Here is a 57,036-nt window from a genome sequence, read left to right on the forward strand (position 1 = left end):
CTGTAGCGAAGGTTTAGCTTTCCTGCTTCTTGCGTTTTTTCTTCTTTTCCTTGTCGTAAGGAAATTTACGAGAAGCCTGTTTCATCATTTTATCGATGAGCTCTGTGGTATTCTTTCCGGATTTTTTGGTGATCTCCTTTTCGAATCGCCAGAGTAATTTTCCGCTCTTAGCATCTGATATCTTGATCCCTATACGTCCGTAGTTAGAGTCGCGGTTAAAGTAATCCCATAGATTGAATTTTGTCGAGATTCCCTTAGAAAGCAGAATGTTCAAGGTAAGGTTTCCGCTGATGATGCCATCGACCTTCAGAATTTCGCAAAGTTCTTTAGTGGTGTAGATATCGATATTGGCATAGGTTACGCCATTCTGTGCCAGTAGGGCGTTGGTATCTTTGGTATTTTGAAATTCAACTTGAAATTTCTTGCGCTTGCGGCGATTGGAAAAGTAGATCTCCAGGGCCTCTTGCACCGCGTAGCCCTCGTTTTGTGCAAGGCGTTTTTTCTCAAACCTTGCGAGGTCCTGATTGAGCTCTAACTGCGTGAGAAAGGGGATGATCGCAAGCACTTCATGGTCGCTGGAGAGCTCGTCAAATAGGCTACTTTCGTAGATGTCTTTTTGAGCGTAAACGGAGGCGAAGAAGCAAAATACCCCCAAAAAACCCAAAAGCTTCTTTCTTCCTGAATGTGCCATATCCTGCCAGCGGTTTTAGAACCGCATTCCAACTTTAATATTTAATACCCTTGGCGTCAGAAAATTGGGTACGGCAAATTGACTTTGAGTTTCTACGTCTCGCACCCAAGTATTGGTAATGGAGTTCTGGTTATTGAACATATTGAACAATTCAAAACCACAATACAGTTCTTTGAATGCGTGGAGCCATTGATCCGGATCTGCCCGATTGTCTGCGTCTACAAAAATATAGGAAATTCCTAAATCTGCCCGGCGATAATCCCGCAGTCTGCTTTGAAAATTATAGGGGTCCTCATTGTTCGGAGAGCCGCCCGGGACACCTGTATTGTACACCAGATTTAAATAGAGCCTTAGGTTGGGAATACTGGGAACGTAGTCCTGAAAAAGTAAACCGAACTTGAGGCGTTGATCTGTGGGTCTAGAGATAAAGCCCCTGCTTTGAATATTTTCTTCTGTTTTGAGGTATCCAACACTCAGCCAGGACTCTGTTCCGGGAACAAAAGTACCATTGAGGCGAAAGTCAAATCCATAAGCGTAAGCGGTCGCATCATTATCTGCCCGATAGCGAATGCGCACATCTTCCACGGTATAGGCATTCACTCGACTGAGGTTTTTATAATACGCCTCGCTATTAAGTGTAAAGGGACGGTCCCATAGAGAGAAGCTATATTGGTTGGAGAAAACGAAGTGCCAGGCCCTTTGTGCTCTCACCTCCGGGTTGAGTTGCCCGTCGAGTTGCCTGAATTCCCTGTAAAAAGGCGGTTGTTGATACAGGCCAACAGCCAAATTAAAGAGCACATCGCTTGCCCAATCCGGTTTGATGGAGAACTGTCCACGTGGACTAAAAAGAAATTCGTTACTGGGTGGGGCTCCTGGCGTTGTTAGGTTCCAATAATGCGTTCGGAAACCGAGGTTGTAATACACCTCACTGTTTTTCCACTCACGCCGATCACTCCACTGTAGGAATCCGGTCAGTCGGTCAGTAGCGGAGGTGTTCTGGGCACGAACGGCGTCAAAAGGAAGAAGCTCTCCTTCAAATGGGGTTTCGGGTTGGTCATTGGGAACGGGAGGCTCGTTCGGTCGAATCGAAAATCCAAGGGAGTCGATAAACTCGGACTCGCGAAGGACATCCCGAAAGTCTTCTCTCGCGTAATTGAGTCCCCATCGGATTTCGCTGTTGTCTTTTCGGGTAATTCCGCGGTGCGAAATTCGAAAAATCAAGGCGTCGAGTTGGTTCCGAGCTCGGGTGAGTTGAGCTCCGGCTCCACGCGAACTGATGACTTCTCCTAAATCTTCACTGCCCAAATCGGTATTGATACTCGCCAATTCATAAGAGGCGATCACATCCGAAAACTCCTCTTCCAAGGTGTGGTAGAGAGAGGCCGTAAAACTCATCTCCGTATTTTCATCTGGGGTTACTTTGGCTTGTAAGGCACCAAAAGAAGTATTGAATTGGTTGTTCTCTTGTCCCTCGTAAAAGATGACCAGGGCTCTGGGGTCGGTTAATGTGCCGAAATTGGTCTGGCGGTTTTGGGGTTCGTTCCGGTAGTTGTTCCTTGAAAAGGTTCCTAAAAAGCTCAACTGCCAGGTAGGGGAGAGGGAGTAACTCAGGTAACTCTGAATATCAAAGAAACTCGGGTTGTAATTGCTTTGGGTTTGCTGTCGGTTTACAAAAAGTCCGTTGTCTCTATAGCGCAAGCCCACCAAGGCGCTCAGGGCTTTGTTTTCGGATCGGGATTCCCAGGTGAGACTTCCTCCCAAAAGACTTGCTTCGGCTTGTAAGCCCCAACTCACGGGCTTTTTGTAGGTGATGTCCAGTACTGAGGAAAGCTTGTCGCCGTACCGAGCCTGAAACCCTCCAGCAGAGAATTCCAGCTTTTGAATCATATTGCTGTTAACGAAACTAAATCCCTCCTGTTGAGCAGACCGGATCAAAAAGGGACGGTACACTTCAATACCGTTGACATAGACCAGGTTTTCGTCAAAGTTTCCGCCCCGTACATTGTACTGGGTGCTGAGTTCGTTGCTAGCCGATACACCGGGAAGCAACTTGAGTATAGTTTCCACCCCCGGGTTCGCACCGGGAATCTTTCGAACCAATTCAGGAGCTAAGGTTGTAATTCCTTGAAATTTTTTGATCCCTGTGGCGGTTACTTCCACACCGCTCACTTGAATGGGGCCCTCCTTCATGACCAGGTTAAACTCAAAGGTTTCGTTGGTGTTTAAGAGAAGCCCATCAATAATGATGTCCTGGTAGCTAATATGAGAGAAGACCAAAGTGTTTTCGACATCAGCCTTTATCTGTAGTAAGTAAAATCCGTTGTCGTCCGTTGTTGTGCCTCCCGAGGCCGAGCGGATGTTGACCTGAGGAATAGGTTGATTCAGGCTGTCCAACACAATTCCGGTGACCGTCGCTGTTTGACCACTACTCAAAGAAGGCAAGAGCGTCAAAAGACCCAGGAGCCAGAACTTAAAGGAGTTCAATCGTCTGTTATTTTCTGTTGAAGATGCTTTCAAAAACGGTTGAATTGCCCACTTTATCCCGGACAACAATCTTGAGTCGACAAGTTGTCGTATTCAGGATGCGGTCGTCAAAATTGTAGGTTAGGGTTTTATTTTTGGGTTCGTACTCCATCAGGATCCACTGTCCATTGATGCTCGCGGCATAGGTGTCGATCCCGGTACCCTTATCGTCAATTTCAAGACTGAGGTAGCTGTAGTTGTTCAGCCATTGTCCCGTTTTAAAGTTTCGGGCCCGTATGGTAGGTGCCAGGGTATCTTTTGCGATCACAAAACTTCCCAAGTCGCGGGTGCGGGTGCTAAAGGACGATTCCCGCTTATAGGTTTTGTAATAATTCGCGCGTCCGTTTTTGTCTAAGCGACCGATGTAAAGTTGCTTTCGTTCGCTAGCGGGGTATTTGGATACATCGAAACTCAGGGTAAAGTTCTTGTGTACCGCCAGTGTTCGGTCGTGTACCTTGAAAGTATCCTTTTCGAATTTGAGGTCCAGGAAAACATCCTTGTAGAAGGAATTCGAGGGAAAGCTCACAGAAGCTCCTTTAAAGTCGAAGTTGACATTCTGTTTTCTGGGAACAAAATAGGCCGATTTGAATACTTCTGCTTGTTGAATAACCCGTTGATTCTTTCCGAGAACTGGAATACGCACCTTGGTGGTATTTCCTTCTATATCGGCCAGGGTAAGCCGAACGTCGATTTTATCTCCGGCTTTTACCGGCAGTTGACCATCGTTGTCTAGGTGAGAGTAGATACTAAGTGCGTTGGCGGGATCTCTGAAGCCTTTTTGTATACGTTTGCGGTATTGTGCAAAGTAAGGGAAGTCGATTAAGGTGTTGATATAACGGGTCTCGTTAAAGGCAAAAGATTCAAAGTCAAAAGCCGTCAGGAGTTTGCCGTTGGCCGTGATTTGGGCGGAGTAGATCCCATTGCGGTTATAGGCTTTGTCTTGCTTGTCGTGGGCAACAAAACCGAAACCGATATTCCCTATAGCCTCGACGGGTTCTGTCGCATAGGTGCCATCTTCTTTTAAAGTCAGGGGAAGTTGAATTTTTTCTTTGCTGCCATTGACAATGGCGCTATTGCCTAAGGGGTAAGCATACACTTCCTGTACATTGGGGGGTGTGGTATCTTCAACCTCGTAACCATAGAGCAGGGGATTGGTCGGTTTTTGGCTTACACTGTTGCGTATTTCAAAATGTAAATGTGGCCCTGAGGATCCACCTGTATTCCCGCTATACGCCAAGAGATCACCTTCACCAAGGCTCAATTCCCCGTAGTCCGGAAAGAGTTCGATTTCATAGGATCTTTTCTCGTACTGTGCCTTTTTTACATAGGCCTCAATTTCTGGAGCAAACTTTTGTAAATGCCCATAGACGGAGGTGTAACCGTTCGGGTGTGCTACGTAGATGGCCTTGCCGTATCCCCAATGAGATACTTTGATTCGGGTGACCGTGCCCGGGCCGATGGAATAGACGGGCAATCCCTGTTTACCCTGGGTTTTAATATCGATTCCTCCATGGAAGTGGTTGGATCTCAACTCGCCAAAAGTCCCTGCCAGAATCAGGGAATTCCCATAGGACTGGCAAAGTTGTTTTTGCTTTCTTGTTCCTGGGCGAAGCTGCACGGCGCCAGCATAAAACAGACCAAAAAGCAAAGAAGGGTAGCGTTGCGCATAAGCGATTCAGGGTTTAGTACGAAAGTACTTATCAATATTCAATAAGTAAAGTCTGTGTTAATAACGTTCACTCATCTCTCGGTATTACACTTGGTCGATTGTTGAGGTATGGTTAAATTTGTTTAATACACATGATGTACGCCTTATGGCCGAATTGCTCTCTGTTGTGGATTCCCTGGAAAGTAGAGTGCATCAGTTGATTAAACAACTGGAGCAGCTCCAACAGGAAAACGCGCTTTTGCAAAAAGAATTGGATTCATTGGAAGAGAAGCAAAAGGAAAAGTCTGAGGTCGCTGAAGAATGGCAAGAAAAATACCAGGCTTTAAAAATGGCGAACAGCATGTTGGGTAGTAATACAAATAAAACAGAAGCGAAGCTCAAAATAAATACGCTAATCCGAGAGTTGGATGATTGCATAGCTCAACTTTCGGCCTAGCCCATTCCATATGGGAGAAAAGCTCAAAATAAAGCTTTCTATTGCTGACCGGGTTTATCCATTGACGATTGACCCCAAGCAGGAGGAAGGACTTCGAAAGGCCGCGAAAAATATCGATTTCTTGGCCAAGAAATTTGAGCAAAACTATGCGGTACGGGATAAACAAGATGTGTTGGCCATGTGTGCCTTACAGTTTGCCTCCCGAATTGAGCAGAGCGGAATAGAAGAATCGGAACAAATGCAGCAGGCGGCTGACCGGCTCGGAGACCTTGAAGCTCTCCTGGCTCAAGCCCTTGGTTCGGTTTAAGTTCTTTGCAATAAGCTAGAGTTACTGCCCACATTGGCATTTAATTTTGACAAACTCAACATTACACTTTTTAAAAAGGGTGAGTTTCGGTTGTAAGAGCAGGCCTTCTTGTCAAGGATCCTCGCGCAGCTGGTTAGCCCTAAACCTGTTTTTAGGAGTTTGTACAAAACTTCCGCTGATGTGGGTTTTTTATTTTAATACAACACAGATATGGACACCAATATAACCTTGATTGTTGTCGGTTTAGTCGCTTTGCTTCTCGGCTTCGGAATCGCAAAAATCTTGGAAAAAAACAAAGGAACACAACTCATCAATTCTGCTAAGAAAGAAGCAGAGACTCTTTTGAAAGAAGCGAAAAAAGAGGGGGAAAGCATCAAGAAGGATAAAATTTTTCAAGCCAAGGAGAAGTTCTTGGAGCTGAAGGGTGAACACGAGAAGGTCATCATGGGCAAAGAAAAGAAGATGGCCGAGGCCGAAAAGCGTATTCGCGATAAGGAATCCAAAGTCAGCAGCGAGCTGAACCGCAACAAGCAACTGAACGAGCAGTTGTCTTCTAAGCTGGCCGAAGTTGAGCACAAAAGTGAAGTGCTGGACAAGAAGCAGACAGAAACCGAAAAATTACACAAAAGCCAAGTACAGCAGCTGGAGGTCATCTCTGGTCTCTCTGCCGAGGACGCCAAATCCCAGTTGATGGAGTCCTTAAAAGAGACGGCCAAGACTGACGCCATGGCCTATTTGCAAACTACTCTGGAAGAGGCCAAACTCAGTGCACAGCAAGAGGCACGAAAGATTGTAATCAACACCATCCAGCGCATCGGGACGGAAGAAGCCGTAGAGAATTGTGTTTCTGTTTTTAACTTGGAATCAGACGATGTGAAAGGCCGTATTATAGGGCGTGAAGGTCGAAATATCCGAGCGATTGAATCAGCCACTGGCGTAGAGATCATTGTGGACGATACACCGGAAGCGATTATTCTCTCTTGTTTCGATTCGGTGCGTAGGGAAGTAGCGAGACTCTCGTTGCACCGTTTGGTCACTGATGGGCGGATACACCCGGCCCGAATCGAAGAGGTTGTTAAAAAGACCGAAAAGCAAATCAACGAGGAGATTATTGAGATTGGAAAGAGAACGGTTATCGATTTGGGTATTCACGGATTACACCCCGAATTAATCAAGGCGGTAGGACGTATGAAGTACCGGTCTTCCTATGGACAGAATCTGTTACAACACTCGCGTGAAGTAGCGAAGCTCTGTGGGGTGATGGCGGCAGAATTGGGTCTCAATCCCAAATTAGCAAAGCGCGCAGGTCTGTTACACGATATCGGGAAGGTACCTCAAGCCGAAGTTGACATTGAGACCCCACACGCCATCCTTGGTATGGAATGGGCAAAGAAATTCGGCGAGAAAAAAGAAGTCTGCAACGCCATTGGAGCTCACCACGACGAAATAGAGATGACCAGTTTAATCTCGCCGATCGTCCAAGTCTGTGATGCCATTAGCGGTGCACGCCCTGGTGCTCGTCGACAGGTTTTAGATAGTTATATTCAACGATTGAAAGACCTGGAAGATATTGCTCTGGGCTTTAAAGGAGTGGAAAAAGCCTATGCTATTCAGGCAGGCCGCGAGCTGAGGGTTATTGTTCAAAGTGAAAAAGTGAACGATGACAAGGCAGCTGAGCTGTCGTTTGAAATCTCCCAGAAAATCCAAACTGATATGACCTATCCGGGGCAGGTGAAAGTCACCGTGATCCGAGAAACCCGTTCAGTCAATATCGCCAAGTAGAAATCAAGTACCTGATAGAAGTCATTTTTTAGGACAAGGCATCGGAATACATTTGAAGTATTCTAAAAGTCTTAGTCATGAAAAAAGAGTCCCCGTATCCCAGATTATGACCCGCGAGCTGGTGACCCTCAGTCCTGTAGATGACCTGGTCACAGCAGAGGAACTTTTCAAAAAACATAGAATTCGGCACATTCCGGTTGTTCAAGGGAAAGAAATCCTAGGAATGCTTAGCTACACAGATTTATTGCGCATCAGTTTTGCCGATGCCATTGGCTCTGAAGAGGAACAGGTTGAAACCATTGTCTACAATATGTTCTCCATTGAGCAGGTGATGGCAAAAAATATCATCAGTGTTCCTTCTACCGCAAGTATACGTGAGGTGGCCGCTTTTTTAGCGACCCAAGAATTTCATGCCCTTCCGGTCGTTGACGGGGAAGAATTGGTGGGCATTGTGACCACCACAGACCTGATCAATTATTTGGTAGAACAGTATTAGGGGCAGAATTAATCCACGCCTTCTGTCGCTTCGTTATCGGAAGGAGCTTCTTCTTCGACCTGCTTATTGAGCTGATTTTCCATGATATTTAGCTTTTTGAGCTTGGCCTTCCACGTATCCAAGGATTCGCGGTGCTTGGTGATCTTGGAAACCACTTCTTTTACCAGTGGGTTGTCTTCTGACGCATTCGAGAAGAACTGCAGGTTGTTTTCGAGCTGTCTGATCTCTGCATTGCTCTCGTCGATCTTCTTGCGGATAAACGAGCGTTCCTTTTGGATAGCTCTGTCATCCTGCCCACCAGCTAATTGGCTTATTTTGTCTCCGTACTTCAACAGTTCCGATTCTTGCTTGTCGATATCCAGTTTTTTGAAAAGGGCATCGATAATTTTGTTGAACTTGTTGTTGATGTGGAGTTTGTTCTGAGGAATACGTCCAAATGATTTCCATTCGGCGATAAAGCCTTTGATGGCATTGAGGTCGTCTTCTCTTTTACCGCTCAATTGAAACTCTTTCAGGCGATCTAAGCACTTTCTTTTGTTCTCGTAATGCTCGAGTTCTACCTGGTGAGAAGCGTCTCTTTTATCGTGTAGACGGTCAAAGTAGTGATTACAGGCCGCCTTGAAGTCGTTCCAAATCTTATCAGAATATTTCCGTGGCACATGGCCAATCTTCTTCCATTCGTTTTGGATTCTCTTCATTTCAGGAGTAGCTGTTGCGTGATCCTCACTGTCCTTTAGGGCTTCTGCCAAGGCCAGTAAATTGCGCTTTTTCTCCAGGTTGTCCTGTTGTTCCCTCTTAAGGTCTTTGTAGAAGCTGTTCTTTTTGCGGTTAAATTGTCGCACAGCTTCCTTGAATTCAGACCAGGTCGCCTCATTTACTTTTTGAGGGACTTTCCCAGCTTTAAAGAATTCTTCGCGAAGAGCTTCAACTGCCTTCATTTGCTTTTGAAGGGCTTTGTGGTCTTTGGCCAAGCCTTCTGCTTGATCCAAGATCGAAGCGATAATTCCTTTTTTCTTTTCCAGGTTGACTTCGTACCCGGCTTCGAGTTCTTTGAAGTGATCCTGCCGTCTTTGGTGCATCAGTTTGGTTGCTGCACTAAAACGCTTCCAAATGGCTTCACGGTGCTCCTTAGCTACGGGCCCTATATCTTCTTTCCAGATTTTGTGGAGGGTCTGTAGCTCGAAGAAAGCTTTACTCAGGTCGGGTTCTTGAACCAAGCCCTCTGCACGCTCCACTAGCTTTTGCTTCTCTTCCAAATTGTGTTTGAAATCCAGATCGCGCAGCTCGCGGTTCAGGTGTAGGAAGTCGTAGAATATTTCGGTGTGGTGGTGATAAGTTCTCCACACATCGTTGTATTGGTTACGAGGTACTGGCCCTGCATTTCTCCATTTTTCCTGGAGCGCTTTGAAGTTTTGGTAGGTGTTGTTCATGTCTTCCTCGACATTGATCAACGACTTGAGTTCTTCAATGATGGCCAGGCGATCCTGAAGGTTGCTCTCGAGTTGTTTTTCCAGGTTCTTGTAATAGGCATCTCGCTTTTCTCGGTATTCTTTATATACTTCGTTGAATTGCCTTTTAGAGACTGAGCTGAATCGAAAATCGATCTCATTGCCCCCGTTTTCTAGGAATTCTTCCTTCTTTTCTTCAAAGAGGGATTTGAACTGCTGATCAAAGGAGCGTTTGATCTGATTGACGTGGGTGTTGATGGCTTGAACCTTTTCGGTTCTCACCAACCTTTGCAACTCTCCGACCAAGTTTTCCATGGAGAGGGAATCGTAGTCCAACAATGGGATTTGGTGACGGCGGTTGTTGTCGTCGTCTTCCGCATCCTCTGCGTTGGCTTCATCAATTGCCTCTTGGGTCTCTCCAGGACTTTCTTCTGTTTGTCCTTTTGCTTTGGCTTCTGCGGGGCTTTCGGCTGATTCAGCGCTGGGCTCTTCGCTCTTAACAGGTTCTGACTCCGAAGGAGCTGGTGTCACTTCGGTCTCGACCTTTTCTGCAGGAGCAGGGTTTTGCTCAACTGCTTTTGTTTCTTCGCTACCTGTCGATTCTGGCGACAGTTGTTCGTCTTTCTCAATCATGACGATGCTCTTTATTGGTTAAGTGATGACCACATCAAGTAAAAGATCTGGTTTAATTCACCTGGTAAAAATACACAAAGTATTCAGGCCACAAGGAAACGTAGAACAGATATATTGACCGTTGATCGGCTCTTTACGAAATGCGGTGCTGTTGCCAGATCTCCCAGGCCTTTTCGGCTTGAAATTCCAGCATGGCCAAGCCATTTTGAATAGAGGCGCCAGCTTGTTCAAAGGCTTTTAAAAATGCTGTTTTATCCGGGTTGTAGATCAGGTCAAATCCCAGGCAATTCGAAGAGATGGTGGAGTAGGGAATGGAGGGTTTGGTTTCGACATCTGGAAAGGTTCCCAAAGGGGTAGTATTGACCACCACCTGATAGCCGCCTAAGCCTTTTTCTTCCAGGTCTTGGTAATTCATTCCTGTTTTCTCTCGGTCTCTGGAGACTCTGTCTAATTTAAATCCGAGTTGTTTGAGGATGTAGCAGACGGCTTTTGAAGCTCCGCCGCTTCCAAGCACCAGTGCTTTACCTCTGGTGGAATGTAGATGGGGGAGGAGGCTTTGCTCAAAGCCATAGGCGTCGGTATTGTAGCCTTTTAGCCCCTGCGGTGTTAGGGCGATGGTGTTCACTGCGCCGATTTTTTCAGCGACAGGGTCAAGTGTACTTAGGAAGGGGAAAACCTTCTCCTTGTAAGGAATGGTCACATTCATTCCAGAGAGGTTTTGAGTCTTCAAAACTTCGTGTAATTCTGTCAAGTCTTGAAGATCAAAATTTACGTAGACCGCATCTGTTCGCTGTTCGCGCTTGAATTTTTCCGTAAAATAGGATCGAGAAAAAGAGTAATCGATGTCCTTACCCAGCAGACCGTAAATTGCCTTTTTTGCGCTGTTGTCTGTCGCCATACCATTCGAGTAAGAGTAGAATTACAATGCCCATTACAATGTACAAGCCCGCCCACAAGGTCTCCTCTAGGCCGAAGTCAGGCACGAAGCGCTTGTAATTCTGAATAATTTTATCGCCGTTGGTATCCAGAAGGATGTTTCCTCCTGAATCTGTTTTGAATACGGTTCTTTTCCAAGGCCAAATAACCCCCAAGGAGCCGGTGATGAAGCCTACAATAACAGCCGTCGTGATTTTTTTGTAGCGCTTTAGTACATAGCCCAGCAAATGTGAGAGCGTGACCAAGCCGGTTAAAGATCCCAAGGTAAATACCGCAAGAATCTTCAAGGTGTGAAGGCGCTCCTCGTTTTCCATAAAACTGTAGTCTCCATTGAAGAGCTCCGAGAAGGTCAGGTAAAGGGCATTGACCGAATCAACCAACAAGAGCACGTAATTGCCCAGTAAAATCAAAATAAAGGAACCTGAAAGCCCGGGGAGAGTCATCCCGGAGACACTAATAATGCCACAAAAGAAAATAAAATACAGGTTGTCATTCTCTGGTGCCGGATTCAAAAAACTGATTGAAATACCCAAGATCAAGCCCAAAATACCAGCGGTCAGAGTTTTTTCGTTCCAGTGTTTAAAATCTTTAGAGATGTAGTAGATCGAGCCCAGGATCATTCCAAAAAAGGCCGACCAAACATAGAGTTCCTTTTTTTCCAGAAAGTAATCCAGGAGCCGGGCAACGCTGAAATAGCTGATGAGCATACCGGAAAGAAGGAAGAGTAAAAAGTTACCATTGATGTAGCGGTAAAAACTGCGAAAACGCCCAGAGAAGAAGAGGCGAAAGGCCTTACCGTTGATTTTTTGCAAGGAGTATATAAATTCTTCATAGAAGCCTCCCACGAATGCGACGATCCCACCAGAGATTCCAGGCACTTTGTTAGCCGCTCCCATGGCCATGCCTTTAATCAACAAGAAAATGTAATCAAGAATCGATCGTGAATACTCCATACCTGGTTCTGACCTAGTTTTTAGCGGCCAGCCTTTCCAGGATAAAAATAAGTGAAAAACCCAGTATCCCTAGGAGAACAGCGCCTAATAATTGCGGATCACCGTCGAATTGTTCAGGGAAGAGGTTGATTTCGCGAATAGGGATAACCTTATCGTCAATCACACGGGATTCAACCACTTCTTTCCAAGGCCAGATTTTATTCAAAGAGCCCAGGATAAAACCGGTCAATAAGGCCAATGTGCTGTTTCGGTAATGTTCAAAAAGCCATTTCAGGAGTCGTGAAAAGCTCAACAAGCCAATAACGGCTCCCATACCTACCGTTAATACTTCTGCAATTTTTCTTTCGTGTACCGCGTCCAGTACTGCTTTGTAAGAACCCAAAAGTACCAGAATGAAGGATCCCGATATCCCTGGAAGAATCATGGCGCATACCGCTAGGGCCCCGGAAAGGAATAGATAGGGGAGGCTATCGACTTCCGCACTCACAGGCAAGATGGTAATCCAGAAGGCTACCCCTGCTCCAGCGATAAAGAGCGCAATGGAGAGGAAGGACCACTTTTTAATTTCTTTCCCAACAAAAATCACGGAAGCCAAAACCAAGCCAAAGAAAAAAGACCAGACCAAGACCGGGTGATTTTCGAGCAACCAACTTAGGGCTTTGGCTAATGAGAATATGCTGATGAAGATTCCTCCAAAAACAGAGATAAGGAAGGATCCGTTGATATGCTTCCAAACTGCAGCAAAGCCTTCCTTTCGCCAAACATGGATCAGACTAGGGCTAATCGAATTGATGGACGAAATTAATTCTTCGTAGATCCCGGAAATAAAGGCAACCGTTCCCCCGGAGACACCAGGTACAACATCGGCCGCGCCCATGCCCATGCCCTTGAGGACCAAAAAGGCAAAATCTTTGGTACTTCTGTTATTCTGCATAAACGCTTCTTAGGTAGAGGCTTTTTTGTGAACTGAAAAGATATCAATCACCCAGGGCAATTGAAGAAATTCTGGGAAGTAGGTTTCGAAAACTCGGATTTTGTGCACATCCATTTGTAGTGCCTTCCCAAAGTATTCTTGAGCAGCACGTGTTTGGTGTCTTTGTAATTCTGAGCCTGCTAGCAAATACAAAAGTTCCGCACTTTCAGGATGAAATTCCACTCCTTGTTTTAAAATATCGATCGCCGCTTCTGCTTCTCCATTGCGCAGGAGAACATCTACCCAACCCATGTAGGTTTCTAATTCGTAGTTGCCCAATTCCACCGATTGGCGGTAAGCATAATCGGCTTCGTCCCAGTCTTGTAGGGCTTGATAGGTCAGAGCGGCCTTCTTCCAATACACTGGATTCTCACCGTCAATACTAATAGCTTTATTGACGTAATGCAGGGCTCTTTTGTATTCTTCTAAGCGAAAGTAGAAGTCAGTGATCGCCAGCCAGCCCTTATCCAACAGAGGATCTTCATGAACGGTGTTGTAATAGTAGTATTTGGCCAGATCAAAGTTCTGCAGTTTTTCGTGGCACTTTCCGATGCGTAAATACGCATGAGAAGTAGGGTCGTCGATCTGCATGGTCATTTCGTAGCACTCAATCGCTTCGTTGTAGCGCTTTAGTCGCTCCAATACCTTGCCTTTCTCAAAATAGGCGCCGATGAACTGGTCATCCGAAATGATCGCGAAATCAAAGGCGACCAAGGCCTCCTCATCCAGCTCCAGAGTGCAATACATTTTACCCAATTGATGCCAGGCGACCTCGCAATAAGGATTGCGTTCCAAGTAATCGTTCAAAAAGTGAACTGCGCCTTGAAAGTCTTCTAGAAATTCAAAGCAGTACACCACATTATAGAGGGCAGAATAGTCTTTTTCATCAAACTCCAGGCACTGGATAAAACTACGCTTTGCTTTTTCATAGTCATCCATAAACAGGTATTCCATACCGAGTAGAGAGTGAATGTCTAAAGCGTCATCGGTCATGTGCAGGGCTTCCAGGAGCAAGTTTACGGCTCCTAGGTGATCGTCTTGCTTGGAATGAATATTAGCCCGCTGTATGTATATTTCGTCGTTGCTGGGGTCCAATTGCTGAAGCTCGTCTAAAATACCCTCAGCTTCTTGATAGGCATCTTCGAAAACCAATACCTCTACTCTCAAGAGTTTCAGTTCCATAGAGTGGGTATGCTGTTGGAGTCCAATCTGGATAGCTTTTTTGGCTAAGGAGAGTTTACCGTGGTTGAGGTAGTGATGGATAATAGTTTCAAAATCCTCGGAATCAAAGAAATAGACGTCGTCTGTTTTGAGCATCAATTCAAATTTCGATACAGACTTGTCCGGTTTTTCGTTAGGATTCAACGCCATAGGAAGGAGTTTGGTTTTACCATGGACTTAAAATTAGCGTTAAGAAGAGGCCGTTGATTTCGGGAGCCGCAATCTTATCAACATTTTAGTCAACACCAAGCTGCTCAAACGAATCTAGTATGTCAACAATTTGTTGGCAAGCGTGGGTTATTTGATGTTTAGAGATCACCAAGGGTGGCGTAAGTCGTACGGCGCAGGGTTCAAAGAGGAGCCAAAAGAGGATTATTCGTCTTTTGATGCCTTCCAATACAAGGAAGTTGGCTATTTCTGCTCGTTCAAAGAGTAATGCCAGCATCAATCCACGTCCGCGGATTTCTTTTATCAGGGGGTGTTTCAGCTGGATCCTGAAAAGCGCTTCTTTTTCTAAACTCCCCTCCAAATGATTTTCCGAATAGAGGGCCTTCAAGGTGGCTCGGGCCGCTGCTGCAATGACAGCGTTACCTCCGAAGGTGGTGATATGACCCAGTTTTGGTTCGCTTTGGAGTGTTTTCATCAATTCAAAAGAGGACAACAGGCCTCCTATAGGCATTCCTGAAGCCATACCTTTACCAATCACGAGCAGATCAGGGGTACAATTAAATTGCTCAAAGGCAAACAGGGTCCCACAACGACCAAAGCCCGGTTGAATTTCATCCAGCACAAGAAGAGCCCCTACTTCATCACAACGCTCACGTACCTTTTTGAGGTAATCGTTCTGGGGCAGGATAAAGCCGGCTCCTCCCTGAATGGTTTCCAGTATAACCGCGGCGGTATGGGTCGTGATTTTTGAAATTTCCTTCTCCTGATTGAAGTGCAAAAAGCGCACATCCGGAAGAAGGGGGCGAAAAGCCCCTTTACGGGCTTCGTAGCCCATAAGGCTTAGGCTGCCTAATGTACTGCCGTGGTAGGCGTTTTTTGCGGCGAAAATCTCGGTGCGTCCTGTGGCTCGTCGTGCTAATTTAATGGCGGCTTCCATGGCCTCTGTGCCGGAGTTGACCAAGTAAAGACACTGCAATTCTTGTGGGAGTTTGGAGCAGAGTTCTTCGGCGTATTTGACGGCAGGCTTTTGTATGGTTTCGCCATACACCATCACATGCATGTAAGTGGCGGCCTGTTCTTGAACAGCTGCTACAACTTCGGGGTGGCAATGACCTAAGCTACAGGCAGAAACCCCTGCGACAAGATCCAGGTGTTCCCGAGCATCCTTATCGATAATGAGGCAACCTTCTGCACGGGCTATTTCAAGACCTAACGGGTGAGGAGTGGTTTGTGCCTGGTATTTAAAAAAGGCGTCTCGCACGGCTTATCGTTTTTTTTTATGAGCTGCTGTTCTGCTCCTTTTCGCTCGAAGTTGTTCCTCCTTATCGATGTTTAGAGGGTCATTAATACCGCGAATGGTGGGCAAGACGAGGTTGTTGTCGTCTTCGTCAAAAATATCTTCTTTGGTGAGTAACCGTTCATCTCCGCGCCAAATAAACCCTTTGAGTTTTCGGCTGTCTTCAGGGAGGTCTTTATCTGGGAAAATATTCCCATCGGGATTGACAAAAAAGGTGATCTCGTCAATAGCATTATTCAGCATATGCAGTCTGATCTTTGAGCAGATGGTTTTGTCTATACCGAGGAGTTCCTGTTTGTCATTATACATATAATAGATGACCTCGGTATTTTTCACCAGATCAATATCCTTGAGCACATTGTCTTCGAATTTGCCAAAAAGATCCTTCCCTTTGGCCTGGTTATAACCTTGCTGGCCCACCGTGTCCAGAGCGATGACAAAGGCGTTGTTAATGACCTTGAGGGAATCCAGTTTTTCCGTTTCCAGATCGGAGATGAGGTAGATGCTATCACCGGTCATTTGATTTTCGGCATTCCACATAATGGGGTCGCTTACCAATTCGGTGATCCCGGTCTTCTGTTCGAAGTGAATTGAATCGCATTTCCCAGCCAAATCGGTTTTGAAGAATCGGGCCCTACGGAAAGCTCTGATGACCCTTTCGTCCGGTTTTCCGGTCACCATCAAGGTGTCTCCATGCATGTAGAGGGAGTCGTTTTCGACCATATTGATCGCTACGGCTCTCCTGGTAGCAAAGACGGAATCTTTGGCTTTGAATACCTCGGCATAATGGGCCCGAACGACTCCGTCATTCACGGTGTCTGTAACCTGAATATTATTGGTAGCCGAGGCAAATTCCCGGGTCTTATCAAAGAAGACACTGTCCCCTTCGATGATCCGGTTATCGTAGTAGATTTTTGTTTTACGTACTCCGTAGCCCTGTTCTATGGAGGTGTCGTAGAAACCTCGCTCACAATACATGGTATAGTCTTCTCCTTTGATCGTAGAAGGTCCCCGCATATAGGCGTTTTTGGTTTCGGTGTAGTAGTCCATTTGCCTGGAGTCGATGGTGTAGTCAGCATTTTCGATATGGACACTGTCCTTAAAGCGGTACTTTTTCAACTCCATAAAATAGGTGCCGACTCGACTCGTCAGGGTGTTTTCGGAATCGACTATGCGTGCACCACTGCGGTAATACGAACGTTGAGCTGCCCGATCAAAGTAAAGGGTGTCGGTATAAAGCGTCATTTCGGAATTGGTCAGCTCGACCTTTCCGAAAGATTTGGCAAGTCGGGTATTGCCATTGTATTGCACTTGCCGGCTGTTCATTTCGACAGAGTCTCCCTGTTGCAAGCGAACCTGTCCGATGGCGCGCAAACGATTCTCTTTGGGGTAATAAATAGCGACGTCGCACCACAAGTCTGCCCCCTGGTGCTCAAACTGTACCTGCTTTTCTTCGTCTCGGCTAAAAATAGAGGCGCCCGGGTACCGAGCTTCGTCCTTGGAGAACGTACCTCCGTAAACGATTTGAATTTGTTTTTCTTCGGTGGTTTCTTGTGCCCTAAGGCCCGAGAAGACAAAGAGGAAAACCAGTCCAAAAAGAAATACTCTCATAACCCAAAAGTAGGGAATTCGTCTATCGACCAGCGGTATTTAACGAAAGATTGTCTGCTTGCGATCAGGGCCAACAGAAACGATCTTGATCGGAACGTCCACTTCCTTTTCAATGAAGTCGATATAATCCATCAAAGCGGGTGGTAAATCGCTAACCTCCGTTAATCCAGTCAAATCCTTCTTCCAGCCCGGTAAGCTTTTGTAGATCGGCTTCAAATGGGCGTCATCAATGCTGTAGGGCAGGTGGTCAATACGCTCGCCTTTGTACTGGTAACCAACACAAACTTCCAGGGTGTCAAATCCACTGAGAACATCCGCTTTCATCATCATCAGTTCAGTAACGCCGTTGACACGGACTGCATACTTTAGAGCGACCAGGTCCAACCAGCCACATCGTCTAGGACGACCTGTGGTGGCACCGAATTCGTTTCCGACACGCCCTAGTGTTGCTCCGGTTTCATCGAAGAGTTCAGTAGGAAAGGGACCACTGCCAACGCGTGTTGTGTAGGCTTTGAAAATACCAATAACCCGACCGATGCGGTTTGGCGCTACTCCCAATCCGGTACAAGCTCCGGCCGCTGTTGTTGTGGAGGAAGTAACAAAAGGATAGGTTCCAAAATCCAAATCGAGCAGAGATCCTTGGGCTCCTTCCGCCAGGATTTTCTTTCCGTTTTTCTGGGCCAGGTGCATATAGTCTTCACTGTCGATAAAGGTCATTTGCTTTAGACGATCAACAGCAGCCATGAATTCTTCTTCCAGCTCCGCTAAATCATATTGAATATCGACATTGTAGAAGCCGATCATGGCTTCGTGTTTGTTGGCCAAATTGCGGTATTTGGTTTTCCAGTTGTCAAATTCTAAATCCCCGACACGGATACCATTTCGACCCGTTTTATCCATATAAGTCGGCCCAATACCTTTTAGCGTTGATCCGATTTTGGCTTTTCCCTTGGCCGCTTCGGAAGCTGCATCCAACAATCTGTGGGTGGGGAGGATCAAGTGGGCTTTTCGGGAAATGAGCAGTTTTTCTTCCAAAGCCAGACCAAAAGGCTCCAGGTTATCAAGCTCCTTTTTAAAGATGACAGGGTCGATGACAACTCCATTCCCAACGACATTGATGGCATTGGGGTGAAAGATTCCGGACGGGATGGTATGCAAAACGTGCTTGATTCCATCAAATTCCAGGGTGTGACCGGCATTGGGTCCTCCTTGAAATCGAGCGATCACATCGTAATCCTGGGTTAAAACATCAACAATTTTTCCTTTTCCTTCGTCTCCCCATTGAAGACCGAGTAGTAAATCCACCATGTGGTTTGTGGTTTATTGTTTTTCGTTGCGCTCTCCGTAGAAATAGAGCGAATGGTTGCTAATGGTAATATCGAAAACCTCTTCTATGGTCTTTTTGATCGACTCGATACGAGGATCACAGAATTCGACCACTTCCCCAGTATCCGTAAGGATGACATGATCGTGTTGTCGGTCAAAATAGGACTTCTCGTACTGGGCGTGGTTGTTGCCAAATTGGTGCTTGCGTACCAATTTACAATCCATTAAAAGTTCGATGGTATTGTACAAGGTTGCCCGGCTGACCCGGTAGTTCTTGGTTTTCATTTTGATGTACAAAGACTCTACATCAAAGTGTTCATCGCTGTCGTAAATCTCTTGTAAAATAGCGTACCGCTCTGGGGTTTTGCGGTGTCCGTTTTCTTCCAAAAAGGAAGTAAAAACATTCTTGACGATTTCTTGATTTTCAGCTTTTGACATGAACTATGACTACTAAGCACACAAAGTTAGGCGAAAAATTATATCCGTGCCACTTTATCGATACCTTGAACCTGCTTTAGGTTGTTAATCAGCTTTTTAAGGATGGAGTTGTTTTTGACCACCACGGCAATGCGCCCTGAAAAAGTCCCGCCTTCCGTGCTAAAATTCAGGTTTTTCATATTCACATGCATGTGTTCCGAAATGATATTGGTGATCTCGTTGATCAGTCCCATATTATCAATTCCCGTGAGTTTGATATCGGCGGTGAACTCTTCCTGAGAGGAATCAATCCATTTCGCGCTGATAATTCTGTAGGCAAAGTTGGATTGGAGCGAAATGGAATTGGGGCAGTTCTTTTTGTGCACTTTAATCCCGTCATTGACGGTAATGAACCCAAATACATCGTCTCCTGGAATCGGGTTACAGCACTCAGAGAGTTTGTAGTTTAACTTCTCTTCCTCGCTGCCAAAGACCAGCATATCGTAATTGGCTGTAATCTCCTCCTTGTTGATGTCGGGTAAAGAAGGGGAGCGGCGTATTTTATTCTTGAAGAAGTTCAGGAAGGCATTGTGGTATGAGCTTGCGAACTCCTTGATCTTTTGATTCTCAATGATTCCATTCCCAACACGGTAAAATAGATCCAAACTCGTTTTCAGTTTGAAGTAGACGACCATCTTGTTGATGACCTCTTCGTTGAGTTTTATTTTCTGGGACTTGAGTTTTCTTCTCAATATTTCCTTGCCCTCTTCCGCGATTTCTTTCTTTTCCTCTCTTAAGGCTGATTTAATCTTGGAAATGGCGCGAGCGGTATGCGAGTAATCCAACCAATTCTGATTGGGTTTGGCACTTTCGGAAGTGATGATTTCGACCTGATCCCCACTGTGCAAGACGGTGTTTAGGGGAACGAGTTTTCCATTCACTTTTGCTCCCCGCGTTTTTAGCCCAACTTCGGTGTGCACGTGAAAAGCAAAATCCAAAGGAGTGGCTCCTTTGGGTAAACTTTTTAGTTCTCCTTTTGGTGTAAAGACAAAGATCTCTTTGGAGTATAAGTTGAGTTTGAACTCTTCTACAAAGTCTACGGCATTGCCGTTGGCGTTTTCCAAGGCTTCCTGTAAGCGGTTTAGCCAGACCTCAATACCTACTTCTTTCTGTTCTCCATGCTTGTATTTGAAGTGTGCTGCATAGCCTTTTTCAGCGATTTCATGCATGCGTTCACTTCGGATCTGTACTTCGACCCATTTGCCTCCAGGCCCCATTACCGTGATGTGCAGGGCTTCGTAGCCAGTAGATTTAGGAGAGGTAATCCAGTCCCTCAGGCGTACGGGGTTAGGTGTAAAGTGATCGGTGACAATGGAGTAGATCTTCCAAGCAATAAACTTCTCTTGATTTTGCTTGGACTTGTAGATGATGCGAATGGCAAACTTGTCGTAAATCTCGTCAAAGCCGACATTCTGTGCTTTCATCTTCCGGCGGATCGAAAAGATCGATTTCATCCGTCCCTGAATCTCATAGTGCAGTTTTTCTTTGTCGAGAGAGGAGCGAATGACATCCGCGAAATCTTGAATATATTCTTCGTTTTCGTCCTCTGTATCTTCAATTTTGACTTGAATGTCTTTGTACACTTCCGGTTCGGTGTACTTCAAACTGAGATCCTCCAATTCGTTCTTGATGTTGTACAAGCCGATTCGGTGGGCCAGGGGCGCGTAGATGTATAGGGTTTCGGATGCAATTTTCACCTGCTTGTCTTCCGGCATGGAATCCAGGGTGAGCATATTGTGATAACGGTCGGCAATTTTGATGATAATCACCCGAACATCATCGTGAAGCGTCAGTAACATTTTGCGGAAATTCTCCGCCTGTTGACTGATGTCTTTGTCCTTTTTCAGGTGTGCAATCTTGGTCAAGCCATTAACAATACGGGCGACCGATTCTCCAAAAAGACGTTCAATATCGTCTAAGGTGTAAGGGGTATCTTCGACCACATCGTGCAACAGGGCTGCCGCAATGGAAACTCCGTCCAAACCGATTTCAGAAGCCACAATTTTGGCGACTGCAATCGGATGAAATATATAGGCTTCTCCGGACTTTCTTCTTTGCTCTTTATGTGCGTCAACGGCAACATCAAAAGCAGAACGAATCAGTTTTTTATCGTCGGCGCTGAGCGTCTGATAACTGGTCCGCAGAAGCTCCTTATAAGCCCGGGCGATTTCCTTGTTTTCCTGTTCGAGATCGATTTCCGTCATGAACCTATAAAAGTACGCAATCTTTGTCTTTTAATGAGTATAAACTAAGCAGGGAATCGTCCGGAAAGTCTCAGAAAAATACCTCTGATAAATTGGCAATCAGGACATTGTACGCTGTCGAAGGGCCTCATAGATAAGGATCCCCGTGGCTACAGAAACATTCAGAGAGTCAATGCGGTCTTTCATGGGAATGCGTACGACCGTATGAGATTCTGCTAGCCATTCTTCCCCTAAGCCTGTGGATTCTGTGCCGACAACTAGGGCACAAGCGCCTGTATAATCGGCCTCCAAATAAGAGATGGAACCTTCCAATGCAGCGGCATAAATTCCAATGTTTTTCTGTTCCAGGAACTCCAGGGTTTCCGTCGAACTCGCCAGGGCGATGGGCAATCCAAAAAGACAGCCGACACTGGAGCGGATGATGTTGGGATGATAGAGGTCTGAACGCGGATTGGCGATGCAAACGGCATCTACGCCAGCGGCTCTTGCTGTGCGCAATAGAGCGCCTATATTCCCTGGTTTTTCAGGAGCTTCGGCGACTAATACTAAGGGATTTTCGCCTGGTAATTTAAGATCTTCCAAACGGTGACTCTGAGCGTAAGCCAGTCCGATTAGTCCTTCGGTACTGCCTCGGTGAGCCAACTTTGCATAGACCTTGTCGGAAACCCGAATAAGTTCTTCGGCCTGACTTTGTTGAATGAGGTCTTCTTTTGGAGAAGTATCCTCTCGAAAAAACAAATGAGAAAAGCGGTAGCCCGCTTCCAGGGCAAGTTCAACTTCTTGGATCCCTTCAATGACAAAAAGGCCGGTTTCTTTTCGCAACCGGCCTTTGTCTTTGAGCTGCAGAACCTTTTTGACTAAGGGGTTCTGTAGACTGCTTATTTCTTTCATTCGATTTACTGTCTCTGGTACTTTCCTTCGTATCGCTTCCACAGTTCGGTCTGGTGACTTTCGAGACTGATGAGGCGGCCGTCAATAAAGGCATGGGTCAATTGATTCCCTCGCATATCCAGTGCATCCCCTTTAGAGATGAATAGGGTGGCACTTTTCCCGACTTCCAGGGTCCCGTAATTGGAATCAATGCCGAGTATTTTTGCGGTGTTACCTGAAATCAATTGCAAGGCTACTTCCTTGTCTAGTCCTTGCCCGACCACTTGCCCGGCATAAAAGGGAAGGTTTCTCGTTTGAAAGTTGCTAGCACTGGCATTTTGAAGACCGACTAGCAAACCGGCGTCGACCAAAAGACGAGGCAATTTATAGGCGTAGTCGTAGTCGTGATCTTCGGAGCGGGGCAGGCTGTGCGTACTTTGTACAAGAACAGGTACCTGGTGTTTTTTAAGAAGATCAGCCACACCTACGGCTTGATATCCTCCAACAAGGACGACTTCCTTAATCCCGGTCGCCTTGGCGGTGGTTACCGCATCGATGATTTCTCTTTCTCCATCGGCATAGATGTAGAGTTTCCCGCTTCCGTTAAAAAGCTTCTGCATGGCCTCCATGGCCGGGTTTTGGATGCTGCTGGGGCCTTTGCCATAGGCGGCGGATTCCGTCATGAAATTCGCGACTTCTTCTACCTGATCAGCGTATTGCTTATTGGGTTGAAATCCGCGAGGTTCTCCTAACCACCAGCGCCCTCTTCTGAAGGAGTTCGGCCAATTCAGGTGTACGCCGTCGTCTTCTTTGACCAGGGCATCTTCCCAATTCCAGGCATCCAACTGTACGATGGAAGAGGTTCCTGAAATTCGACCACCCTTGGGGGTGATCTGCGAAAGCAGAACACCATTGGGGCGTAAACTTTCGACCACTTGAGATTCTGCATTGTAGGCAATTATACTGCGAACATGCGGGATCATCCCTCCAAGTTCATCTTGGTCATCTGAGGCGCGTACCGCATTGATCTCGACCAGACCAAGCGACTTTCCTGGAGCGATAAAACCAGGGTAGACATGCATTCCGCTTGCCTGAATGACTTTTCCCTGACGAGCAATACGCGTTCTCGCATCACCGACAAAGCTCAGTTTGCCATCGGCAAACATCAAGAGGGAGTTTTCGATCACTTTTCCGTTCCCCAAGTGGGCCGTGGCTCCTTCAATGGTGAAGGCCTCGGTCTGGATCGGAGCAGGGGTTTGTTGGGCATAGGTCAGTACAAGACCCAACAAAAAGCTAAAGAGTATATTGAATTTTTTCATCTTGTCTTTTTAGAGCGTTTCGCATTCGAAACGCGGTTTTTTGTTTTGTCTTGCAGGCTGTGTTTTACCTCCACTGGCTTTTACCTTCAACATCTTGCGAACGAGCATATTCTTTTGCTCGTCGATGGCCGTTCTCTTGGCTAAATCCTGTTGCTTGTCAAAGTAAACAGCCCCTTCAATCATGGTTTTTTCGGCTTTGGCATAAACCGAAAGGGGGTGATCGGACCAAAGAACAAGGTCGGCATCTTTTCCTTTTTCGATACTTCCAACACGGTTGTCTATACGCAAGAGTTTAGCCGCATTCAGGGTGACCATTTGCCAGGCTTCAATTTCGGACATGCCCCCGTATTTTACGGTTTTGGCAGCTTCTTGGTTCAAACGACGAGACATTTCGGCGTCATCACTATTGATGGCAACCGTTACCCCTGCGCGGTGCATAATGGCAGCGTTAAAAGGGATGGCGTCTTTTACCTCGTATTTGTAGGCCCACCAATCACTGAAGGTCGATCCACCAACTCCGTGTTCGGCCATTTTATCGGCCACCTTGTAGCCTTCCAGGATGTGGGTAAAGGTGTTGACACGGAAATTGAATTTCTCGGCCACCTTCATCAGCATATTGATTTCGCTCTGAACGTAGGAGTGGCAACTAATAAAACGCTCCTTGTTGAGGATCTCCAGCATAACTTCCATCTCTTCATCGTAGCGGAAAGGTTGACCACTGGCCTTGAGTTTGCCATATTCCCGCGCTCTTTGGAAGTAATTGATGAAGACTTGTTCTACTCCCATGCGGGTTTGTGGGAAACGAGAATAGCTCTGCCAATTGGACTGCTTGACATTTTCACCCAAGGCAAACTTGATGAACTTAGGCGCATCGGGGAACAAGAGTCCTTCAGCGTCCTCACCCCATTTCAGTTTCAGAATCGCGGAGCGTCCACCAATCGGATTGGCCGATCCGTGGAGCAATTGAATGGTGGTGACACCCCCGGCGAGATTGCGGTAAATATCAATGTCCTTGGGGTCGACTACGTCTTTCATTCTCACTTCAGCAGAGGAGTTGTGTCCCGCTTCATTAATGCTCAATCCTGCGATGTGGGAATGCTCATCGATGATTCCTGCAGTCAGGTGCTTCCCGGTTGCGTCGATTACCTGAGCTCCGGAAGCTTTCAGGTCTTTGCCTACTTTGGCAATCTTTCCTTTTGTAACCAGTACATCGGTATTTTCCAGAATCTCGGTTCCCGTCCAGACCGTTGCTCCTTTGAAGAGCACATCCTGGGATTGGGGTTTCTGGGCGTTTCCATAGCCCACGTTGGGGTAGAGCAATGGAAGCACTTCTGGAGCTTCCTCCGTTTTGGCTTTCTTTTCTTTTTCGGCGAAGGCCTCCGTTAAGTTCGCTCGAAACTGGCTTTCTTGACCATTGGGAAGCAAGAGGCGACCACGAATGATCTGGTTGTTCTCCATTACTTTACCGGTCAGGCGATAGAGATCACCTGCATCCGTGGTAAAACGAACAGCTAACCAGTTGTCTTTATAGGTGATTTTAGACGGATAGTCCGTTGAATCTTTGGATACTTTGATCTTGGGTTTTGAAGCAGTCCCGCTGATGCTCATTTTGGTGACCAATCCACCGGCGTTTAAGGTGTAGTCACCCCGCAGATCAATAAGGTCCATATCGCGAGCACGTGCTTTTTGCCCTGTACCCAGTTTTCAAAATACGTAGTTGAAGCGTCAAAAGGAGCGCCAGAGGCGATCACAAAATTCGCCCATTTGCCTTTTTCTAAACTCCCCACTTTGGCGGTCTGACCCAATATTTGGGCAGGAGTCATGGTCAAGGCACGCAGTGCTTGTTCTTCGCTCAGTCCGTATTTCATCGCTTTGCGAACAGCACCCAAAAACTCTTTCGGTGACTTGAGTCCCTGTGTGGTCAAAGCAAAAGGAATTCCTGCTTTAGAAACCTGTGCGGCGTTAGAAGGAGCCTGATTCCAGTGACGCATATCCGAAAGGTTGACGTAATCCGCCTGGTAAGGATTTGATACTTCATAGGCGGCTGGAAAGTTGAGGGGCAGCACGAGTGTATTGCCCATTTGCTTCAACTTGTCCAGGTATTCGTATTCATCTCCACCACCGAGAATGGCATAGGAAATACCAAATTGCTTTCCGATTTTGGCTGCTCGAAGCACATTCCCCTGGTTCCCCGCGACAAAAAGTTGCGCAAGGCCTTGGTTGTCTATCAGGGCTTCCAGTGAACGGTCGGTGGTCGCGACTCGCCCAGAGCGGTACCAATTCATATCGTGATAAAGTTGACGCATGAGGGCCGTAGAACCCATTAAAGAGGTCGGGTACGATTGACGACTGGCAATACTTTTAGAGAAAGAGAAGTACTGCCCGGATTCGTCTTCTAACAGGCGCTCAGCAGAATTACCTTGATCATTTAGTGCGACCAGGATCCCTGTCCCACGAGCAATACCGTCTTCGCGGTGAGCATTGACGACTCCGAATCCTGCTGCACGCATCGTGGAAGCTGATTTTTTGTCGTAGTTAAAGTGTTCGACGGCTCGCTGTTCCGGCATCACGTGGTCGTTCCAGTAAAAGCCGGCACGAGAAGCCTCGTATTGAGGTGAACGTCCGGATCCAGCGGCTCGTTTGGGTTTACTCACTCCAAAAGTTCCAAAAGGATCAATAAAAGAAGGGAAAATACTTTTTCCCTGAAGGTCCATAACCACGGCATTGGCAGGAGCGGTAACAGAACTGCCTACAGCGGCAATTTTACCTTCCTTGATCAACAGGCTTCCGTTTTGGATGACCTGACCGGGTTTGAGATAGAGCGTGGCGTTGGTTAGTAAGTACGCGTTGGTGTTTGTTGTTTTGACCCCATCATTCTTCGGAAAGTATTCCTGGGCCATCATACTACTTCCCACAAGGAGGAACAGCATGAGCATTCGTAAATTCTTCATTCTTGTGTTTAGATTAAAGTACCTCTAAAGGTACGAGAATCCTAGGGAACCGGGATGGAGGAAGGAGGAATGAAAGAATCGATGCGGTGGTATCCAATGAGAAGGGCGACCACACGGCTGTAGGAAGTGATACCTGCGGTTTGTTGATTCACTTTTAGGTAACTGTCAAACAGGGCTTTAAAGATAGGCTCCGTTGGATTTTCGTGGGCGTCCCAAAAACGGCGCAGTTCCCGGTAATTTTCTTTAACCCCTTCATTTAATAAATCGAAGTAATAGGTAAAAGCTTCCGGATCTCTTCTCCTGAGGTCCCCTAAGAGATAGGCCAAAGCTGAAGAATAGGCAGCGTATTGCACCTGGTAATTGTCTGACTGAAAACACAGCCAATAGCCCAAGAAATTGGTGTCGTCTTCCGCAGAATAGCCCAATTGATGCCCCACTTCGTGGGCCGCAACGGACGGCCAGCGAAAGGAAGGGATCTGACCATTTACCTGGGCTTCTCCCGAGAAAGGGTTCAGGTAACCTCCATAACCCATATAAGAAAGGGGAACCGAATAGAGTGAAGTCTTTTGGCTTGGATAGTGGTAGGTTAAAATAGGATGCCTTTGACTGGCCGTGGCGTAAGTCTCGGCAATTTTTTGATAGACTTCGGTTCTGCTTGCATTCGGCTGCACAGGAGCTGTACTGTCTAAGGTGATGTTTTCTTGGATGGCATTGATGTAGCTCACCATTCGCCCGGTTAAATCGAGCAGTTCTTCGGTGCTGTACTCGGTGGAGATGCCGAGTTGCTGTTCGAGGGGGAGTCGAAAATAATTCAGGCCCCAGAGGAGGTAAAATGTTCCATACACGACACTGATTGTCGCTAGAATACCTTTGATTTTAAACCAGGTATTGCTCCAAAAATGACGCAGTGTTTTGTACAGGCTTCGAATGGCCCAGAGACCAAATAGGGTGTACATCAGATCTCCTGCAGAAAGAGGTATCCACCCCCAGAGCAGCCGATTCAGCTGCCCTAAAAGTGGATATATACCTTGACTGTAATAGCGTTCGACAAATTCAGGGGATTCTGATAAAAGCTGCACGATGCCGATCTGTATGGGCAAGAAGAGCACCAAATAATCACGGACTTTCCACTGGTTTAGTCGCAACCGAAGCATGGGCTTCTTATTGTTGTTCCGAAGGAAGAATTTCGATGTCGAAAATCAGGTCTGCGTTGGCAGGAATAGGGCCACGAGGTCGATCTCCGAACCCGAGGTATCCCGGAATAAAGAAACGCACTTTGTCACCTTCTTTCATCAAAGCCAATCCTTCACGGAAGCCGGGAATCAATGGGGCGTCCGGACTGTTCAACATTTGAGTCGGTCCAAATTGTCCTCGGTGCATTTGAAAAATACGACCAAAGTTTTCGTCTTGCTCTGCAATGGCCTTATCACTCGTGTCGATCAGGGTGCCATCGGCCAACCATCCCGCGTAGTGTACCATCACGAAATCTCCTTCTTTCGGTTTTGGACCGTCCCCTTCTTCAAGCATCAGCCACATCAAACCGGTTTCTGTGAGCTCCGCTTTTTCTTTTTGGGCCGCTGCCTCTGCTAAGAAGGCTTCTTTCTTCTTTTTCATCTCGGCAACACGGGCCTCCTCTTCGGCGAAGTAGTCCTTCATGATCTGCAGGGCATCAAATTTCTTAGCAGCCTTTCCTTGGCGAATGATCTCGATATGATCCATGATTACGGAATCTACCGGTTTGTTGCCTGCTGCTACAGGGACATTCGCAATGGAGTCAATAATGTCCAGGCCTTGAATAACCTCACCAAAAACCGAGTGAACCCCGTCCAGGTGAGTCGGGGTGCCATGGGTAATAAAGAACTGACTACCGTTCGTGTTCGGGCCACCATTGGCCATGGAGATGACTCCTTTTTTGTCGTGCTTCAGGGAGTCATTGAACTCATCTGCAAAACGGTAACCCGGGTTTCCGGTTCCGTTCCCCAGCGGGTCTCCCCCTTGAATCATAAAGCCTTTCATGACCCGGTGAAAGATAAGGCCATCGTAGTAGCTCTTACCCTTGAACTCTTCACTGACAAATTCACTGTTTCCTTCTGCCAAGCTCACAAAGTTGGCGACGGTCAAGGGTGTTTTTTCGTATTCCAATTGGACCAACATATCTCCTTTGTTGGTTTGGATATCAGCGTAGATCCCGTCTTCCAAATCAGGAAATTTGCTGGTCTTACAAGATGCTAATAGCACCACAAAAGCGAGGGAACGAATCAGGTATTTCATAGGTTTAATTCTGAGTACTGTCTTGTTTTTTAATCAGTTCTAGCAATTCAATTTCTGCCCGTATGGGGCTGTTGGGGGCAATTTGATCCCCATCACCCGGATAGCCAAAGGCTAAGGCAGAAGGGAAGAAAAAGCGCAATTTATCTCCGGGATACATTTCCTTAATACTGCTTTGCAATCCCGGAAAAACGGCTTGTTCGTCCACGTAATAACGCAAAGTATCCGCCAAATAATACGGGGAACCATTTAATTTTTGGTATTCCAGTCGAATTTGGGTGCGATCCCCCTTGGTGGGCAAGAAGTTTTCGGGCTTTTCCGACAACAGGGAAGAGTCTCTCTCGATGACGGTGTACCAATAGCCGTTACCGCTTCTTATATAGGTCTGAGAAGAATCTTGATCAATCAACCTTTCGATGAGTTTTTCTTCTTCGGCCAATAACTTTTTGCTGCGTTGAGCGGATTGTTGAATAAAACTTCCGGAGCGGACTTGTACCGGTCTCCGTGCCTCCGGTGTGCTGCAACTTGACAATATCAGTAGAGTCAAGAAGAGGGGGAGGAAATGGCCAATGCGTTTGTTCATGGTGATTGTAATTCTTTTTGGTATGGGGGTAGCAGGGATTCAAATCGCTGCAAGGTCTCTTGCAAAGATAATCGACTTCGGCCTCCAGCCGCATTTTGGTGACCTCCACCTTCAAAGTGTTCCCGCGCAAAAGAGTTCACAGAAAAGTCGCCGATCGAGCGGAATGATATTTTAATGATACCCTCTTCCTTGTTCTCGGTAAACAGGACAGCAAAGCGAATCCCTTCAATACTCAGGCCGTAGTTGACAAATCCTTCCGTATCGCCTTTGCTGTATCCTTCCGCATCCAGTTCTTCTTGGCTCAACGACATATAGGCCGTTGACATTTCTGGGAGTTGAACCATATTGCTTAAAGCGCGACCTAAAAGGTTTAGACGAGCAGGGGAGTTGTTGTCGAAAATAAGGCGCTGAATAAGACTGTGATCAGCACCGATTTCAATCAAATGAGCCACCACACGATGGGTTTCGGCTGTCGTGGCCGGGTACTTGAAGGAGCCGGTATCCGTCATAATGCCTGCATATAGGCATCCGGACATTTCGGCATCCAGAAGCTCGAGATCCCCTAGTTCCTTTATCGCTCCGTAAACCATTTCGCAGGTGGAACTGAGGTGGGGCAGAGAATAGGTGTAACGGGCGTAGTCATCGGGCTGCTGGTGGTGGTCGATCATCAGGAATTCTCCTTGTGCTTTTTCCAGGGATTTTAGCATATTACCCGCTCGAGAGAGGGCATTAAAATCAAGGGTACACAAAAGATCGGCGGCTAGAATCAAACGCTCCGCATGCCCCGCGGCATGGTCGTAGATCATCACCTGATCATCCCCGGGCATCCACTTCAAAAATTTAGGGTATTCGTTGGGTGCAATTACCTTGACCTCATGTCCTGTTTTTTGAAGATAACGGGCCCACGCCAGACAAGAGCCCATGGCGTCTCCATCCGGGTTTTTATGGGGTATCACAACAATTTTTAAGGGAGAAGAAAGCCTTTCTTTTAGCGACTGCCAGTCCGTTTTTTTCATGATTGCGAAGATACAACAATTAACACAGGGGTAATTTCATAAGGACTACCTTTGAACGGCTTTTCGAGCACCCTTTTACGGTTGTGGAGAAGAGTGATAAACCCAGCTGTAAAATGAAAAGAGTTGATCTATTGACCTTCAGAGGATTCCTTGTTTCTTACCTGATCGCAGGGCTGTTTTTAATCGGTTGTAAATCGACTGTCGAACCGACCGAAAAGAAAGAGGAGTTCGTCATCGCTTTTGGGTCCTGTAACAAAGTCGATCAACCCAATCCCTTCTGGGGAAGTGTTACCCATCTTCGTCCTGACCTTTGGATATGGGGCGGAGATAACATCTATGCCGATACCGCTGATATGGAGGCCATGAAAGCCATGTACGAGGCGCAGAATGCCGTTCCGGGCTATGCTCAACTCCTTGAGAATACCCCGGTGATAGGCACCTGGGATGACCACGATTATGGGTTGAATGACGGAGGCAGCGAATTTGACAAAAAGGAAGAAAGCCAGCAACTACTACTCGATTTTCTTGGGGTTCCAAAAGACAGCCCAAGACGCGAACAGGAAGGGGTTTACACCGTTCATTCCTACAAGCATCAAGGGCAGGAAATTCGCGTATTTGTATTGGATACGCGATACTTCAGGACAGCATTGAAAAAGGGCGAAGGGAAAAAGCGTTACACACCCACCGCGGCTGCCGGGCAAAATATGCTGGGCGAAGCCCAATGGAAATGGCTGGAAGCCGAGCTCAAAGCCTCCAAAGCACGATTTAACCTACTGGTCAGTAGTATCCAATTTATTTCGGAGGAACACGGTTTTGAAAAATGGGCCAATATGCCCGATGAAATGCGGCGTATGGAAAAGCTCATTCAAGAGAGCGGGGCGAAAGGAGTCTTCTTTATCAGTGGCGATCGCCACATCTCGGAGTTTTCGAAAAAGGAACTCCAAGGCCTGGAGTATCCTCTTTGGGATTTTACCAGTAGCGGCTTAACCCATTCCTACTCCAGTTTTAGTGGAGAGCCCAACAGACACCGAATTGGGGAAGTGCAGTTTGAAAAAAGTTTTGGACTTATCCGGCTCGATGTTGACAGCGGACTAGCTGTTTTTGAAATTAGAGGGGAAGAAGGGAAGGTATTACAGAGCTTTCGCCAGCTTTATTAAACTGTAAAGAGGTTGTAAGGCACTTTAAAAAGCGTATTTTTGCCAAAATTTTTTGAAACATGTCTGGAAACAGAACTTTTACCATGATTAAGCCTGATGCGGTTGAAAAAGGACACATCGGAGCCATCCTAGAGAAAATTACCGCTGCAGGATTTAAAATTGTAGCGATGAAGTATACTCATTTAAGCCAGCGTGATGCCGAGCAATTCTACGCTGTACACAGCGAGCGCCCATTCTACGGCGAACTAGTTGCTTTTATGAGCAGAGGCCCTATTGTTGCTGCTATTCTAGAAAAAGACAATGCTGTTGAGGACTTCCGTGTTTTGATCGGATCGACAAACCCAGCGGAGGCTGCAGAAGGAACTATCCGTAAAATGTTCGCTACCGATATCGCAGAAAACGCGGTTCACGGATCAGATAGCGATGAGAACGCTGTCATCGAAGGCGCCTTCCATTTTTCTGGTCGCGAGATCTTCTAAGAGGAGCTTCCTATAACAATTTAAGCTCTTGAATAAGCTCTTCTCCGAGGTGCTCGTTCAGGAGCTTTATTATTTTGGACTTGCCCATCAATAGTTCCTGGCGCAAAGGAGCGGAGGTAAGTCGCACGTTCAGGCAGCCATTGTGCCACCATACTTCCTGGGTATAATTGGCAATTCCCGGACCCATTTGTTCCGTCCAGGCATGTTCTGCCCTCACCTTATTCAAGCCTTTTTCTAGGCGGGTGTTTTGCAGAAACTCCTGCATTTTATTCGAAAGACGAAACTCTTCTTTGGGGTTCATAAGTCCAGGGGTTCGTAGCGTTTATAGACGTACTTGATCTGTTGCTCACTGACCAATTCCAAACGGTTCTGGTCGAGATAGGTCAATTCCTCCTGCCATTGCAGGTCTCCGTTGCTGTATTCCAGAACGATACTTCCGTCTTCCAGAATTCTACATCGAAAATTCTGGGCGTCATCAGAGGTTAGGTACTGACCATCCAACTGCGGTTGTACTTTTTTTCGATAACCCCTTGGCTCTTCGAAGAAGAAGTAATCGATCGTGGTATTGACTCCGTAAATCTTTTCTTCACCTTCCGCAAATACAGCCTTTTCAATCTCCCAGTAGCCTTCCAATTGACTGAGGTCTTTTGGAGCTTGACTTGAGTTACATGCACTCAGTAGAGCGCTAACGACAAGGATGAGTAGGCTTTTTTTCATGAAGACAAGGTAAACATTTTATACCCCTCTCCGGTCGCCTTCACAATCTCTTCTGTTCGCTCGGGATGGGTGTCGGTAATGAATATTTGTTCGTATTCTTCGCCTTTTACAAGCTTGACCAATTGGGCCACGCGGTTTTCGTCCAGCTTGTCAAAAACATCATCTAACAATAGAATCGGAGTCGTGCCTGATTGGGTTCTTAAGAACTGGAATTGGGCAAGTTTTAAAGCGATCAAAAAGGACTTCTGCTGCCCTTGACTGCCAAACTTTTTCATCGGGTAGCCCTCAATTTCGAAACGGAGATCATCTTTATGAATGCCTACTGAAGTGTATTGTAATGCCCGGTCTTTGGCTTGATTTTCTTGCAGCAGCTCCAGTGTATTTTTCTGGTGCAGACCGCTGTGGTACTCCAGTGCGATATTCTCTTTTTCACCCGAGATGATGCGGTATTGCTCGAGAAAAAGGGGAGTGAATTCCGTTAAAAAGGCTTGTCTCTTTTCATAAATTGAACTTCCGTAAAAGTGCAATTGCTCGTCGTAGATCGCCAGGTTTTCGGCATCAAAGGTGTGATTGGCAGCGAAGAACTTGAGCAGGGCATTGCGCTGACTCAAGACCCGTTGGTAGGCCAATAGATTTTCGAGATAAGTGGAATCGGCTTGCGAAATATTTCCGTCGATGAACTTGCGGCGCACATCGCTTCCTTCGGAGATGAGGTCCCGGTCGGCAGGAGAAATCATCACCACCGGCAATAACCCAATGTGCTCTGTTATTCTATCGTAGAGCTTCCCGTTGCGCTTGAGGATTTTTTTAGCCCCTTTCTTAAAACCACAACTGATTTTTTCGGTTGATCCGTTCTTTTCGAACTGTCCTTCGATCAAGAAAAGCTCCTCCCCGTGTTTGATGTTTTGGGTGCTCAGTGGGTTAAAATACCCTTTACCGTAAGAAAGGTGATAAATGGCATCCAGAACGGTCGTCTTCCCGATGCCATTGGCGCCAGCAATACAATTGATGGAGGCGGAAAACTCCAGCTCGAGCGAATCAAAATTCTTGTAATTCAGAAGCGAGAGCTGTTTGATATTCATAGGGCGGACCGAGGTAGTGAAGTAAGCTTCAGCGGAATCGCTGTTTTACCACTCCAAAAATAAAGAATAATTGTGGGCCTCTATTTGAAGAAAAAGGTTATTTTTGCCCGACCAAAAAAATGACGAATGGCCACGTACAAAAAGCGAGGATACAAGCCCAAGACCAAGGAAGAAAAGGTAGAAATAGAAGAACAAAACAGTACAACTGCAGAGGTTTTTTCTACCCTTGACGAGAGTGCTTCCAAAACGGAAGAGTGGGTTTCTAAAAACCAAAACTTCATTCTTATCGGTATTGGTGTAATCGCTGTTGCGGTGCTTGGTTATATTGGATTTACCCAATGGATCCAAAATCCAAAAGAGGAATTAGCAGCCAACGATTTGTACTATCCACAACAGTACTTCGAACAAGCTTTTCAAAATCCTGGGATCAAGGATTCGCTTTTGCAACTTTCTTTGGACGGTGCAGACGGAAAGTTTGGTTTGATCGAAATCATTGAGGAATACCCTGGAACAAAGGCAGCAGATTTGGCGCGTTACTCCGCAGGTATGGCCCATTTAGAGCTGGACAACTACCAAGAAGCGATCTCTTACCTGGAGCAGTATTCTTCCAGCGATGATACATTTGGCGCTCTGGCCAAAGGAGGTATTGGTGACGCTTTTGCAGAACTGGGACAGGCAGACGATGCTTTGGACTACTACGAGAAAGCAGCGAGCCACTCAACAAATGATTTTACGACTCCACGTTTTCTTTACAAGGCTGCTGTTTTGGCGATAGAGAATGATAAATTGGATAGAGCTCTACCTTACCTCACCCGCATTCAGGAGGAATTTCCTAAGTCGGATGAGGCGGCGAATGTTAAGGCCTTGATCGCTTTTGTAGAGACCAAGTCCTAAGGGAGTGGCCACTTCACAAACTCATTTATCTGCTTACAATCCGGAAGACTTGCCGGATGTTACAAACAAACGTTTTGGGATCGTTGTTTCTCAATGGAATGACGAGATCACGAATGGGCTTTTGGCTGGCGCGGTAGAAACCTTGCAAAAGGCGGGTGTCACTGAGGACCGCATTTTTATCTGGGAGGTGCCAGGTAGTTTTGAATTGGTCTATGGCTGTGCGCAAATGGCCAAGCAAAAGGCCCCTGATGCCATTATAGCCTTGGGAAGTGTCATTCGAGGAGAAACAGCTCATTTCGATTTTGTGTGCTCAGGAGTCACACAGGGAATCACCCAATTGAATACACAACTCGACTTACCAGTCATCTTTGGGGTTTTGACTGACGACACCTTGCAGCAGGCGCAGGACCGCAGTGGAGGCCGTCATGGCAACAAAGGTATCGAAGCCGCCGTGACTGCGATGAAGATGACCTCCTTCAATCCCTAGTACTTTTGTTAACATTTTTTGGCAGCCCTCATTCTAGGCTTGGCTGCATTTTCAGTACATTTGAGTAAGACGCTAAGCGGTCTTGCACATGAGAAATCTCTTTCGACTTAAACGCAACAAATCCTTCACTTACAAACCCCGGTACTACCAGGGGGAGGAGAATCCGTTTAAAATCGAACACAAGCTTGATCAATTCCGCTCAACAGCGCAACACCAAAGAGGAATCAAAAATAAGGTACTGAATGCTCTAGCCGATTGGCAGACCGAGGGCGATCGAGACATGCGTATACGCATCGCCATAATCCTCGGAGTACTGATCTTACTTTTCCTGTTTATAATCGATTTTGACCTTTCCATTTTCCTGGACAACGAATGACGGAAAAACGTATTCAATTATTACCCGAGCATGTAGCTAACCAAATCGCTGCAGGCGAGGTTGTTCAACGACCTGCCTCTGTTGTGAAAGAACTGATGGAGAACGCCATCGATGCGGGAAGCGACCTGATTCAACTCATTGTCAAAGAAGGCGGTAAAACGCTGATCCAGGTGACTGATAATGGTTCCGGAATTCCCGAAGAGCAAGTGGAATTGGCTTTTCAACGGCATGCAACCTCCAAGATCCGCCAGGCGGAAGATCTGTTTCAGATCCAGTCCAAGGGTTTTCGCGGGGAGGCTCTGGCTTCGATCGCTGCTATTGCTCATGTCGAATTACAGACGCGTCAGGCCCAGGACGAAACCGGTCTGCGTGTCCGAATCGAAGGCGGAACCCTAAAAGAAAAGGAAGCCTGTGCCAGCCAGGTCGGCAGTTCGTTTTCTGTAAAGCAACTTTTTTATAATATCCCTGCGCGAAGGAACTTTTTAAAGTCCGACGCGGTAGAGCTGCGTCATATAACGGAAGAATTCCAACGCATCGCTTTGGCCCATCCTGAAGTGGCTTTTCGTTTTTATTCCAATGGCAATGTACTCTTTGATTTGCCACCGGGTAACCTCAAACTTCGGTTGGTTCACGTCCTAGGCGCAAAGACCAAAGAAAAGCTGGTGCCGGTGGAAGAAGAAACGGATGTGGTCAACCTATCGGGTTTTATTCTTAAGCCGGACTATGCCAAGAAGAGTAGGGGAGAACAGTATTTCTTTGTCAATAACCGCTTCGTCAAAAGCCCTTACCTGCACCACGCGGTCATGGCGGCTTACGAAGGACTTTTACCGGCTAATTTTTACCCGGGTTACTTCTTGTTCTTGGAAGTGGACCCTGCCCGGTTAGACGTGAATATTCATCCGACCAAGACGGAGGTGAAGTTTGAGGACGAACAAACCCTCTATGCCATTCTGCGTTCTGCCATAAAGCATAGCCTGGGGCAATTTCAGGTGGCGCCTACCTTGGACTTTAACCGGGATCCTAACCTAGATACCCCTTACGAATACGAATCGAAAAACCCAGAAAAGCCATTACTGCAAGTAGATAGTAGTTTTAATCCTTTTAAGGACAGCAGCCCGCGACCTGCGCGGGTGAGTAAGGAGCAGATTGAAGCGACGACGGAGGTATACGAATCGGGCTTTAGTTCTTTGTTGATTGAAGAAGAACCGGAGACGACCGAGAACCGATTGTTTGAGGAAGAACCGGACTACGTTGAAGGGATGTCTTGCTTTCAGTGGAAACGCAAATACCTCTTGGTCGATAGCCCGAAAGGACTTTTAGCTGTAGACCAAAGCCGGGCACACCAGCGGGTCATCTACGAAACCTTTTTGGGGAGCATGACCGTCCAAGCGGCAGCCAGCCAACAGCTTCTGTTTCCTTTGGAGCTGCATTTTTCAAAGAAACAGATGATGGCTCTGACCGAAATTGAAGATAGCCTGAAGGCCCTCGGTTTTGATTTTGCCATCGGCGAGGACCAAGTTCTTTCAGTTCATGGTATTCCGAGCCTTTTGCCCGAAGGCCGCATTCCGCATTTGATTGAACAATTGATTGCTGATTACGAGGAAGGCATGAGCGCCGGAGAATGGACCCAGGCAGAATTGCTCGCCAGAACCCTTTGCAGATCGGTTTCGATTCGCAGTGGGGATGTATTGGAGAAAGAGGCCCAACAGGCTTTACTCAGTGAATGGCTGGCTTGTAAAGAGACCCTCTTGAGTCCATTTCACAAATTGATCTATATTCGGATATCCGAAGGAGATATTCACAAAAAATTGAACTGATGATGCGAATGACTGATGCAGTAAAGCATCTTTTGATAATCAATATTATCGTGTACGTATTACAAAATATGTACCCGGAATTCATGACCGTAAATTTTGCGGAATGGTTCATTGAGCATCCCAACTTTAAATATTGGCAGCCATTGACCCATATGTTTATGCATGTTGCGACTTGGCATATATTCTTTAATATGTTCGCTTTGGTTTCATTTGGTTCTGTATTAGAACAACAGTGGGGCACAAAGAAATTTTTATTCTTTTATTTCTCTGCAGGCTTGGTGCTTTTGCTTTATCAATGGCAGTTAGTTATTTAAGAATTTATTTGGCACTGGAACCTATCCTAAATTCGGGTACAACTCTGGATGAGGTGTGGTCTGTACTGGCTAGAGGTGAATTCTTGATTAGCTGGACTTCCCTGGTTGAAGAATCCGGTATATCTCAGATATTACAGATTTTTAATGGAAGATCTCTTGGCGCCTCCGGGGCAATCTACGGATTACTCGCGGCTTTCGTTATGCTTTATCCGAATGCACAATTAGGTATATTGTTTATTCCTATTCCAATTAAGGCGAAGTATCTTATCCCAATTTTAATAGGGGGTGACTTATTTTTTGGAATCTCCGGCCTAAATACTGGTTTTGGGCATTTTGCACATATTGGAGGTGCCTTAATAGGATTTATTATGATGTGGTACTGGAAGAAGAATCAGTTTAACCAAAACCGCTGGAATTAATGGCTGGAGGTCTTTCCTATCAATGGGCACGTCTTAACCAGGCCGAAAAACTCATTGCACTCAATGTTGGGGTTTACCTGCTGGCGGGATTGCTGAGCACCTTTGGGATCTGGAATGCCAAGCCTTTGTTTTGGTTGCCTTCGGACTTGATGGAGCTCATGGGGCAGCCTTGGTCCATCATTACCTATTCCTTTTTCCATGGAGGGCTATTTCATCTGTTGTTTAATATGCTCTGGTTGTACTTTTCGGGTCGTATGGTCTTGAATTTATTCGACCGGATGCGCTTTTTGAGCGTTTATTTCTTGGGAGTCATTAGCGGAGGACTCCTGTTTTTATTGGCTTACAACCTTCTACCCAACCTGGTTAATCAAAATACAGTCCTTTTTGGAGCTTCCGCCGGGGTATTGGCGGTATTTATCTTTATCTGTGCCTATATACCCAATCAAGAGGTTCGCTTATTTGGTCTGATCAATATCAAACTTTGGAAGATAGGTGCCTTTTTCGTTGCCCTGGATCTCTTGCGTATTGCTGGTGATGCGGAAAATATAGGAGGCTATATCGCTCACCTGGGTGGAGCGATTTTAGGTTATGCCTACGGACGACAACTCTTGCATGGGCGAGATATAGGTGGCGGTTTTACAAAATTTCTTGAAGGCCTCGGACGCGCTTTTACACCCAGAGAAAAACGACCCTTCAAAAAAGTATACAAGAATTCCCCCAAAAAATCGAAGAAGACCAAGACAGCTGCTTCGGATAAAACCGAGAAGCAACAACAAATTGACGCTATTCTCGATAAGATTAGCAAATCGGGCTACGACAGCTTGAGCAAAAGTGAAAAGGACTTTTTGTTTAAAGCAGGCAAAGAGGACGAATAAAACAAGGGGGTGAATACCACAAGACGATATCGGTTCAGTGCCGGTATAACAATTCTATTCGGGTTGTTGTGCCTGGCTTCCTATAGCGTTTCTTTTTGGCCTTATCAGTCTCATCCCGGAGTTGCCCTGCTTGGGCTCTTTGTTCCCCTGCTCATGGTGGTCAATTGCTTGCTGTATCTGTATTGGTTGATTCGCAAGAAGAAGATCCTTTCCTTTCCTCTTTTGGTGTTGATCATTGGTTACTTTACGGTAGGCTCTGTTTACCAGCTGCACGGTACCTCGGAGGAGGTAGAGGATTCCTTTAGCCTGTTGAGCTTTAATGTGCGAAACTTCAATAAGAACGGAGAGATCCCGGAAGAGGGGGTTGATTCTTTGATCATTGATTTCATTCGGGAGGAAGATCCGGATATACTTTGTCTACAAGAGTGTTTGTACAGCATGAAGCGAAGCGATGTACTTCCTCAATACCCGCATTCCTTCATTGATTTTATATACAGCTGGGAGCCTCAGCCAATTCACGTGATTCAGGCGGTATATTCCAAGTACCCTCTTTTGAACGTGCAGTCGATCGATTTTCCGGACAGTGCAAACAAAGCGATAGCCATGGACGTGGTTAAAGGGCAAGACACCCTCCGTTTATTCAATATTCATCTGCAATCCTTTGCAATTATTCCCCAGGTCGAAAAACTCAAGGAAGAGGATTCTGACCGTCTAATTCAGCGAATGGGAAAGGTGCTGATCAAGCAGCAGGAGCAGGCTGCATTGCTCCAAGCCGAAATAGAGAAAAGTCCTTACCCGGTCATGGTAGTTGGGGATTTTAATAACAACCAGTTCTCCTACGCCTACCGGCAAATCAAAGGGGATCTACAAGACACCTACCGTCAGGCAGGGAAGGGCTTTGGTCAGACGTACAACCTGTGGGGGTTTCCGATGCGGATTGATTTCATTCTGACCGACCCCTCCATCAAAACGCTCTCGCACTCGACCTATGACCAAAAGATGTCCGATCATTTCCCGATTCGGGCGGAATTACTGTATCAGCCTTCAGCCAGGGGCAAGACAAGAGGTAACTCCTTGCATTAGGGCCTTCGTTAAAGAGTAAATCCAAGCCGCTAGCATTTTTTATAAAACCATGGCGATCAGAGAAGACCTGTGGATAGACCGGAGGCTGGAATTGTATTTTCTTTTTAGCATTCACCAAAAAACGCATATCCTTTATTTCGGTCTGACTTTCTAGTTCAAGAGGGGTTTGGTATTGGGTGGTTTTGTTTTCTTCAAAGGGAATGTCGAGCAGTTCACACAACAGGCGGTGGCTGGCTAGGCAAATCTCGAGTAAGGAATCGCTGGGCTGCTCAAAAAAAGGAGCCAATTCATCTTCGTAGAATTCAAAATAAGGTGAGCTTCTGTAAGCGGCTTGCAGGCTTTTCCAGTGCAAAGAGGCCCATCGACTACTTTGATCTACCTGAACTTCGGCAGTTTTTTGTCTTTCGCTTCCCTCTTTTCGATGCAAGATCGGAATGCCTAGCATTTGGCGTCCCTGATCTGTCGCAATATAACAGCGGTTGCGGTAGGTTTGCTTTTGAAAATTATCACAGACTTCCAGACGCACCTCCCCCTGGAGTTGAGCAACCAAACTCGCGATATTGGGGAAGTAGGAAGGTTGAAGCAGTATCAAGATTGCTTTTTCTTCTTTTTTCGGTAGAAGTCATACCCGAAATAGCCAGCGACGGCAATCAGGAAGTAGGGCAAGAACGAGATCGGTTTTCCGGAACCACCCACGGTAGTGAAAAAGCGGTCCCAACGGGGACTGCTTACCCAACTGAAGAAACCGTCGGTAAAGTTGTCAAAGGACAGCCAAATGAATACAGGCTTCCCGAGAATGTGATCGGCAGGAACATAACCCCAGGTACGGCTGTCTTCTGAATTATCGCGGTTGTCTCCCATCATCCAGTAGTAGTCCATGGCGAAGGTGTATTCGCTGGTGGCCTGGCCATTGATGAGGATTTGGTTTCCTTCCACTTCCAGGGTGTTGCCTTCGTAACGGGTAATGATTTGCTCGTAAAGAGGCAGGTTTTCTGCATTCAGCTTCACTGTTGCGCCTCTTTGCGGAATATAGATAGGACCAAACTGATCCCCATTCCAGGGATAAGCCTTTTCTTCCTGAGGGAAGGTGCCGTACTGGTACTGACCTTTGGGTTGTACAAAACGCACGACAGAGTCGACTAGAGACGACTTTCTGAGTTCGGTAACCATGTCATCGGTCAGACCGGCAACCCGTCTTACTGGGCGTTCTTCTGTTAATTGCAAACCTAGCTGCCCCAAGACCTTCGCTGGGATGCCTTTATGACCCGTTATGAGAAGAATTTTATTGGCTGCTGTCAGGCGGCGAGCTCCCAGAATGTAACCGGCCTCTGCCAAAAAATTCACAGCTGCTGCATTTTGTTGGGTATCGTCTGTTTTGAATTCCCGATTGAATTCATCGGCCCCAACCTCGGTGAGCAGGGTATGCGAGATTCCGCTCTTTCCGTAAACCCAATGGTTGTGCTGAGGCTTTGCCCGGTCACTGAGGATCAAACGCTCACCGTTCACATGCACATAGCTGTCTATGATTTCTAAGGTATCACCTGGTGTTCCTACACATCGCTTGACGTAATTCGATCGCTTGTCAATAGGCTTGTAAACGCCGGGTCCATTGTCGCGAAAAACCCGAACCGTATCAACGGGCCAGCTGAAAACTACAATATCGTTCTTGTGGATTTTTTGGAATCCGGGCAGGCGCATATAAGGCAACTGTGGACTCTTCAGGTACGACCTGGATCGGATCACAGGCAGTGTATCGTGTACCATAGGTGCAGCGACCGTGGTCATGGGAACCCGTGCCCCATAGTGGAACTTACTCACAAACAAAAAATCACCTACACGCAAGGTGCGCTCCAGAGATCCTGTTGGTATGGCATAGGGTTGAATGAAATAGGTATGAACAAAGGTGGCAGCCACTACGGCAAAAACAATGGAATTCACCCAATCTCCGCTCGCACTGGTGGGTTTTAGAGAACGTTCTGGTCGATAAACGACTTTGCTTTGGTCCTCGAAATAAGAAATGTAAAAATTATAGAAGCCCAACGATAGAATCGCGGCCCAGGTTTGCCAAACTTCTCTTTGGTTGAAGCTGCGGGCGGTTTCGACCCATATCACGGGGAACATCAAGAGGTTGATGATGGGTAAAAACAAAAGGGCGACCCACCAACGCGGTCTCCCAATGATGTCCATCAAGATGACGCCGTTGTAAATAGGTACTGCGGCTTGCCACATCGGGCGGCCGGCTTTAACATAGAGTTTCCAGGTTCCGGCAAAATGTAAGGCCTGAACGATAAAAAAGAACAAAATCCACTGTCCCCAAGTCATGTTCGATTGGTTTTATAGCGTTCCAAATATACTTGTTGTTTTCAGGATGAAGGGAGGTTTAACACATCTTTCATAGTAAAGACGCCGCTTTTCCCCTGTATCCACTCCGCAGCGATGACCGCTCCAAGGGCAAATCCATCGCGATTGTGTGCTGTATGAATCAGTTCCACCTGATCCACTTCGCTTGAGTAGGTGAGGTGATGGGTTCCTGGGACCTCTCCTTCCCGATAGGCTCGAATGGGCAGATCACGGCTGTTGTCAGGATGCTTGCCTTCCTCTACCAAGGAGTAACCGGTGTAGTCTGTGTGTTTGATGAGGTCTTCCGCAAGAGTGATTGCAGTTCCACTGGGAGCGTCCAGCTTATGAATGTGGTGGGTTTCTGAGAGCTCTGCTCTATACTCTTTACGGGCACCCATCAACTGGGCCAAATAGCTGTTTAGAGCAAAAAATAAATTTACGCCCAGACTAAAATTGGATGCGTACAAGAAGGCTCCCTTTTGCTGTTGGCACAATTCAAGGGCTTCTTCATAGCGATCAAGCCAGCCTGTAGTCCCAGAAATGACCGGAATACCTGCCGTGAGCCCTTTTTCAATATTTCCGAAAGCCACTTCGGGCAGACTGAAGTCGATGATGACATCGGCTTCTTCCCAAGGATCCGTTTCTGTACCGTCGTTGATTCGTGCGCAGATGTGGTGGCCTCTGGAGAGGGCAATACGTTCAATCGCCTTGCCCATTTTTCCGTATCCGAAAAGTGCAATTTTACTCATGCTTCGGCGGTTCTAAACCTAAAATTTTATTTGAAAGGCCATCCCGTAGTACGGGTTCATCATGAAGGGATCCCGTTCCAGAAAGGGCTGAAAATCAATGGTGAGTTCCTCGCTGACGTTGTACTGTTTGAGGTGGGCGTCCACGTTGGCATCGATAATGTTTAGTGCGTAGAGGACGATGGTGATCAAAAGAGAAAGATCCCGGTCTTCCTGAAAGCGCACTTGCGCATCTTCTAAAGCGGTATCCGATACATCGGGCCCTAAACCATCCCCGTTGATATCGTAAAACTCGTCCGTCACTAAGCCCGCTTTTCGCGCCTTAAAGGCATCGCGGTAGCGGTTGTATTGGGTATTGTTAAAGTTATAAGCGTAGACTCCCGTTCCTAAGGCGGCGTAAACCAAAGGTACTTTCCAGTATCGCTTGTTGTAGGCCTGGCCTAATCCAGGTAAAAGGGCGGAATAAAAGGCAGCCCGGCTCGGAGCCAAAGGATTGATCTTTCGCTTGACCACTTCTTCTACCTTAAAACCACGACCATTCAAATTCTGAGCAAGCGAATCGGTATCACTCTGGCGGGGAATACTGTCTTGCTGAGCAAACAACAGCCCAGTACAAAAGAATAAAAAGATCGCTAGGGTCTTATTCGCCACTACTTAAGAGTTTTTTCAAGCGCTTAAAGTCTTCTTTGGAGTGAAAAGGAATTACAATTTTACCTTTTCCTCGGGCGGAACTGCTCACCTGCACAGCCGTTTCCAAGTAGTCTTCAATGGCCTCAACATGTTTGGAAATATAGGAGGGGAGTTCGGGACTAGCAGAACTTCCTTTACTGGTTTTCTGGTCCTTATCCTTGTATTGTTTAACCAATTGTTCAGTGGCTCGGACCGAAAGTTGTTGATTCTTTATCTTTTCAAAGAGGCCCAATTGATCCTCTTCAATATCGACGTTGACCAGCGCTCGTCCGTGGCCCATACTGAGCTGGCCATCGCGCATGGCGTTTTGTAATTGCGGATGTAATTTGAGTAACCGGAGGTAATTGGTGATGGTCGATCTCTTTTTCCCCACCCGCTCACTCAATTTTTCTTGGGTCAAGCTGACATCGTCGATCAAGCGCTGGTAGGAGAGGGCGATCTCAATCGGATCGAGATCTTCCCTTTGTATGTTTTCGACCAAAGCCATCTCGAGAGACTCCTGGTCATTGGCAATTCGAATATAGGCAGGAATAGTCTTCTTCCCGAGTAATTTAGAGGCTCTGAATCTTCGCTCACCCGATACCAACTGGAAGGTGTTGAAACCGATCTTTCTTACGGTAATGGGCTGAATGATACCCAATTCGCGAATAGATCCGGCCAACTCTTTTAGGGCTTCGTCATTAAAAACCGTACGGGGTTGAAATGGGTTGACCTCAATAGAATCGAGTTCCAATTCCACCACATTCCCAATCACCTGGTCTGCGTTCTTATCGTCGACCGACTTGATGTCATTTTCAGGATCTTTGAGCAGGGCTGAAAGGCCTCTTCCTAATGCTTGTTTTTTCGCTGCGCTCGCCACCTACTGTACTTTCTCTTTGTTCTTATTCAAAATTTCGTTGGCCAGGTTGAGGTAATTGGATGCCCCCCGGCTACTCGCGTCGTATTTAATAATACTCTCTCCAAAACTTGGAGCCTCGCTGAGTTTGACGTTTCGTTGGATGATGGTGTCAAATACCATATCAGAAAAGTGCTTTCTCACTTCTTCCACGACCTGATTGGACAAGCGTAAACGAGAATCAAACATGGTGAGGAGCATTCCTTCAATATCCAGTTCACTGTTGTGTAATCGCTGTACACTTTTGACGGTGTTCAACAGTTTGCCCAAACCTTCCAAGGCGTAGTACTCACACTGGATTGGAATGATCACCGAGTCTGCAGCAGTCAGTGCATTCAGGGTTAAAAGACCAAGCGAAGGAGCGCAGTCGATTAAGATATAATCGTACTCCTCACGAAGCTTAGAAACGGCTTCCTTCATCATGTACTCCCGGTTGTCCTTGTCGACAAGTTCAATCTCGATCGCAACCAGGTCGATATGCGCTGGAATGAGATCGACATTAGGCGAACTGCTCTTGACAATAACATCGTAAGGACTCGCGGTGTGTTCGAGTAATTGGTAGGTGCCTAATTCTACGGTATCCACCTCTACTCCAAGGCCTGAAGTGGCATTGGCCTGGGGGTCCGCATCAATCAACAACACCTTCTTTTCCAGAACTCCCAAAGAGGCTGCGAGGTTGACTGTAGTGGTTGTTTTACCTACACCGCCTTTTTGATTAGCAACGGCTATTATTTTGCCCATTAATCAGTAGTTGAAGGTTAAAAGTACAATATATCTTGCGGCTGGAAAACGCAAAATTGTTAACAGTCGGTGGATAACCTTTATTTCTTCGAAATTGCGTTGAGAATTTCAATTGCGGTCTCACTGATCTTCGTGCCTGGCCCAAATACAGCAAGGGCTCCAGCATCAAAAAGAGCGGGATAATCTTGTCGGGGAATTACCCCTCCTACAATCACGCGAATATCGCCTCGTTTATAGGCTTCCAGTTCTTTGATGACCTCGGGAACCAGGGTGTTGTGGCCACCGGCAAGGGAAGAGATACCCAAGAAGTGGACATCGTTTTCGACAGCCTGTTTAGCGACTTCGGCTGGGGTTTGAAAGAGCGGCCCGATATCGACATCAAAGCCCAAATCCGCATAGGCGGTAGAAACCACTTTGGCACCGCGATCGTGACCGTCTTGGCCCATTTTTGCAATCAAAATTCTGGGTCGACGCCCTTCCTCCTCCGCAAAGGCATCTGCCAAGCTTTGGCCTCTTCAAAACTGGGGTCCTTTTTAATTTCTTTAGAATACACGCCTGTAAAGGATTTGATTTCGGCTTGGTAGCGCCCAAAAGACTTTTCCAGAGCCAGACTTATCTCGCCCAAGGAGGCTCTTTCCCGTGCTGCACGAACCGCCAACTCAAGCAAATTTTCTGCTGCATTACCTGCTTGTATGGCCTCTGCAGCCTGCTCTAATGCTTTTAAGCACTCTTGGGTTTTCGCTTCGTTGCGCTGCTGCCGAAGTGCTTTGAGTCCTTCTAGTTGGCCTTGGCGAACTTTTTGGTTGTCTACCGCCAGAATCTGAAGTTCCTCTTCTTCCTCTAAGGTATAACAATTGACACCAACAATTTTTTCTTGCCCACTGTCAATGCGCGCTTGCTTCCGCGCAGCGGCTTCTTCAATGCGCATTTTAGGGAGGCCCGCTTCAATAGCCTTGGTCATCCCGCCCATGGCTTCGACCTCCTCGATCAATTGCCAGGCCTCTTCGGCAATCTCGGCGGTGAGTTTTTCCATTTGGTGACTGCCTCCCCAAGGATCCACTGCTCGGGTAATCTGGGATTCTTGCTGGAGGAAGAGTTGGGTGTTCCGAGCTATCCGTGCCGAAAAATCCGTTGGTAGAGCAATGGCCTCATCCAGGGCATTGGTATGCAAGCTTTGGGTTCCGCCAAAGGCAGCGGCCATGGCTTCGATATTGGTGCGCGCCACATTGTTAAAGGGGTCTTGCTCGGTCAAACTCCATCCACTGGTTTGGCTGTGTGTACGCAACATGAGGGATTTCTCATTTTCTGGTCCGAACTGACGTACCAACTTGGTCCAGAGCATGCGCCCGGCTCTCATTTTAGCGATTTCGGTAAAATGACGCATTCCAATCCCCCAGAAGAAAGAAAGTCGGGGGGCGAATTGATCAATTTGGAGACCGGCAGCCAATCCTGTTCGGATGTATTCCAAGCCATCAGCCAGGGTGTAGGCCAATTCCAAGGCAGCAGGAGCGCCAGCTTCGTGCATATGGTAGCCCGAAATACTGATACTGTTGAATCGGGGCATATGCTCGCTGGTATACCCGATGATATCCGAAACAATTTTCATGGATGGGCTCGGTGGATAGATATAGGTGTTGCGGACCATGAATTCCTTGAGAATATCATTCTGAATGGTGCCGGCCAATTGGGCAGGGGCTACGCCTTGTTCTTCTGCAGCGACGATATAAAAGGCCATTATGGGCAGAACGGCCCCGTTCATGGTCATGGAAACCGACATTTTGTCCAGGGGAATTCCCTCAAACAAACGCTTCATGTCTTCCACAGAGTCAATGGCCACCCCAGCTTTACCCACATCGCCAATTACCCGCTCATTATCACTGTCATAGCCTCGGTGGGTGGGAAGATCAAAAGCCACGGACAATCCCTTTTGCCCGGCCGCCAGGTTTCTTCGGTAGAAGGCATTGCTCTCTTCAGCCGTTGAAAAACCAGCGTATTGTCTTATGGTCCAAGGTCTTTGCACATACATACTGGGGTAGGGCCCTCTTAAAAAAGGAGGGAGGCCCGCCGCAAAGCCGAGATGATGGACGGTCTGTTCCGTATGGGGAGTTGCTTTTTTACTGCTCATGAAGTACTCGTCGTTTTTTCTTCTTGCATTCTGGCCTTCTCTTTAGAGGCTGAAAGTCTTCGCAGAGGAAGAGGTTCGATCAGGGTCTTTTCATTTCTAGGAGCCGGGAAGGCCGTCGCGGCATACATAGCCATTTGATCATCGGGATTGGGGTATTTATTGGTCCCGATCAGCACGAGCTCTCCCTGGTCAAAAAGCCCCTGTTCCTTTTCTGCGGATTGGCGAATCCGCTTTTGAAGTCTTCCGGTATGCAAGGCATCCAAAAGACCCCCTTCTTTTTCCCAACGCACCCACAAGGCATGAGCTTTTTCGACTAGCTGGGCCGTTAGGGCTTCGACGTAGTAACTGCCGTCGGTAAATCCGGCATGCAGTCCACTTTCGTGTTTTAGGAGCAGCAATTGGTTTCGTGCAATGCGGTGCCCAAAGTCGTTGCTGTTGCCGTAGATGACATCGTAAGGGGCATTGTAGATCAAGTCAGCCCCACCGAGGATTCCGGCCATACACTCCGAACAAGAGCGCAGTAAATTGACGTTGTAGTCATACACCGTCTTGTTGCGAAGGGCTGGCGTTGCTGTGAGGTGAATGTTTAGTTCTGGCCACTTTTGTTGCACCAAAGTGCGTAAAGCGCGAAGCTTAGCTATTTCATAAAAGTAATTGGGGCCAATTCCTATGCGTACCCGAAGGGCAGTAATCTTACCCGCTAGTTTTGGGTGTTCGATGTAGGCTTGCATATGTCCCAGAATTGCGGACAACTGTTCGGTGGCGTTGGCTCCGCTGTTGGCATAGGGCAAGGCATCGATCCCAAGGAAGGCCTCTCCATGCAGCTGCTCGGCCAGCTTGCTAAGTGATTCCCATTCCTTATCCAAAGTAGAAGGCCAATTACCTGTGGTACACAGTTGACCAATGGGATCGTGAAAAAAGTGTACTCCGTTTTGTTGTTTTTGAACAGGTCCCGTTAAGCTGTCCAAGGCCCATTGCGGCCAGTGTTCTGTTCTCATGTAGAGCGGAAAAGGAAGTTCCAGGAGCTGATCCAGCTCTTCTTTATTTTCGGGAATAAAGGATTCGACCCAGAAGGCTTCCATGCCTTGCTGATGGCCTTCTTCACTGAGAATTTTTAAACTCCTGAACGAAAGGGGTTGTTCATCGGCATAGAATCCAAGCCCCTGCGTTAAGGTCCAGTCTTTAGGGGGTTCTATTGCAGGGAGTTCAGGATAGTCTTCTGCCGTATAAAAAGGCTTGGTCGCAATCCCTTCCGGGGAATTCCACACCAGGGTGGATTGGTAATCCGCACCCTTGAGGGCAACCTGTATTTTTTGTTTCCAGGCCGCGTCGCTCGGCTTATCAAATTCCGAAAACAAATCAGGGTTCTTCATTCTGCTTTTTTATGCTGTCCAGGTGCTCGATGACAAACACCTCTTCGTTTTCTTTCTGCATCCCGTAACGTTCCCGGGCGTAGCGTTCCAGTTCTTTGGGATCTTCCAGGGCTTTCAGTAAATCCTGGTCTTTACTGATTTCCTTTTCGAGCTGGGCTTTCTCGTATTGCAACTGATCAATCTCTTTACTTAATTCCTGGTGGATTTGAAAAGAATTGGTGTCAAAGAAAAGCATCCAGACCACAAAGAGGGTCAGGACGATCAGGTAGATGTTTTTTGCGTATTTAAGATACCCCATGCTGTTGAATTTCGGATTGAAGCATACGGCTCAACCAACGTGTGTTGGCCGGTTTGTGATCGTAATTGGGTACGATAAAATCTGCACAGGAGCGGGTAGGGGCCACAAAGGCGTCATACATCGGCTTCACCACTTCGCGATAACGCTGGATGGATTTATCCAGGTCGTGGCCTCGTTCACTGAGATCTCTTCTCATTCTGCGCAAGAGACGTTCGTCGGTGTCGGCTTCAATAAATAGTTTAAGGTTAAAGAGGTCCCGCAGTGCAGGGGGGTGGAAGACCAAGATTCCTTCGACAATGAGAATCGCTTTGGGTTCAATTCGAAGGGTTTCCGCCAGACGGGTTTCCTCAACAAAAGAATAACAGGGACAGTCGATGCCTTTTCCGGCTTGTAATTCTTTGATCTGGGACAGCATCAAATCGAAATCTATGGAGTCGGGATGGTCAAAATTGACCCGACTTCTCTCTTCTCGGGACATATGCCCCAGATCCTTGTAGTAGAAATCTTGAGAGAGTACGCTAACGGCCTCTTTGGGCAAGTCCGCAACGAGTTGATCGACAACCGTTGTTTTGCCACAACCTGTACCTCCAGAAACCCCAATTATCAGCATAGTTATTCTTTGGTTCAAAAATAAGAAATCCTAGAGGCATCCTTCGGAACTTTGGAAGCGAAAGATCATCCCTTCCTCTTCTTTATTCCAAGAAAAATTTCAGGACAAGGCTGGATTCTGCAGTATAGCTTTGGGGAATGATCGAGATTAGTAGTAATTTCAACAACTTTTAATTTTCGACCTCATTTCATGAAGCAATCCTATTCGATTTCGGTAGATGATCAGCACACTTTTGAGCTGAGCGCTGCCGATTTAAAGGAGCTGGATGTGCACCGGGTATCCCCCACAAGTCTGCACGTGCTTTACCGAGGAGAGTCTTTTCTTCTCGAAGTCAAAGAAGCCCAGTTTCACCAGAAAAAATACCAGATACAAAGGGGCAGTACCCCCCATGACATTCAGATCGTCAATCCCTTGGACGCGCTGATTTCTTCTCTTGGATTTTCTCTGGATTCCAAAAACGATATTCAACAAATCACGGCACCGATGCCCGGTCTTATTCTGGATATCCACGTCAAAGCAGGGCAGGAGGTTCAGGAGAATGATCCTCTGCTTATTCTGGAGGCCATGAAGATGGAAAACGTGGTCGCGTCTCCTCGAGGGGGAGTCATCAAGGAAGTGCATGTAAGTCAGGGAACTGCTGTAGAAAAGTCCCAACTTTTGATTGAATTCGAAAACGATTAAGTAGATGAAAAAAATTCTGGTAGCCAACCGCGGAGAGATTGCGATCCGTGTAATGAAAACGGCGAAGAAGATGGGGATACAAACGGTAGCGGTTTATTCTGAAGCCGACCGCAACGCCCCTCATATACGCTATGCTGATCAGGCTTTTTGCATCGGTGCAGCGCCTTCGAATGAATCCTACTTACGGGGAGACCGCATTATTGAACTCGCCCAAAAAGAAGGGGTTGAAGGAATCCACCCCGGATATGGTTTTTTGAGTGAGAACGCTGACTTCGCTGAAGCAGTGGAAAAAGCAGGGCTCACCTTTATCGGCCCAAAATCCGATGCCATCCAAATTATGGGGAGCAAGCTCGCTGCAAAGGACGCGGTAAAAGCCTATGATATTCCGATGGTGCCGGGTACGGATCACGCCATTACCGATGTAGAGGAAGCACAGAAGATTGCCGACGAGATCGGTTACCCGATTCTCATCAAAGCTTCTGCTGGAGGTGGAGGTAAAGGGATGCGGGTCGTTGAAAAAGCAAAGGACCTGAAATCCCAAATGGAACGGGCCATCAGTGAGGCCACTTCGGCCTTCGGAGACGGCTCTGTTTTTATAGAAAAGTATGTGGGATCTCCTCGTCATATCGAGATACAGGTCATGGCCGATACCCACGGAAATATTCTCCACTTCTTCGAGCGGGAATGCAGTGTGCAACGACGCCACCAAAAAGTAGTGGAAGAGGCACCATCGGCCTTGCTTACTCCTGAACTTCGAGAAGAAATGGGGCAGGCAGCCGCGCAAGTTGCGCGTTCTTGTGGATATGTTGGAGCGGGCACGGTAGAGTTCATCATGGATGAGCAGCTGAATTATTACTTCCTAGAGATGAATACGCGTTTGCAGGTGGAGCATCCGGTGACTGAGATGATTACGGGAGTTGACTTGGTTGAGTTGCAGATTCGTGTGGCCCGAGGAGAAGTTCTTCCCATGAAGCAGGAAGACCTCAGGATCGAAGGACACGCCTTGGAACTACGCGTTTACGCAGAGGACCCCTTAAATGACTTTTTACCCAGCGTGGGTCTTCTGGAAGAATACCAGATACCCGAGGGACCAGGCATACGGGTTGACAACGGATACGAGCAGGGAATGAACATTCCCATTTACTACGATCCGATGCTCTCAAAATTGATCACCTACGGCAAAAGCCGGGAGGAAGCCATCAGTCTGATGATTCAGGCCATCGCCAACTACCGGATCAAAGGAGTCGAAACGACCTTGGCCTTTGGTGATTTTGTCTGCCGGCATGAGGCTTTCCGTTCCGGAAAGTTCGATACCCATTTTGTCAAGAAATACTACGCTCCGCAAGACATTAAAAAGGCGGCCGAAACCGAAGCCAAAGTCGTGGCCTTAACCGCTCTTTATCAATACCTGGAAGACCAAAAAGAATTGCGCATACCCTTGTCATAAACTATGGACTCAAAACAGAAAATACTTCAGGATAAATTGGCTCAGGCCCGATTGGGTGGTGGGGAAGACCGCATAGCCAAGCAACACGAAAAAAAGAAGCTGACGGCTCGTGAACGCATCGAGTTTTTGCTGGATGAAGGTTCCTTTGAAGAAATGGGCGCCTTGGTGACTCACCGGACCACCGACTTCGGAATGGAGAAGCAGCAGTATTATGGCGATGGGGTGGTAACCGGTTACGGAACCATCGATCAGCGTTTAGTCTATGTCTACGCCCAGGACTTTACCGTCTTTGGAGGAGCGCTTTCCGAAACCCATGCCGAAAAGATTTGCAAAGTGATGGAGCTGGCCATGAAGGTTGGCGCGCCTATTATTGGGCTGAACGATTCCGGAGGAGCAAGAATCCAGGAAGGGGTACGCTCTTTGGGTGGATATGCAGACATCTTTTTCCGCAACGTACAGGCTTCAGGGGTAATCCCTCAAATCTCGGCTATTATGGGTCCCTGCGCTGGAGGTGCCGTTTACTCTCCGGCCATGACCGACTTCATTATGATGGTGGAACAAACCAGCTATATGTTCGTCACCGGGCCCAATGTGGTCAAGACCGTCACCAACGAAGAGGTAAGCGCGGAAGAACTCGGCGGTGCTTCAGCCCATGCGGTTAAATCAGGGGTGGCGCACACGACCTCTCCTCATGATGCGGCTTGTCTGATGGATCTTCGAAGATTACTATCTTACCTTCCTCAGAATAACCAGGAGGTTCCGGCAAAACTTCCCTTCACCCTTGGCGAGGAGATTCGGGAAGAACTCGAAAGTATTGTTCCCGATAACCCCAACAAGCCTTATGATATGCATGAGGTGATCAGTGGGATTATCGATGAAGACAGCTTTTTTGAAATCCACAAGGACTACGCCGAGAACATGATCGTTGGCTTTGCTCGCCTTGGAGGCCAAAGTATAGGCGTAATTGCGAATCAGCCACTCTTCCTCGCCGGAGTATTGGGCGTGGAATCATCAAGAAAAGCAGCCCGGTTTACACGCTTCTGTGATGCCTTTAATATTCCTCTCTTGGTTTTGGTTGATGTGCCTGGATTCTTGCCAGGAACGGATCAGGAATGGAACGGCATTATTGTTCACGGAGCCAAGTTACTCTATGCCTTGAGTGAGGCGACGGTACCAAGAATCACGGTGATCACCCGTAAGGCTTATGGAGGGGCTTATGATGTGATGAACAGCAAGCATATCGGTGCAGATTTCAATTACGCCTGGCCAACCGCAGAAATCGCGGTGATGGGAGCCAAGGGTGCCAGTGAAATCATTTTCCGAAAAGAAATCAGTGCGGCTAAAGACCCGGCCAAGAAATTGGCCGAAAAAGAAGCCGAGTACGCTGATAAATTCGCCAATCCATATCGGGCAGCTGCGCGTGGATTTGTCGATGAGGTCATCTTGCCCAAAGAGACCCGCCGCAAGCTGATCAAGGCCTTCGCTTCGCTCGAAAACAAACAGGTAGAAAGTCCATACAAGAAACACGGAAATATTCCCTTGTAATGGTCGCTCTATCGGCATATCGGTGGAGGTTGACTTTTCTCTTTTTAGTGTTGGGTCTCTTCGGAGCCTTTGCCCAGGTAGAAGTAAAAGGGATCGTTGTATTTGACGATAAGCCGGTAGAGGGAGCATCGGTCTTTTTGAGTGGTACTACCTACGGAACCGTGAGTAGTGATACAGGGGAGTTCCTATTGGAAGTTCCCGAAGGCAAGTACAGCCTTGTAGTATCGCATTTGGGATTTAAAAATGTCGTCTACGAGCTCAATACCGCCGAGCTTCCAGAGCGCCTCAAGGTCGTTATGGAAGAGGGCGAAATCGCCCTGAAAGAAGTTGTTTTAGAAGGAAAGATGAGTGCTGAAGATCGCGCCTATTTTCTCAACCAATTCAAGTCGGAATTCATCGGTAGAGGACTGTTTTCGAACCAATGTAAACTGCTCAATCCCGATGATCTGCGTTTTAGCTATGATCGACAGTCGGGCACGTTACGGTTTATGCCGACAAGGCCCTTATTTTGCGCAATACGGCGCTGGGGTATGAGATCAATTACAGTCTGGAGTACTTCGCACAGCAAGGCCTGCAGACCTCCTTTTTGGGTTATTCTCGCTACACGCCGCTCAAAGGAAATAAGCGCAAGCAGAAACAATGGATACAAAACCGCCTTCGAGCCTATGCCGGATCCCGGCGTCATTTTTTCTCGGCCATTGCCAACAGAAGATCGACTGAGGAGGGTTTTTTGATCAGTCAATTTGTGCGGAAGAGAAATCCCCTATACCCAACGGAGAAAGAACTAGAAAGAGCCAAAGCCATCTTGCGAAAGGTGGGTACGCTAAACTTCAGCAGTCGAAACCAAAAACCCAAAACGGCTGCAGATTCAGCAGGAGTGATCATTCGGCGCAGTCGGGAGGTAAGCAAAATGGTGGATCAGGTTTATGCAGTGGGAATAGCCGACTCTCTTTTATTCCGGAAGTACAACGGGAAAACTGTTTTTCAATTTGACGACAATTTACGGGTATCTTATTCGGCTCAGGGAACTCCATTTGAATCTGATGAAATGCCCAAGAGAACCTTGGAGTCCATTGTGATCCCACTTTCTCAACCGAATACCATTCTCCCATCTGGGGTACTCGAAGTGCCACTAAATGTATTCTATGAAGGGCATTGGTCTACGGAAAAAATGGCGGTCTCGCTGCCCCTGGATTATCGACCATTTGAAGAATGAGTTCCTTGTTTAAGAAGGCGGGTAGAAAATTTCTCCGCCCGAAGAATCCCTTTTCGCCCCGGTGACGCTGGCGTATATATTGATTTCTTCTCGTTGTCGCAGAAGGGCCATAAAAGCGAAGACCAAGGCTTCTTTGAACTCAATCCAGTCGTTCTTAGGGACTACAAGGTTGTAGGGTGCAGGTAGTAATTCTTTGAGCTCCTCCATCCAAAAGACATTGAAGGCACCACCCCCGGTTACCAGTAGATTTTGGTCCTCTTTATCCGCCTGTTTAGGCAGTATCTTGACGATTTGCTCGCTCATATGCCGGATGAGGGTACAAAGCAGATCAGCTCTTGGCAAGTCGCTTTGGTCCAGCAGGGGTTGAATATCGTTCTTGAACCACTCCAGTCCTGTTGATTTTGGTGGTGAAAGGGAGAAATAGGGGAGGGAATTGAGCTGTTCTAGTAGAAAGCCATTTACTTTACCGGAACGGGCTTCCCGTCCATCTTTGTCGTAAGGAGGATGGTGGTCGCGCATGAGGTGATTTAGCCCCATATTGGCCAAACCGATGTCGAAGGCGATTCGTTCTTTTTGTTCATTCTGAAAGGAAATATTGGCAATTCCTCCCAAATTCAAACAGGCCGAGAAGTCCGAAAAAAGCAGCTGATCTCCGATGGGAACCAAGGGAGCTCCTTGACCTCCGAGCTCTACATCACCCTGTCTGAAATTCGCCACCACGGGTATGTTTAAAAGTGTGGCTAAGGTTTGCCCGTCTCCAAGTTGAAAGCTAATCCCGTCTTCCGGTCGGTGATGCGAGGTGTGCCCATGACTCCCGACCAAATCCGGCGTTTTATTGATTTCTTTTAAAAAGGCCTGGCTGTGTTCGGCCAGCAGATGGGCAAAGTTCAGGTGCAAGTCTTGGTGATCCTGTTCATTGAGCTCAATGGCTTTGGCCAGTCGATCTTTCCACTCTTCGGAATAAGAAAGGGTCTTGCCTGCGAGGAGTTCAAAATCCCATTGTCCATTCTTTTGTAAGTCAAAACGGCAATAGGCCATATCCAAGCCGTCCAGGGAAGTGCCAGACATCAAACCCAGAATCTCATAAGCGCTATTACTCATCTTCCTTTAAGTTAACCGGGCTCTGTCCTTGGGCAGACAATTGACCGAGGTAGTGTTTTAGGGCAGCCTCCTGAAAGGCAACTCCCTGTTCATAGGTCAGAACAACGCCTTCACAGGCCTTCCAAGGGAGCCTGGAGAGGGCATACGGGTTACCAAAGAGGTATAGCCAGCATTTTTGGGTCTGGAGGAGCTCCAGTAATTCTTTCCATTCTTCCTCCCTCAATCCGAAATTTTTGCCTGGTTTAGGGGAAGGCAGGTACAGTTCTATTAGGCAGTGCGTGCTCGAGGATCCTCCTTCCAGAATACCGAGAGACCTCCCAAACACCCGAACCGAAGGCTGTTTTTTTTTAAACGCTTGAAGACTTTGAGGACTACCTATCAGTAAGGTAAGCGTGTTTTCGGCAATCTCGTTTAAAAGGACAGGGGATGTTGTTGAAGAACTGATCTCTTCGACTGATCGAAGCCCTTTTTCTTTTAAGGCCCACCAACGCTGAAAACGCTGTTCGATTTCTTCTTCTTTCGCCTGCGCTATAATGGCCTCAATTCCAGCTTCTGGCTGTTCTGAAAAACAAAGAACATCGCACCCGGCCTGAAATGCGGCTAATTCTAAGGCCCCAGCTTTTTCGAATCGCCTGGACACACTTTTCATATTCAGGGCGTCAGAGATCAAAATGCCTTGGTACCCCCAATCGCGAATAATCTGAATCAGGGCAGGTGATAAGGTAGCCGGTTCATTTACGCCCATGGTCAACGCAGGAACGGCCAGATGGCCCAGCATCAGACTATCGGCCTGCCCGATTAAATGACGAAAAGGAATCCACTCTTCCGCTTCGAGTTGATCTTTGGTTTTGTCAATTACGGGCAGGTCTAGGTGGCTGTCGGTACGGGTGTCCCCATGACCAGGGAAGTGCTTAAGGCTATTAAGTACACCCGCTTTCGAAAGTCCTTTGGTCCAGGCCAATGCGCGTTGACTGACGGCTTCTGGTCGATCCCCAAAGGAACGGTAACCGATTACGGGATTGAGGGCCTGTGTATTGATGTCAACGACAGGGGCCAAGTTCCAGTGCACCCCGGCTTTTTTGCATTCTAATCCGATAGCGTAACCTACCTGTTCGATGAGGTCAATTCGGTTGCCTAGTGCCCCCAGAGTGATTGGATATGGCCACTTTAATTGATCAGGCAAGCGCATGGATAAGCCCCATTCTGCATCGATGGAGATGAGAAGTGGGTATTTGGAAGCCTTTTGGTAGCGGGTAATCAACTCTGTTAAACGTCCAAAATAATCGGGTTGTTCATTGGGGGAAGCCCCCATTTGTTTTTGGGCTTGAACATTGGCCGCTGCCAAAGCGCGACTTTGAAAAAAGCAGAGT

57 protein-coding genes and 1 other RNA gene (2 of these 58 only partly in view) are annotated in these 57,036 nt (G+C 47.1%); 21 read left to right on the top strand and 37 right to left on the bottom strand.

Translation table 11 applies throughout. The features are described from left to right. Window positions 1–17, top strand: partial view of a cysteine desulfurase family protein gene (locus BST99_RS02010; RefSeq protein ID WP_105000312.1) — the end only. Its footprint begins 1,153 nt before the window's first position; the window shows 17 of its 1,170 coding nt (coding positions 1,154–1,170); its start codon lies beyond the left edge, outside the window; its stop codon occupies window positions 15–17. On the opposite strand, the gene BST99_RS02015 is transcribed toward BST99_RS02010, so the two are convergent. The 3 genes from BST99_RS02015 to BST99_RS02025 are packed head-to-tail and all read right to left on the bottom strand — an operon-like array spanning window position 14 to window position 4,832. Beyond that, window positions 14–691 (bottom strand): DUF4136 domain-containing protein, encoded by a 678-nt coding sequence (locus BST99_RS02015; RefSeq protein ID WP_245916159.1) that lies wholly within the window; start codon window positions 689–691, stop codon window positions 14–16. The genes BST99_RS02010 and BST99_RS02015 overlap by 4 nt on opposite strands. 15 nt (window positions 692–706) lie before the next feature. Then, window positions 707–3,208, bottom strand: a complete 2,502-nt coding sequence (locus BST99_RS02020; RefSeq protein ID WP_245916160.1) for a TonB-dependent receptor — start codon at window positions 3,206–3,208, stop codon at window positions 707–709. Continuing rightward, complete coding sequence (locus BST99_RS02025; protein WP_245916161.1) at window positions 3,183–4,832, bottom strand: M23 family metallopeptidase; 1,650 nt, start codon at window positions 4,830–4,832, stop codon at window positions 3,183–3,185. The genes BST99_RS02020 and BST99_RS02025 overlap by 26 nt, the downstream gene beginning before the upstream one ends. 169 nt (window positions 4,833–5,001) lie before the next feature. On the opposite strand from BST99_RS02025, the gene BST99_RS02030 reads away from it, so the two are divergent. The 5 genes from BST99_RS02030 to BST99_RS02050 all read left to right on the top strand — a co-directional run bounded on the left by BST99_RS02030 (window position 5,002) and on the right by BST99_RS02050 (window position 7,904). Further along, window positions 5,002–5,319, top strand: coding sequence for a hypothetical protein (locus BST99_RS02030; RefSeq protein ID WP_317046095.1), 318 nt, complete (start codon window positions 5,002–5,004; stop codon window positions 5,317–5,319). Window positions 5,320–5,329: 10 nt separating this feature from the next. After that, complete coding sequence (locus tag BST99_RS02035) at window positions 5,330–5,626, top strand: cell division protein ZapA (RefSeq protein ID WP_105000315.1); 297 nt, start codon at window positions 5,330–5,332, stop codon at window positions 5,624–5,626. A 53-nt stretch (window positions 5,627–5,679) separates the two neighbouring features. Then, window positions 5,680–5,787, top strand: a non-coding RNA gene (gene ssrS, locus BST99_RS02040) — 6S RNA. A gap of 49 nt (window positions 5,788–5,836) precedes the next feature. Continuing rightward, window positions 5,837–7,408 (top strand): ribonuclease Y, encoded by a 1,572-nt coding sequence (gene rny, locus BST99_RS02045; protein ID WP_105000316.1) that lies wholly within the window; start codon window positions 5,837–5,839, stop codon window positions 7,406–7,408. Between the two features lie 106 nt (window positions 7,409–7,514). Further along, window positions 7,515–7,904, top strand: coding sequence for a CBS domain-containing protein (locus BST99_RS02050; RefSeq protein ID WP_105000317.1), 390 nt, complete (start codon window positions 7,515–7,517; stop codon window positions 7,902–7,904). Between the two features lie 8 nt (window positions 7,905–7,912). On the opposite strand, the gene BST99_RS02055 is transcribed toward BST99_RS02050, so the two are convergent. The 18 genes from BST99_RS02055 to BST99_RS02135 all read right to left on the bottom strand — a co-directional run bounded on the left by BST99_RS02055 (window position 7,913) and on the right by BST99_RS02135 (window position 30,158). Next, window positions 7,913–9,985: a DUF349 domain-containing protein gene (locus BST99_RS02055; RefSeq protein ID WP_105000318.1), complete on the bottom strand. Its 2,073-nt coding sequence runs from the start codon at window positions 9,983–9,985 to the stop codon at window positions 7,913–7,915. Between the two features lie 133 nt (window positions 9,986–10,118). Continuing rightward, the gene (locus tag BST99_RS02060; protein ID WP_105000319.1) at window positions 10,119–10,883 is read right to left on the bottom strand and encodes a shikimate dehydrogenase family protein; all 765 of its coding nucleotides are present in this window, start codon (window positions 10,881–10,883) and stop codon (window positions 10,119–10,121) included. Then, window positions 10,834–11,874, bottom strand: a complete 1,041-nt coding sequence (locus tag BST99_RS02065) for a DUF368 domain-containing protein (RefSeq protein WP_105000320.1) — start codon at window positions 11,872–11,874, stop codon at window positions 10,834–10,836. Before BST99_RS02065 ends, BST99_RS02060 begins: the two co-directional genes overlap by 50 nt. Window positions 11,875–11,887: 13 nt before the next feature. Continuing rightward, window positions 11,888–12,808, bottom strand: coding sequence for a DUF368 domain-containing protein (locus BST99_RS02070; RefSeq protein ID WP_105000321.1), 921 nt, complete (start codon window positions 12,806–12,808; stop codon window positions 11,888–11,890). Window positions 12,809–12,817: 9 nt separating this feature from the next. Further along, entirely contained in the window at window positions 12,818–14,218 is a 1,401-nt protein-coding gene (locus BST99_RS02075) for a tetratricopeptide repeat protein (protein WP_105000322.1), read from the bottom strand. 85 nt (window positions 14,219–14,303) lie between these two features. Beyond that, complete coding sequence (locus tag BST99_RS02080; RefSeq protein WP_105000323.1) at window positions 14,304–15,497, bottom strand: aspartate aminotransferase family protein; 1,194 nt, start codon at window positions 15,495–15,497, stop codon at window positions 14,304–14,306. A 3-nt stretch (window positions 15,498–15,500) separates the two neighbouring features. After that, window positions 15,501–17,144, bottom strand: a complete 1,644-nt coding sequence (locus BST99_RS02085) for an OstA-like protein (protein ID WP_105000324.1) — start codon at window positions 17,142–17,144, stop codon at window positions 15,501–15,503. 39 nt (window positions 17,145–17,183) lie between these two features. Next, window positions 17,184–18,452, bottom strand: a complete 1,269-nt coding sequence (locus BST99_RS02090; RefSeq protein WP_105000325.1) for an adenylosuccinate synthase — start codon at window positions 18,450–18,452, stop codon at window positions 17,184–17,186. Between the two features lie 12 nt (window positions 18,453–18,464). Then, window positions 18,465–18,908: a Fur family transcriptional regulator gene (locus BST99_RS02095; protein ID WP_105000326.1), complete on the bottom strand. Its 444-nt coding sequence runs from the start codon at window positions 18,906–18,908 to the stop codon at window positions 18,465–18,467. A gap of 38 nt (window positions 18,909–18,946) precedes the next feature. Then, window positions 18,947–21,151, bottom strand: coding sequence for a RelA/SpoT family protein (locus BST99_RS02100; RefSeq protein ID WP_105000327.1), 2,205 nt, complete (start codon window positions 21,149–21,151; stop codon window positions 18,947–18,949). Between the two features lie 99 nt (window positions 21,152–21,250). Next, the gene (locus BST99_RS02105) at window positions 21,251–22,042 is read right to left on the bottom strand and encodes a TrmH family RNA methyltransferase (protein ID WP_105000328.1); all 792 of its coding nucleotides are present in this window, start codon (window positions 22,040–22,042) and stop codon (window positions 21,251–21,253) included. Window positions 22,043–22,047: 5 nt separating this feature from the next. Then, on the bottom strand, window positions 22,048–23,340 hold the full coding sequence (locus BST99_RS02110) for an amidohydrolase family protein (RefSeq protein WP_105000329.1): 1,293 nt from the start codon (window positions 23,338–23,340) through the stop codon (window positions 22,048–22,050). Between the two features lie 9 nt (window positions 23,341–23,349). Beyond that, entirely contained in the window at window positions 23,350–25,008 is a 1,659-nt protein-coding gene (locus BST99_RS14850; RefSeq protein WP_317046096.1) for an amidohydrolase, read from the bottom strand. Then, complete coding sequence (locus tag BST99_RS14855; RefSeq protein ID WP_317046097.1) at window positions 24,972–26,291, bottom strand: amidohydrolase family protein; 1,320 nt, start codon at window positions 26,289–26,291, stop codon at window positions 24,972–24,974. The genes BST99_RS14850 and BST99_RS14855 overlap by 37 nt, the downstream gene beginning before the upstream one ends. A gap of 41 nt (window positions 26,292–26,332) precedes the next feature. Further along, the gene (locus BST99_RS02120) at window positions 26,333–27,445 is read right to left on the bottom strand and encodes a DUF3810 domain-containing protein (protein ID WP_105000330.1); all 1,113 of its coding nucleotides are present in this window, start codon (window positions 27,443–27,445) and stop codon (window positions 26,333–26,335) included. Between the two features lie 7 nt (window positions 27,446–27,452). Then, a complete protein-coding gene (locus BST99_RS02125) occupies window positions 27,453–28,562 on the bottom strand; it encodes a peptidylprolyl isomerase (protein ID WP_105000331.1) in 1,110 nt (369 codons plus the stop codon). A 4-nt stretch (window positions 28,563–28,566) separates the two neighbouring features. After that, a complete protein-coding gene (locus tag BST99_RS02130; protein WP_105000332.1) occupies window positions 28,567–29,142 on the bottom strand; it encodes an FKBP-type peptidyl-prolyl cis-trans isomerase in 576 nt (191 codons plus the stop codon). After that, window positions 29,139–30,158, bottom strand: a complete 1,020-nt coding sequence (locus BST99_RS02135) for a DHH family phosphoesterase (RefSeq protein WP_105000333.1) — start codon at window positions 30,156–30,158, stop codon at window positions 29,139–29,141. Before BST99_RS02135 ends, BST99_RS02130 begins: the two co-directional genes overlap by 4 nt. Before the next feature lie 113 nt (window positions 30,159–30,271). Here BST99_RS02135 and BST99_RS02140 point away from each other — a divergent pair, with 113 nt between their 5' ends. Beyond that, complete coding sequence (locus tag BST99_RS02140; RefSeq protein ID WP_245916162.1) at window positions 30,272–31,315, top strand: alkaline phosphatase D family protein; 1,044 nt, start codon at window positions 30,272–30,274, stop codon at window positions 31,313–31,315. A 59-nt stretch (window positions 31,316–31,374) separates the two neighbouring features. Next, complete coding sequence (locus BST99_RS02145; protein ID WP_105000334.1) at window positions 31,375–31,794, top strand: nucleoside-diphosphate kinase; 420 nt, start codon at window positions 31,375–31,377, stop codon at window positions 31,792–31,794. A gap of 10 nt (window positions 31,795–31,804) precedes the next feature. Here BST99_RS02145 and BST99_RS02150 read toward each other — a convergent pair whose 3' ends face one another. From BST99_RS02150 to recF, 3 genes are read right to left on the bottom strand one after another with little or no spacing between them, the layout of a single operon-like run. Further along, window positions 31,805–32,095, bottom strand: coding sequence for a DUF721 domain-containing protein (locus tag BST99_RS02150; RefSeq protein ID WP_105000335.1), 291 nt, complete (start codon window positions 32,093–32,095; stop codon window positions 31,805–31,807). After that, window positions 32,092–32,511, bottom strand: coding sequence for a hypothetical protein (locus tag BST99_RS02155; RefSeq protein WP_105000336.1), 420 nt, complete (start codon window positions 32,509–32,511; stop codon window positions 32,092–32,094). Before BST99_RS02155 ends, BST99_RS02150 begins: the two co-directional genes overlap by 4 nt. Then, window positions 32,508–33,593 (bottom strand): DNA replication/repair protein RecF, encoded by a 1,086-nt coding sequence (gene recF, locus BST99_RS02160; RefSeq protein ID WP_105000337.1) that lies wholly within the window; start codon window positions 33,591–33,593, stop codon window positions 32,508–32,510. Before recF ends, BST99_RS02155 begins: the two co-directional genes overlap by 4 nt. Window positions 33,594–33,719: 126 nt before the next feature. Between recF and BST99_RS02165 the strand changes: the two genes are divergently transcribed. The 8 genes from BST99_RS02165 to BST99_RS02195 all read left to right on the top strand — a co-directional run bounded on the left by BST99_RS02165 (window position 33,720) and on the right by BST99_RS02195 (window position 39,858). Continuing rightward, complete coding sequence (locus BST99_RS02165; RefSeq protein ID WP_105000338.1) at window positions 33,720–34,487, top strand: tetratricopeptide repeat protein; 768 nt, start codon at window positions 33,720–33,722, stop codon at window positions 34,485–34,487. Window positions 34,488–34,491: 4 nt separating this feature from the next. Further along, window positions 34,492–34,974, top strand: coding sequence for a 6,7-dimethyl-8-ribityllumazine synthase (gene ribH / locus BST99_RS02170; RefSeq protein ID WP_105000339.1), 483 nt, complete (start codon window positions 34,492–34,494; stop codon window positions 34,972–34,974). Between the two features lie 88 nt (window positions 34,975–35,062). After that, the gene (locus BST99_RS02175) at window positions 35,063–35,350 is read left to right on the top strand and encodes a riboflavin synthase subunit beta (RefSeq protein ID WP_105000340.1); all 288 of its coding nucleotides are present in this window, start codon (window positions 35,063–35,065) and stop codon (window positions 35,348–35,350) included. Next, complete coding sequence (gene mutL / locus BST99_RS02180) at window positions 35,347–37,167, top strand: DNA mismatch repair endonuclease MutL (RefSeq protein ID WP_105000341.1); 1,821 nt, start codon at window positions 35,347–35,349, stop codon at window positions 37,165–37,167. The genes BST99_RS02175 and mutL overlap by 4 nt, the downstream gene beginning before the upstream one ends. An 83-nt stretch (window positions 37,168–37,250) precedes the next feature. Beyond that, window positions 37,251–37,481, top strand: a complete 231-nt coding sequence (locus BST99_RS14860; protein ID WP_317046183.1) for a rhomboid family intramembrane serine protease — start codon at window positions 37,251–37,253, stop codon at window positions 37,479–37,481. Next, the gene (locus BST99_RS02185) at window positions 37,400–37,900 is read left to right on the top strand and encodes a rhomboid family intramembrane serine protease (RefSeq protein ID WP_317046098.1); all 501 of its coding nucleotides are present in this window, start codon (window positions 37,400–37,402) and stop codon (window positions 37,898–37,900) included. Before BST99_RS14860 ends, BST99_RS02185 begins: the two co-directional genes overlap by 82 nt. Continuing rightward, the gene (locus BST99_RS02190; protein WP_105000342.1) at window positions 37,900–38,775 is read left to right on the top strand and encodes a rhomboid family protein; all 876 of its coding nucleotides are present in this window, start codon (window positions 37,900–37,902) and stop codon (window positions 38,773–38,775) included. Before BST99_RS02185 ends, BST99_RS02190 begins: the two co-directional genes overlap by 1 nt. Before the next feature lie 9 nt (window positions 38,776–38,784). Beyond that, window positions 38,785–39,858, top strand: a complete 1,074-nt coding sequence (locus BST99_RS02195; RefSeq protein WP_146106178.1) for an endonuclease/exonuclease/phosphatase family protein — start codon at window positions 38,785–38,787, stop codon at window positions 39,856–39,858. On the opposite strand, the gene BST99_RS02200 is transcribed toward BST99_RS02195, so the two are convergent. The 11 genes from BST99_RS02200 to udk form a co-directional block, all read right to left on the bottom strand. Beyond that, entirely contained in the window at window positions 39,740–40,450 is a 711-nt protein-coding gene (locus BST99_RS02200) for a WbqC family protein (protein WP_245916163.1), read from the bottom strand. The two genes, BST99_RS02195 and BST99_RS02200, sit on opposite strands and share 119 nt — an antisense overlap. Next, window positions 40,447–42,180, bottom strand: a complete 1,734-nt coding sequence (gene lepB, locus BST99_RS02205) for a signal peptidase I (protein WP_105000345.1) — start codon at window positions 42,178–42,180, stop codon at window positions 40,447–40,449. The genes BST99_RS02200 and lepB overlap by 4 nt, the downstream gene beginning before the upstream one ends. Window positions 42,181–42,221: 41 nt before the next feature. Continuing rightward, window positions 42,222–42,947 (bottom strand): 4-hydroxy-tetrahydrodipicolinate reductase, encoded by a 726-nt coding sequence (gene dapB, locus BST99_RS02210; RefSeq protein WP_105000346.1) that lies wholly within the window; start codon window positions 42,945–42,947, stop codon window positions 42,222–42,224. 18 nt (window positions 42,948–42,965) lie between these two features. Further along, on the bottom strand, window positions 42,966–43,595 hold the full coding sequence (locus BST99_RS02215; RefSeq protein ID WP_245916164.1) for a DUF5683 domain-containing protein: 630 nt from the start codon (window positions 43,593–43,595) through the stop codon (window positions 42,966–42,968). Next, complete coding sequence (locus BST99_RS02220) at window positions 43,585–44,493, bottom strand: ParB/RepB/Spo0J family partition protein (RefSeq protein WP_105000347.1); 909 nt, start codon at window positions 44,491–44,493, stop codon at window positions 43,585–43,587. Before BST99_RS02220 ends, BST99_RS02215 begins: the two co-directional genes overlap by 11 nt. Beyond that, on the bottom strand, window positions 44,494–45,270 hold the full coding sequence (locus BST99_RS02225; protein ID WP_105000348.1) for a ParA family protein: 777 nt from the start codon (window positions 45,268–45,270) through the stop codon (window positions 44,494–44,496). Between the two features lie 80 nt (window positions 45,271–45,350). Further along, a complete protein-coding gene (locus BST99_RS15085; protein ID WP_394335598.1) occupies window positions 45,351–45,773 on the bottom strand; it encodes a cobalamin-dependent protein in 423 nt (140 codons plus the stop codon). Beyond that, window positions 45,725–47,395, bottom strand: a complete 1,671-nt coding sequence (gene scpA / locus BST99_RS02230; RefSeq protein ID WP_394335599.1) for a methylmalonyl-CoA mutase — start codon at window positions 47,393–47,395, stop codon at window positions 45,725–45,727. Before scpA ends, BST99_RS15085 begins: the two co-directional genes overlap by 49 nt. Beyond that, the gene (locus tag BST99_RS02235; protein WP_105000349.1) at window positions 47,392–48,768 is read right to left on the bottom strand and encodes a methylmalonyl-CoA mutase family protein; all 1,377 of its coding nucleotides are present in this window, start codon (window positions 48,766–48,768) and stop codon (window positions 47,392–47,394) included. The genes scpA and BST99_RS02235 overlap by 4 nt, the downstream gene beginning before the upstream one ends. Continuing rightward, window positions 48,755–49,066: an FtsB family cell division protein gene (locus BST99_RS02240; protein ID WP_105000350.1), complete on the bottom strand. Its 312-nt coding sequence runs from the start codon at window positions 49,064–49,066 to the stop codon at window positions 48,755–48,757. Before BST99_RS02240 ends, BST99_RS02235 begins: the two co-directional genes overlap by 14 nt. Further along, window positions 49,053–49,676, bottom strand: coding sequence for a uridine kinase (udk, locus tag BST99_RS02245; RefSeq protein WP_105000351.1), 624 nt, complete (start codon window positions 49,674–49,676; stop codon window positions 49,053–49,055). The genes BST99_RS02240 and udk overlap by 14 nt, the downstream gene beginning before the upstream one ends. 189 nt (window positions 49,677–49,865) lie before the next feature. On the opposite strand from udk, the gene BST99_RS02250 reads away from it, so the two are divergent. The 5 genes from BST99_RS02250 to BST99_RS02270 are packed head-to-tail and all read left to right on the top strand — an operon-like array spanning window position 49,866 to window position 54,565. Then, the gene (locus tag BST99_RS02250; protein WP_105000352.1) at window positions 49,866–50,357 is read left to right on the top strand and encodes a biotin/lipoyl-containing protein; all 492 of its coding nucleotides are present in this window, start codon (window positions 49,866–49,868) and stop codon (window positions 50,355–50,357) included. A 4-nt stretch (window positions 50,358–50,361) separates the two neighbouring features. Then, window positions 50,362–51,804, top strand: coding sequence for an acetyl-CoA carboxylase biotin carboxylase subunit (locus tag BST99_RS02255; protein WP_105000353.1), 1,443 nt, complete (start codon window positions 50,362–50,364; stop codon window positions 51,802–51,804). 3 nt (window positions 51,805–51,807) lie between these two features. Then, window positions 51,808–53,349 (top strand): acyl-CoA carboxylase subunit beta, encoded by a 1,542-nt coding sequence (locus BST99_RS02260; RefSeq protein WP_105000354.1) that lies wholly within the window; start codon window positions 51,808–51,810, stop codon window positions 53,347–53,349. A gap of 29 nt (window positions 53,350–53,378) precedes the next feature. Beyond that, entirely contained in the window at window positions 53,379–54,083 is a 705-nt protein-coding gene (locus tag BST99_RS02265; protein ID WP_219843800.1) for a carboxypeptidase-like regulatory domain-containing protein, read from the top strand. A gap of 11 nt (window positions 54,084–54,094) precedes the next feature. Next, window positions 54,095–54,565, top strand: a complete 471-nt coding sequence (locus tag BST99_RS02270) for a hypothetical protein (protein ID WP_146106179.1) — start codon at window positions 54,095–54,097, stop codon at window positions 54,563–54,565. 9 nt (window positions 54,566–54,574) lie between these two features. Here BST99_RS02270 and BST99_RS02275 read toward each other — a convergent pair whose 3' ends face one another. Together BST99_RS02275 and BST99_RS02280 are read right to left on the bottom strand one after the other, a co-directional pair. Continuing rightward, window positions 54,575–55,666, bottom strand: coding sequence for an anhydro-N-acetylmuramic acid kinase (locus BST99_RS02275; RefSeq protein ID WP_105000357.1), 1,092 nt, complete (start codon window positions 55,664–55,666; stop codon window positions 54,575–54,577). Next, a protein-coding gene (locus tag BST99_RS02280; protein WP_105000358.1) for a glycoside hydrolase family 3 protein crosses the window boundary here: on the bottom strand, window positions 55,659–57,036 show its 3' portion. The gene runs 146 nt beyond the window's last position; the window shows 1,378 of its 1,524 coding nt (coding positions 147–1,524); the start codon falls outside the window, past its right edge; its stop codon occupies window positions 55,659–55,661. The genes BST99_RS02275 and BST99_RS02280 overlap by 8 nt, the downstream gene beginning before the upstream one ends.

It is taken from the genome of Aureicoccus marinus, assembly GCF_002954325.1.
Classification (GTDB): Bacteria; Bacteroidota; Bacteroidia; order Flavobacteriales; family Flavobacteriaceae; genus Aureicoccus; species Aureicoccus marinus.

Excerpts from the sequence above, each read along its gene's own strand:
- BST99_RS02015 (WP_245916159.1), bottom strand. The coding sequence starts at position 691 with ATGGCACATTCAGGAAGAAAGAAGCTTTTGGGTTTTTTGGGGGTATTT.
- BST99_RS02035 (WP_105000315.1), top strand. The coding sequence starts at position 5,330 with ATGGGAGAAAAGCTCAAAATAAAGCTTTCTATTGCTGACCGGGTTTAT.
- rny (WP_105000316.1), top strand. The coding sequence starts at position 5,837 with ATGGACACCAATATAACCTTGATTGTTGTCGGTTTAGTCGCTTTGCTT.
- BST99_RS02050 (WP_105000317.1), top strand. The coding sequence starts at position 7,515 with ATGACCCGCGAGCTGGTGACCCTCAGTCCTGTAGATGACCTGGTCACA.
- BST99_RS02055 (WP_105000318.1), bottom strand. The coding sequence starts at position 9,985 with ATGATTGAGAAAGACGAACAACTGTCGCCAGAATCGACAGGTAGCGAA.
- BST99_RS02060 (WP_105000319.1), bottom strand. The coding sequence starts at position 10,883 with ATGGCGACAGACAACAGCGCAAAAAAGGCAATTTACGGTCTGCTGGGT.
- BST99_RS02065 (WP_105000320.1), bottom strand. The coding sequence starts at position 11,874 with ATGGAGTATTCACGATCGATTCTTGATTACATTTTCTTGTTGATTAAA.
- BST99_RS02070 (WP_105000321.1), bottom strand. The coding sequence starts at position 12,808 with ATGCAGAATAACAGAAGTACCAAAGATTTTGCCTTTTTGGTCCTCAAG.
- BST99_RS02075 (WP_105000322.1), bottom strand. The coding sequence starts at position 14,218 with ATGGCGTTGAATCCTAACGAAAAACCGGACAAGTCTGTATCGAAATTT.
- BST99_RS02085 (WP_105000324.1), bottom strand. The coding sequence starts at position 17,144 with ATGAGAGTATTTCTTTTTGGACTGGTTTTCCTCTTTGTCTTCTCGGGC.
- BST99_RS02090 (WP_105000325.1), bottom strand. The coding sequence starts at position 18,452 with ATGGTGGATTTACTACTCGGTCTTCAATGGGGAGACGAAGGAAAAGGA.
- BST99_RS02095 (WP_105000326.1), bottom strand. The coding sequence starts at position 18,908 with ATGTCAAAAGCTGAAAATCAAGAAATCGTCAAGAATGTTTTTACTTCC.
- BST99_RS02100 (WP_105000327.1), bottom strand. The coding sequence starts at position 21,151 with ATGACGGAAATCGATCTCGAACAGGAAAACAAGGAAATCGCCCGGGCT.
- BST99_RS02105 (WP_105000328.1), bottom strand. The coding sequence starts at position 22,042 with ATGAAAGAAATAAGCAGTCTACAGAACCCCTTAGTCAAAAAGGTTCTG.
- BST99_RS02110 (WP_105000329.1), bottom strand. The coding sequence starts at position 23,340 with ATGAAAAAATTCAATATACTCTTTAGCTTTTTGTTGGGTCTTGTACTG.
- BST99_RS14850 (WP_317046096.1), bottom strand. The coding sequence starts at position 25,008 with ATGGACCTTATTGATCTGCGGGGTGACTACACCTTAAACGCCGGTGGA.
- BST99_RS14855 (WP_317046097.1), bottom strand. The coding sequence starts at position 26,291 with ATGAAGAATTTACGAATGCTCATGCTGTTCCTCCTTGTGGGAAGTAGT.
- BST99_RS02120 (WP_105000330.1), bottom strand. The coding sequence starts at position 27,445 with ATGCTTCGGTTGCGACTAAACCAGTGGAAAGTCCGTGATTATTTGGTG.
- BST99_RS02125 (WP_105000331.1), bottom strand. The coding sequence starts at position 28,562 with ATGAAATACCTGATTCGTTCCCTCGCTTTTGTGGTGCTATTAGCATCT.
- BST99_RS02130 (WP_105000332.1), bottom strand. The coding sequence starts at position 29,142 with ATGAACAAACGCATTGGCCATTTCCTCCCCCTCTTCTTGACTCTACTG.
- BST99_RS02135 (WP_105000333.1), bottom strand. The coding sequence starts at position 30,158 with ATGAAAAAAACGGACTGGCAGTCGCTAAAAGAAAGGCTTTCTTCTCCC.
- BST99_RS02140 (WP_245916162.1), top strand. The coding sequence starts at position 30,272 with ATGAAAAGAGTTGATCTATTGACCTTCAGAGGATTCCTTGTTTCTTAC.
- BST99_RS02145 (WP_105000334.1), top strand. The coding sequence starts at position 31,375 with ATGTCTGGAAACAGAACTTTTACCATGATTAAGCCTGATGCGGTTGAA.
- BST99_RS02150 (WP_105000335.1), bottom strand. The coding sequence starts at position 32,095 with ATGAACCCCAAAGAAGAGTTTCGTCTTTCGAATAAAATGCAGGAGTTT.
- BST99_RS02155 (WP_105000336.1), bottom strand. The coding sequence starts at position 32,511 with ATGAAAAAAAGCCTACTCATCCTTGTCGTTAGCGCTCTACTGAGTGCA.
- recF (WP_105000337.1), bottom strand. The coding sequence starts at position 33,593 with ATGAATATCAAACAGCTCTCGCTTCTGAATTACAAGAATTTTGATTCG.
- BST99_RS02165 (WP_105000338.1), top strand. The coding sequence starts at position 33,720 with ATGGCCACGTACAAAAAGCGAGGATACAAGCCCAAGACCAAGGAAGAA.
- BST99_RS02175 (WP_105000340.1), top strand. The coding sequence starts at position 35,063 with ATGAGAAATCTCTTTCGACTTAAACGCAACAAATCCTTCACTTACAAA.
- mutL (WP_105000341.1), top strand. The coding sequence starts at position 35,347 with ATGACGGAAAAACGTATTCAATTATTACCCGAGCATGTAGCTAACCAA.
- BST99_RS14860 (WP_317046183.1), top strand. The coding sequence starts at position 37,251 with ATGACCGTAAATTTTGCGGAATGGTTCATTGAGCATCCCAACTTTAAA.
- BST99_RS02190 (WP_105000342.1), top strand. The coding sequence starts at position 37,900 with ATGGCTGGAGGTCTTTCCTATCAATGGGCACGTCTTAACCAGGCCGAA.
- lepB (WP_105000345.1), bottom strand. The coding sequence starts at position 42,180 with ATGACTTGGGGACAGTGGATTTTGTTCTTTTTTATCGTTCAGGCCTTA.
- dapB (WP_105000346.1), bottom strand. The coding sequence starts at position 42,947 with ATGAGTAAAATTGCACTTTTCGGATACGGAAAAATGGGCAAGGCGATT.
- BST99_RS02225 (WP_105000348.1), bottom strand. The coding sequence starts at position 45,270 with ATGGGCAAAATAATAGCCGTTGCTAATCAAAAAGGCGGTGTAGGTAAA.
- scpA (WP_394335599.1), bottom strand. The coding sequence starts at position 47,395 with ATGAGCAGTAAAAAAGCAACTCCCCATACGGAACAGACCGTCCATCAT.
- BST99_RS02235 (WP_105000349.1), bottom strand. The coding sequence starts at position 48,768 with ATGAAGAACCCTGATTTGTTTTCGGAATTTGATAAGCCGAGCGACGCG.
- BST99_RS02240 (WP_105000350.1), bottom strand. The coding sequence starts at position 49,066 with ATGGGGTATCTTAAATACGCAAAAAACATCTACCTGATCGTCCTGACC.
- udk (WP_105000351.1), bottom strand. The coding sequence starts at position 49,676 with ATGCTGATAATTGGGGTTTCTGGAGGTACAGGTTGTGGCAAAACAACG.
- BST99_RS02250 (WP_105000352.1), top strand. The coding sequence starts at position 49,866 with ATGAAGCAATCCTATTCGATTTCGGTAGATGATCAGCACACTTTTGAG.
- BST99_RS02255 (WP_105000353.1), top strand. The coding sequence starts at position 50,362 with ATGAAAAAAATTCTGGTAGCCAACCGCGGAGAGATTGCGATCCGTGTA.
- BST99_RS02260 (WP_105000354.1), top strand. The coding sequence starts at position 51,808 with ATGGACTCAAAACAGAAAATACTTCAGGATAAATTGGCTCAGGCCCGA.
- BST99_RS02275 (WP_105000357.1), bottom strand. The coding sequence starts at position 55,666 with ATGAGTAATAGCGCTTATGAGATTCTGGGTTTGATGTCTGGCACTTCC.